Source organism: Leptospiraceae bacterium, from assembly GCA_024233835.1.
Lineage (GTDB): Bacteria > Spirochaetota > Leptospiria > Leptospirales > Leptospiraceae > JACKPC01.
This window is the reverse complement of the sequence record JACKPC010000007.1, coordinates 1-57,671: the sequence shown is the minus strand read 5'-3', so window position 1 is coordinate 57,671 and position 57,671 is coordinate 1. Positions and strand designations below refer to the sequence as shown.

Sequence of the window (57,671 nt, the reverse complement as noted above, 5' to 3'; positions counted from 1 at the left end):
GATAAGCAGGAAGTTCTGGATGAATACCTATCAGGAACGATTCGAGAAAAAGATTTTTTAAAAACTTCGGAACCCTGGAATAATTACACAGAAGCCTACCGACCCTTGATAGAACATGCAAAAGAAAAAGGAATCGAGGTGATAGCCGCTAACGCTCCTTCTCGTTACGTTTCTCTTGTCGGTCGGGAAGGATGGAGAGCTCTTGCGAAATTGTCATCGGCCAAAAAACTCTTACCACCGGTTTATACGATTCTTGCATTCCCGGATAGGAACTATAGAAAACGCTTTTATTCCTTGATGGGAAATATACATCCGAATAAAATGGAAACCCAATTTTTTCAGGCTCAAAGACTCTGGGATGCCAGTATGTCACACCATATTTACAATCATTCTATGGAAACCGGAAAGAAAATCGTACATATCAATGGTAGATTTCATAGCGATGAATTTGGGGGAGTTTATTTCCGACTAAAGAGGATGGGGCTAAAAGTTTTGAGTCTTTCCATGTTTCCGCTTAAAACAAAAACATTCCAGCAGAAGGACTATGTAAATATTGCAGATATTCTGTATATAAGCGGACAAAAGTAAAAAATAAAGAGAATTTGGTTTACTTAAAATAAATCCAAAAGCTTTCCTTCCAGGAATGCCCGGGTTTTACCTGCATCAAGTCTTTAATTTTTCCTTCATGATACAGGTTTATGCCGTTTGTCGGAGCCGTCATAGGCTCAAAGCATACAAAGTTTTTTTCTTTTACTAAGGGGGCGTATACCACTGCCACCCTGTATTTTGGACCGAAGGCTACTTTTACTTCTTTATCTCCGGCCTGCATCATAAATTCAGGTTTTTCCGTTATTAAATCGGTAAATACATCATCCAGCATTTGCCCTTTCAGGGTAAAGAAAATGTTGGATTTCCATTTTTTTTCAATAGGAAAAAGAGAACCTTCCGGAAGTAATTTGGAACTAAGTGAATGATATTGCCTTGCAGGAATATTGATTTTTACCTCATCTCTCGGTATATCCTGGTAAGAAAAATATGGATGAAATCCAAATGAGAGCGGCATTGTTTCAGCTCCGTAGTTATGGATTTTTACTTCGATTTCAAGTCTATCAGTATATAAGATATGACTCATAATGATTTTATGAGGGAAGGGAAAATTCCTTAAAAGTTCAGGATGTTTTCCATAGTCCAGTTCAGCCCTGTGAAAAGACCTATCTTTTTCCTGTGTTACTTCAATTGTCTTCCAGTGAGGACTTTTCAATAACAGTCCGTGTAATAGAAGTCCATTTGCATCCCTCATAAGGTCCAGGTTTTGTAAATCCAGAGTATATTTTGTTTTATTAAAATAGAAAGCATCTTCCTGTAAGCGGTTTGCAAAGGGATATAGGAAGGGATTTCCGTATAAAGCTTTGGTAAGTGCATAATCTTCCACCTGTATAGGGAAATGAAGAATGTTTTCTTTCTTTCCCAGAAAAAAGAGGGTATTCCCAATATGAACCGCTATCCTTGCTTTGTTTTCTCCTGCCTGTAATTCTACAATTTCCATAGTCTGCCCCTTACTGCTCTCTTTTTTTAAAATGGGATTACAACTTAAGATTATAAGAATATAAAAAATCCCTTTTATTCTATAAAATATTGATTTCACTTTTTTGGCCAATGCCTGTATAAAAACTGTAGCTCAGCCCCGCTCGGTGCCTGGTAGGCTCTTAAATCAAACTCAGGTAAAGTCGAATACATATAATCAAAAATATCAGACTGAATTTTCTCATAATTTGCCCAGACTTTATCTTTACAAAAGGCATATAGTTCCAGAGGTAAACCAAATTCTCCTGCCTGCTTGTGTCGGACAATTAAAGTCATCCCCTTATTGATATCCGGATGATTTTGTAAATAAGATAGAGCATAAGCACGAAAAAGTTCTGCATTGCTTATCCCTGCTCTATATAAAGCTGGATTTTCCATATTCTCTATAAACTTCTCTCTCTCTTCAAAAAAAGTTTTTAAGAGTTCCATTTCTTTAAACCTGGAAAGTTCATCTTCTGAAATGAGCTTTATACTATTCAGATCAAGATTGATATGGCGTTTTATTCTTCTTCCTCCGGAATCTTTCATTCCCTTCCAATTTTTAAAAGACTCAGAAATCAGGGAATACACAGGAATGCTTGTAATTGTCTTATCCCAATTTTGTACTTTTACCGTGTTTAAAGTTATTTCTATTACATCTCCATCCGCGTTATGTGAAGGCATTTCAATCCAATCACCGAGCTTAACCAATTGATTTGTAACGATTTGTATACCCGCTACAAAACCAAGAATGGAGTCTTTAAATACCAGTAAGATAATCGCAGTTAAGGCACCAAGACCACTTAAAAGTTTCCAGGGAGATTGATTAATTACCTGTCCGATTACAATAATAGAGCCAATTACAACTAAGAAGATTTTAAATATTTGAATATAGCTACGTATAGGTTTTTCTTGTGAAACAGGAAATTCAGCATAAACCAACTCAATGGCATCAACCGAAGCGCTGAGAACCACGAAGAAAACTATAATGAAATAGGTTTCTGCAATTCTCTGAATAAATTTCTCGTGTCCTATAAATAGAGTAGATGAAAAGAAAAGAATAAATGCAGGAACAATATGGGACATATATTGAAAAACTTTCTTTTCTAAAAATATATCATCCCAACTATTCTTTGTATTTTTAACAATCCTTGCAACTAATCTCAGGACAGTTTTTTTTACCAGCCAGTTAAATAACCAGCAAACAGCAATGACAATAAAAAATAAAAAAATGTGACTTAAATAGAGGGAAAGCTTTTCAGGCAAGCCATACTTTACAAAAAACTTACCCTTGATGATTGTTTCGATATATGCCAAGTTTTACTTCCAGGTATAAATAATCGTCTCGCTTTCATATAGCCTTAAGTGCAATTCAACTTTATTATGAAATCTATTAATTGAATAAATACAGGCTCTCTGTTCTTCTGTTGAACATAAAAGAGAATCAATATGTGTACTATTGAGTTTACCCTTAAAATCAAAAGCTGTGGCCAGATCCTGCTCTATGAAATCTGTCTCTCCACCTATGCGAACCTTCATTCCATTAATTGTGACCGGAAAGCTTTCTTTTTTTTTATTGTTCTCTTTAGACGCCAGCCATTGTGTTTGTTGCTTGACGACCTGTATTTTCTGTTCTGCTTCCTCAATACTGAATTCCTGCACATGCTTTGGAATAAATACAGTAGCGAAAAAATATAAATAAAAAATAGTTAGTGGCATAGACATTTCTCACTCGATCTCTAATTTAAGTTTTTTTGATATGTTTTGCAGGGTTTCTGCTGAACTCTTTAATTGTCTAATTTTCTCTGAAATTTCTTTAGAACTAAAAAATACTTTTTGAATATCATCTTTTAAGTTTACTGCGTTTTTACTTTCGTCTTCTGTCATGGTGTGCATTTCTTCTGCCATGTTCTGGATTCTATCGGTTCGTTCTTTGGTATCTGCAATAATCCGGGTTTGTTCAGTTACAATTGATGCAATTTCTTTTACCTCATTGCTTATTCCTCGGATTAGATTAATTACATTTTTTATGGATTTACTGGAACCCTGTATTTGCTCTACACCCGCATCAATAGCTGACTTCATGGATTGTATTAATTGTCCTATTAGTTTGGCGTTCTTGCTAGATGACTCGGCTAATTTATTGATTTCACCGGCTACCACTTCGAAACCCTTGCCCTCTTCTCCGGCTCTTGCTGCTTCAATCGCTGCATTCAAAGAAAGTAAATTTGTTTGAGAAGCCAGAGTGTTAATTACAGAGACTATTCGGGACGCGTTTATAAAAGATTCAGAGATATGATTCATATGCTCCATACTTTTATTTAAAACTTCCTCTCCCTTACCCGCCAATTTCAGGGTTTCATCTCCTTCTTTAGCTATCCTGTTTGAAGCTTTATCGACCCGGCTTATCACCTCATTTAAGGTTTTTATTGATTCACTATTCAACTGGCAGTTATCTTCCTGAATATTCGCCATATCTGATATACTGCTAATAGAAGAGGAAAAATGTTGAACCACTCCTATAGACTTCTCTGAAAGGAGTAATTGATCCCTGGACAAAGATTCTCCGTGTTTGATAATATCATCCACGTCGTTAATAATGAGATCCAGGTTTTCTACAGTTTGTTTTGCCTGTTGCATAAGTTTTTTCAAATGTTCTGATTGAAAGAGAGCATTATCTTCAGAAGCTTTAATAGTCAAAACCATTCGTCTAACAAACGTCGTAGCAAAATAGGCAGCTACCGTTACTGCAAAAATGAACAGGGCTCCGAGGATGATAGTAAGGGTGGTAACCGGAAAATGTGCCTTATCTGCTCCTTTAGCTTTCAGTAAAATGCCCAGAAAAGTAAAAATAAATGTGCAACTTAGACCCGTTATTAATGTAAAACGCGGAGAAAAACGCAGGATAGATTCTGTTATCATTAAAAAATAAATGGCATAAAGAACAATATCATTAATGGCTATAGTCATAACATTCGGATCACTTAAGCGTAGAAAACCAAATAGAACAAATGCGTAGCCGAAAAGTTCCAATCCCATAGTATAGTATTTTACCATAGGTGTATAAGCTTTTCTTTTTAAAATAAATATTGAAAGAAGAGTCGATATAAGATATATAACAATCCCGGCAACATAATTTCCCAGTATATCGGAAACCTGGTTTTTTACAAGATAACCCAGAACTGTACCGGCAGTAAAAATGAGAATTAAAAAAGCTCTTAAATAATTTGAGGCTCTTTCCCCATTGATTTCTAACTGAAGTTTGTGATCCATAGAAGAATAAGTTTCTAATTAAGTATGCAGGACTCCTATAAAAACACAAGTTTTTTTTAAGACTTCAGTATTTTGTTCTTTACCCCTGAGTAAAATTTAAAAGAATGAAGCGGCATAAGCTCAAAACTTTATGATATTGCCTCGATTATATCAGTTCATTTTGGCCTCTTTACTCCTTTTTTTCAGCCTAATACAATGTACCGGAGATTTTAAACCCGAATCAACAAACCTTTTTTTTTCTTTGGAGTCTCAAAATGGAAAAAATTGGTATCTCTTAGACCAAAAAACCGGGGATGGGGCCGGTCCGTTTAGCCTCCCTTCTCCTCATTATCCTGTTCAAGTTCCGGGAAACCTTTTCCAGGAAGACTCTTTTCAAAAGCATATCTTATTTCAAGATAAACCCAAACTTTTTTCTTACCTAAAAGCGATCATCACATTTTCTGAACCTGAAGAACGGGAGAAATTTACTAAAATTTTTTATCTGTCTACTGAAGTAAACATAAGCTCTCAGGAGAAATTAGCCATACGCCCCGGTCGAATCTCTGATAGATATGAACTTTATTTTAATGGTTTTTATATTGGAGGCTGCGGTAAATTCCATTCCCCCCGGCCCGAATGCTATGATAAAAAGCTAATTATAGATGTCCCGATTCCTTTATTACGAGAAGGTAAAAATCAAATACTTCTTAGAATTCAAAATTACTTTTATAAAGAAAGCGGAGTTTTATCCGGACCTCTGATTTTCGGACATACACATTACATCTGGAAAGAATATTTAAACAAGGAATATATCGATTTATTTCTAATCTTAACCTATTTTTTAATAGGGCTTCATATCATTGTCATCTTTTCGGATAAGAGAAAATTTAATTATTACTTATATTTTTCTTTATTTACATTTAGCCTGGTTGCTTTCTTATTCTTAAGAACTCAATGGAAGTATAATATTGTTTCCTCTTTATATCACATAAAAAAAGTAGAATACTTATTACTTACACTTTTATTTCCCTTGTTTTCCCTTTTCTTTCGAAATTTTTTAAAATACAAGTATACAGGGGTGCATAAATTCACGGATCTGCTCTTTTTCCTCATTTTTCTTCTCATGCTATTGCACCCATCAACGAGAATATGGAACTTTTTGAACTACAATGCAATGCAGTATTTGAACTATATCTACGTTATAATAAATTTCAATATTTTGATAAAGGAAATTTTACTTAAAAATAAGAAGGCAATTTTTATATCTATTGGTTCTTTAAGCCTTCTATTTACAGCTACCTTAGACATTTTACAAAACAATTTGCATTTATCCTTACCTACCAACTTGAGCCAATATGGCTTTTTTTTAATGATATTGAGTATAACTCTCATTTTAAATTATGAGCAATTTAAAATATTTAAAGAAAATGAAACCCTGCTAAAGGGAATCGAACAGAAGTATAGAGAATTAAATGGTCTGTATAAAATTACAAAACTTTTCTCTATTCCCGATCTTTCGGTTCAAAGTATTTTACAAACTATTGTAAAAATAGTTCCCAATCTCTTTCATCCGGAAAGAAAAGTGACAGCAAAAATTTCACTGGAAGGAAATATTTATACAAATTCAGAATATACTACTAAATCTTGCATTTCAAGAACGTTCGATTCTCCCAAAAACGAGGAAGGGACCCTTCAATTTTGCTTTCCGGAAGGCCAAATAGCGAATGACAATGACAAAGATATTTTAAATACCCTATGTCTTTTAATAGAACAAATTATAGATAAGGCTTATCTTTCTGAAAAAATTCGGCTTTCTGATCTTGTGATAGATAGTGCTATTGAGGGTATCGTAGTAACGGATTCTGATAGCTATATAGAATTTGTAAACCCGGCTTTCACTAAAATTACCGGTTATACATCGAAAGAAATTTTAGGAAAGAAGATCTCCATTTTAAAGTCAGATAGACATGATAAAAATTTTTATAGAAGTCTATGGGAAAACCTTATAAAAAAGGGATTCTGGCAGGGGGAAATCTGGAACAAAAAGAAAAATAAAGAAGACTATCTTGAATTGATTTCTATTACTTCAATAAAAGATATTGAGAATAAAACCACTAAATACGCCGCTGTATTTTTTGATATTACCGAACGTAAAAAAAGGGAAGAAGACATTCAGTTTTATGCTTATCATGATCCGCTTACCGGTCTTCCTAATCGACTCTTTTTCTTTGAAAAAATAAATGAACTTTGTAACAAAGAAAAAAAGCCTTTTATCTTAGTTTTATTAGATATTGATAATTTTAAACAGATTAATGATGCCTTCGGTCATAACGCAGGTGACTTATTTTTAAGAGAATCTGTTGAAAGAATTCAAGAAGGATTAAATCAAGATGATTTTATTGCCAGACTTTCCGGGGATGAATTTACAATCATCATACAGAGAAAATATGCAAGCTCTGATCTTATTAGTTTTATAGAAAATCTTCATAAACGTTACCAGTCTCCATTTACTATTGATGAGAAAATTATAAAGTCTTCTTTTAGTATAGGAATTACTCATTATCCGGATGAAGGTAATAGTCTTTTATCATTAATGCGCAATGCCGATTTAGCATTAAGAACTTCAAAAACTTCGGGTAAGAATAGATATACTTTCTTTAGCTTCGAACTATTAGAAAAATCTCAAAGACGTTTACAAATTGCAGAAAAACTTAAATTCGCCATAGAAAGGGAAGAACTGTATCTTAACTACCAACCGGTACTTCATATGAATACCGGAAATGTAAACTATTTCGAAGTCTTAATCCGGTGGAACTCAGCGGAACTCGGGATCGTTTCTCCGGACCAATTCATTCCAATCGCAGAGGAATCCGAACTAATTATTGAGCTCGGAAGCTGGGTGTTCCAAAAGGCCAGCACGGATTTAAGGAATCTTTTAGAACAGGGTTTTAACCATATTTCTTTTGCAATTAATGTTTCAGCAAAACACTTTGCCAGAGAGGACTTAAAAGCCGAATTATCTTACTTATTAGCTGAAAAGTCTCTGCATGTGGGTAATATCATTCTTGAATTAACTGAAAGTGCTGTTATGAATGATGTTGAAGCGGGAATCGAACAAATGGTATGGCTCGATGACCATGGAATCAAAATATCCATTGATGATTTCGGTACCGGTCATTCTTCTTTGAGCTATCTTAAAAAATTTCCTCTCTCTTTTTTAAAAATTGATAAATCCTTCCTGAATGGTTTTCCTACAGAAATAGAAGACTATATGATAGTAAATGCAACTATCAGTATGGCTCATAGCCTCGGTCTTGAAGTTATAGCAGAAGGAGTTGAAACTTTAGAACAATTATTAGCTTTAAAAAAATTATCCTGTGATAAAGTGCAGGGATATTTTATAAGTAAACCACTTCCGATTTCAGAATTAAAAAACTGGATGGAAGTGTATCCGAAGAGGTTTATGAACCTGTTAAACGAAGATAAAGAGTATCGAAGAACCTTATAAACTTGACTTTATCTTTTTAATCTATTTGGATTGTAAAGACCAAATTCCATCCCATGAAGCAGGTAATTTCTTTAAAAGATAATTACAACGGGAATAAAAAACTTTGGAAGGATTAAGCTTTTGTTTTATCTCCGGTTCGTACTGTATGCTTGCTTGAAAGAGTTGTTTGGCTTCAATGAAGTTACCCTCTATATACTCTTTTTTTGCCTTAGTAAAAATTTCGAGTAAGCTTTTCTGTTTTTCCGTTATAGAATCTTTTTCTCCCATCACCTCGTAAGCTATTACCGGTATTTCTTTACCCTTAACTTTCATTATATCAATTTCTCTAACTACTAAATCCGGATCTAACAAATCTACCACATCTTTACTAATTAATATGTCCACACCATATTGCTTACATGCAGATTCTAAACGAGAAGCAATATTTACTCCATCACCTATAAGTGTTAAATCGATACGGGAATTCGGACTGCCAATATCACATAAAATAACTTCAGCATGATGCAGGCCGAAACGAAGTGAAATGGAGTCTTTGGAAAAAACTTCATCATTTTTATTTAGCTTACTTATTTTATTATTTATTTCTAATGTAGTTTTTACTGCATTATTAATCGACTTCTGCTTATTTTCTAAAATCCAATATGCCATACAGGCATCACCAATGAATTTATCTATATCTCCCTCATGTTTCACGATAATCCCGGTCATAATATCAAATAATCGATTGATTTGCTCTACAATTTCTCTGGGTTCATAACGCTCTGATCTGGAAGTAAAACCGGCAATGTCACTGAAAAAAATAGTAGCATCTTTCTTTTCAGCTCTTACAGTACCTTCACTGCCATTAAGCAAAGCTTTTTGATGAGCCATTTGTACAGATGATTTAGATAAATATTTTAGCATCTGATTTTTTTCTGCCATAGCCCGGTTATCTGCCAGTACTCTTTCTACCGAAGCTAAAAGGGTATCCATAACAAAGGGTTTACGAATAATTCCGGCTGTTCCCATATTTGCTATCATCTTCATGTCCCAACTGGAATCTCTTGAAGTAAGCAGTATAACAGAAGGAACTTTTTTTTCCTTCAATGTTTTTAATGCCATCCATAAGTCCATAGCTGTTTGCTTATTCCCGATGTCCATTTCTGAAATAAGTATTTCATAAGAATATTTTTCCAATAAGAATATAGCGGACTCTATACTGCTAACAATACGAACAGAAAAACCCTGTTTCTTTAAACTTTTAGAAATATGATTACCAAGTTGTTTGTCAGTTTCTAATAAAAGTATACTTTCTCTTCCACTCAGTGTCTGAATAAAATTTCTTTTTATCCTATCTAATAGTTCCGGCACAACCACCGGTTTGGTGATATACTCATCCACTCCGGAGACAAAGCCTTTCTGAATATCAGCAGCAGAACCAAGGGTGCTGGACATGATGATATATATATTTTCAAGACCCGGTGTTTTACGAATTTCCTTGCATACTTCAAAACCATTCATATAAGGCATTTCTATATCGCAAATAATCAATTCGGGTCTTAGAGTTTTCGCTTTCTCCAGGCCTTCTTTTCCATCAAAAGCCTGTAAAACAGTATAGCCTTCTTCTTTTAGTGGAGGCAATAGATGATTGTGAATCAATTTAGAATCATCTATTAAAAGAATCTTTTGACTTTTCTGGGTAAGAGTATTAATTGTATTTAAAATTTCTGAAATATGGATAGGCCATTGAAGGATTCTATCAGCCGAATTACCTGCGTCTTCGAGAATACGATAATCTGATGAGAAGAATAGAATTTTTATCTCCGAGCCAAATGCACGCTTTAATTTTCGAGACAACTCAATTATTTCTGGCTCATTGGAATCTGATTGTAAGAAAATAATAGAATTTAAGAATTCAGTAATGTTTTTTAGAATTTGTTCTGAGCTGGTTACATGGACATTAAATTTAGAACTTCTTAACTCTAACTGAACATATTCTCGAAATAATATATTATCTATAGCAAGATAAATTGGCATTCCAACTTCAGGATTCATCACCCTCTCCATTACGTAAGTATTTATGAATACACTCTAATAATACATCAGGCTCTATAGGCTTTTCGAAGTATTCATTGGCTCCTAACTTAAAAGCAATATTCTTATCTTCCTGGGAAGTTCTGGAAGTAATGAGGATGATAGGAACATTCTTATAAAGAGGTAAGTTTCTTAAACGCTTCGTTAATTCAAATCCATCCATCAGGGGCATCACTATATCAACACATAGAAGAGAATAATTTTTTAGGGTTACCTGCTGTAAAGCTTCATAACCATTTTCTGCTTCCTCAACTATATACCCGGAACGAGATAAAATGGAGTTCATATTTTGTCTGTATATAGCAGAGTCGTCTACCACAAGAATTTTATGTTCCTTCTTCTCATTGTTTTTGGATAATTTAATATCTGTTATATTCAGTTTTTCTTTTGCTACTTCCAGAATTTCTCTTGTATTAAGAATCAGAACAAGTTTGTTATCACTGAGTATAGTGCAACCCATGATGAAAGGAGCCTTATGCAAAAGACTACCCAGGTTTTTTATAACAATCTCATGCCTTCCCAAAAGCTTATCGACAATTATGCCCAGACGATGGTTGCCTTCTCCTAATATAACCAGCGGAATAGAATCCGGCAAATAAAAGGAATGATTTATATCTAAAATGGAAGCAAGATGGACGACCGGAAGAACATGGTCTCGTAAATGGTAAATAACCTGCTTACCTACTTCCTTTAATTCTCCACGAGAAATAGTTATAACTTCATCTATATTAGACATAGGTAATGCTATTTGTTGGCTTCCGATGTCCAGAAGCAAGACTCGAACAGCGGCAAGTGTAAGGGGGATCTTCAAAGATATTGTGGTTCCTTCTCCCTTTTTACTGCTGAGTTCTATATTTCCCTGTATTTCATTAATCGTAGATTTCACAACATCCATACCAACTCCGCGACCTGAAATTTCAGTAATCTTACTGGCTGTAGAAAATCCCGGGAGAAATAATAAATCAAATAATTCGGTTTCATTCATGCTTTCCAGCTTTTCTTTACTAACCAAATCTTTCTCAATTACTTTTTGTTTTATCTTTTCTTTATCAATTCCTTTTCCATCATCTTTTATCTGAATAATCACATTCGAACCCTGGTAAAAAGCATTGAGTTCAATATTGCCTGTCAGTGGTTTGTTACATTTCTCTCGCTCTTCCGGTGTCTCGATGCCGTGATCGATAGAATTTCTGAGTATGTGTAAAATTGGATCGACAAGCCTTGTTATCATCACCTTGTCAAGTTCCGTTTCCCCTCCTTTAATTTTCATAATGACCATCTTGCCGTTTTGCCTGGCAATTTCTCTTGTCTGGGTTGGAAACTTTTCCAATAAGCTGGAAATAGGAACCATACGAAAGTTCATTACACTATTCTGAAGCTTGGTAGTAATGGTTTCTAAATTTTCCACATTTTTCTCTATATTTTGCTTCAGCTCGTTAAAAGCAATTTGTAGAAGCATCATTTCTTCTGTTACAGTAAGTTCTGTCCTGTAAACTTCACTGGCTAATTCATGATAAAACTTCTTAATGCAGGTTTCAACTTTATCTCTTTCGGAAGCTTTCATTTGAAAAAGTTGATTCAATTCTTCCAAAAGAAGATCATTGGAATTTTTCAAGCGATATATAAATTTTTCAGGTTCATTCTCAATGGCTCTCTCTGCAATCTTTTTTAAATCTCTATATAGTTTACCCAGAGTAGAAATTTGATCTCTAAATCGAATACGGGCGATAGGCAATTCCGAAGAAATATTCATTACCGTATCTAATTTTTCTGTACTAACTCGAATTACATTCATCTGTCTGGAAAAACTTTTTTTTACAGAGCTTGGGGAATTTGCTTCCTGTTTGTTTGCAGTGCTGCTAAGAACTTCTTTTTTTTCCGGTATATTACGAACAGGTTCTCCTTGCTCGACCTGCTTCTTTGATTCTTTTTGATTTAGTTCTTCCTGTTCGACACTTTCCTTCTTTCCCTGCACTAAAGTTATTTTATTAATAATAGGTTGGATACGTGAATAGATAGGTCCTTTGGAAGCAACTTCTTCGATCATCTCTAAAAGTATTTTATGTCCATCTAATATAATATCTATAATATTTCCTGAAATTTTCAACTCATTGGAACGACAGAGATCTAAGAGGTTTTCTATCGCATGACAGAGTTTCTCCATTTTCTGTATATTAAGTAGTCTCGCGCCTCCTTTGAGTGTATGAAAATTACGAAATAGTTGATGTAATATATCCTGTGAATCAGGTGCATTTTCTAATTCTAAAACTTGAGATGCGATTTGGTTTAAATTTTCACTGGCTTCTTCATAAAAGTCACTAATTAGACCTACTTTAGAGGGAGGTATTTCTAAGTCTTCCGGCTCATCATCGACTATTTCATTTGTAAGCAAAACCCTGATCTCTGTTTTCTTATCTTCCGGTTCTTCTTGAGTAATTTCTATTTTTTTTGTGAATTCCTCTTCTTTATTTGTTTCATATACCACATCATCTTGAACTATTACATCATTATTTTCCGGTAAAGACGCTATCCATTCACTTATAGGTTTATGTAAATAAGTTCTACATTCTTCAATTAAGGAAGACACATCCTGTTCGGATTTCTTGTCCTGGATTAAAGACTGAGTAATAATTCCTATCTCTTTAATAATTATCTTTATTAGATAATCGATAGAGTGCTTACTGGTAGTTTTTATCTCGCGAATAAAGTCCAAAATCACTTCTAAAATAGTAGCCAGATGAAGTATTTTTTTAAGTTTAAGTATTTCTGCAAAACCTTTAATAATATGAATCGTTTTGTAAAATTCATCAAATATTATAAGTTTATTCTTATTATATTCAATACCCTCTAGTTGCTTATACATTTTTTCTGTGGCTTCGAGAATAAAATCTGTAAACTTTTTATAAAGAGGATTTTCCAGAAGTTCTCGAGATAGGATTTCCGGATTTTTGTCTTCTTCAATTATACTAAAAATATCAATGGAATACTTCATAGGTATACTCCCGGTCGTTTAATGATCCATGAAGATCTGCAATTCTTTTAACTTAATAATATTTTCTGTAGAAATAAGTATACAGGTGTCTTCTTCCAATTGAAAAACACCTGCTGATATTTTTGCCATACTCTCCGAAAGTACACCATCACCGGGAATAAATTTTAAACTATCAAACTCATTCATACTACCCACAGAATCTACACAAATCGCAAATTCAATTGTTTCGTGTTGAACAAGAACAAAAACGGTGTTTTCATTTAGATTCCGATTATTGAGATTTAAAAAAGAGGATATATCCAGACAGGCTATTGCTTTTCCTCTCAGATTAATCAGTCCGCGAAGTAAAGTAGGAACCTTAAAGAGAGGGGCTACTGAAATATTTTCCAGCACCTCTTCTACATCATGTACCGGCAGGCAAAGGTTAATATTGCCAATTGAAAAAAATAGAATTTTATTTACTGTTTCTTTTTCAATACGTTCTCGCTCTTTTTTCTGTTGAAGACTAAATTGACCTTTTATCAATGACTGTAAAAATATGGAGATTCTTTTTGTATCAAGACATAGAACCATATTTTTCTCAATCATAGTACTGGCTAATATAAAATTTGCCTTCTCATCTAAGCCAGTTTCTCTTCTCTGCACCGAATAAGAAAAAATATTATGAAATCTGGACAAAATGATTGCGATAAAAAAACCTTCTTCCTCTAAAATTACAAGACTCGCATTGACTTTTAATAATTCAAAATCTAAATCATTTTCCCTATTGATACCGGAGAGTTCATCGGGGTTTATTACAGGTAATGGTAAGCCATTATAGTTAATCATACCCAGAATCGCTTTGTGTTTCCAGGGAGAAGGGTAGATCTCCAGCAATTCTCCAACTTCAATTACTTTCTGAAGAGGTATTGCATAAACATTTGTATCAAATAAAAAGCTAAAATACTTATTACTGTGTAAGGTGCTGTCCATTCTATTTAAAACCCTTATGCTGCAAAATTAAGACGATCCAACCCTTGCCCTTATAAAGATTATAGCCCTCTGTTTTTGCATAACCTATCAAGTAAATATGGTTTGTCTCCGGATCGCTTTCCACGATAAAACCATTGTTTCCTTCTGATGCCAGCTTAAAAGCTTCAAAGCGAGAAAAGTCCTTAATTAAAAAATCTTTTTCATTGTTAGAAGCAATCACCTGACCGTTCATATTTAAAAGGTAAACCTGACAATCGCTGTAAACCATCGCCGCATTTATAATATCAACAATAAAACTCCAATTAAATCTTGTTGTAAGCACGCCCACAATATTCCCATTGTAGTTCTTGACCGGAGCACAGTAAGAAACCGTATATTCATTCACCGTTTCGGAACGATACATATCGGTTACAGTAAGTTTTCCCTGTATAGCCTGCTGAAACCAATTTCTATCAGATTGTTCCTGGCCAATCAAATCTCGCCTGATAGCCGAAGCACAAATCACTCCATTCTGATTGAGCAGATAAATATCGTAGTAAACTTCATAGATAGTGTGAATTTCCTTAAGTAACTCGCAGGTAGCTTCTACCCCTTCATTGGTTTCTGCACAGTGAATAACTTCGTTAAAAATGGTCCAGGCCTGTACATCACAATTCCTTTCAAACAAATTTCTATCCACCTTATCTATAGTGTCAAAAGCAGCATCCGCAAGCCTGGCTGAAGCTGTTTCTCGAACAACGTGGTTTAATGAATCAAGAGTACTATTTATTTCTTCAGTCAATAGATCTGATTTTTGGGAGAATGCCCTTACTTCTTCTGCTAAAACCGAAAAAGCCCGACCCTCATCTCCTGCTCTATCAGCACGTATAGCCGCATTTAAAGCCAGAGTTGTAGTCACATTATTGATCCGGTTTATAGTTTCTATGGATTCACCCAATTGTTGCGTAATCTGCAATAGCTCGGAATTTGCATTCTCGGAGTTCGCCTGTGCTTTTTGTTTTACCTCGTTTTGATTTCGAGATTGACGCTCCTCAAAAGCTTCTATCATCACTACCGGATTTTCTATAGTAATAGGTTCGTCTACAATGATTGACCAACCTTTACCGGTATACGCATTATAACCATGAGTCCTTGAGTAACCATAGGCTTTCCACTGACCGTTTCTCGCCGTCTCAATACTAAACCCACGATTTCCCATAATACTTTGCTCCCCGGCACCGAGCCAGAGAACATTATCGCGTAATATTTCCGCCTTTTGTTTTGAAGCAATAACAGTTCCTATTGAATTAATCAAAACTATCTTACTGGATTTTTCTAATTTTACTTTTTCAATAATATCGTATATATAATCCCAATTAAAGCGTGTACTCAAAACTCCTATCACATTTTTGTTCTCATCACGGACAGGTGCAGAATAAGATATGGTATAGTTTTTTACCGATTCTGAATAGTACATATCCGTAACATATACATTATTAGTTTTAACTGTCTGTTTAAACCATTCTCTCTCAGATTGATTTTGTCCAACCAAATGACTGTTGCGAGCTGATGCAATTACACTTCCTTCCCGATTTAGAAGTAAAATATCATGATACACTTCATATGTATTTACAAGGTTCCGAATCAGATCGGTTGCTTTCTCCACACCTTCTCCGGTTTTACAGGCATACACATTGTCTTTGAATGAAGCCCAGGCCTGGCAATCACAATTTCTTTCAAACAAATTTCTATCGATTTTATCAATAATATCAATAGCAACATCAGCAAGCCTCACTGCAATAGCCTTGGAACAGCTTTTCCTTAAATTTTCTATCTGTCCGTTTATCTCACTAAAAGCTTCTTCAGACCGGGTAGAGAGAGTTCTTACCTGTTCAGAAAGTGAGGAAAAGTTATCAGCCAGTTGGGCGGTACGGGAAGATTCAATAGCTGCATTGATGGCAATTAGCTTTGTGGTGCTATTGATTTCCTTAATTTGGTGAAGAATATTACCTATTTTACTGGTTGCTGCAATGAGTTGAAAACTAATAGATTTATGTTCCATAGCATACCTGTTCCGGAAAGGATAGATTTGAAAAATTAATCAAACTGTACCAGATCTCAGCATTTTTTGATAATTTGATTAATACATCCAAGGAAGCAAAAAACATACCAACAATAAAAGATTGTTGCTTATTTCACTTCTGGAAATAAATTTTTTCCTTTTTGTTCTAGTCTCAAACTAAAACTATTCGTGATTAAATTTTTGTAGAAAAAAATAAAAACACCAGAACACTGCTATGGAATATCAAAGATGACTCAGGAAAATTAAGTATGGATTGGATACGTGAAAATATAGCCATCATTAATAGCTTACAGGGAAAACACAAGCGGGATGAAGAAGAGATACAGGATATGATAGACCTGGTAATTGAAACCTATAATGTGGAAATCCGCGAGTTACAGGAAGCTTATATTAAAAATTTGATATACATTGAGCCATTTCTGTATACGGGAGGAGATGAAGAAGAATGGCCTTATCATGCAAAGCTTATCCGTGAAGGTAAATTTCCCCTGAATAGAATACCCTTACACCTTCGAGCCCTCACAGAAAGGTTGTACTACAAATAAATGGATCCCATTATTCTTCCGGATTTTTCAACTGCCCTCGAATAATAATATCAACGGACTTAATTGTAAGGTTTGCCTCTTTTTTTTGGAGGTCTTTTTCTATTGCTTCAAGAAGATAGGCTTCCTCCTCTGTATTCAGTTCCACATCTATAATTTTACCGCTTGCATTATCAATAAAATGATGGTGTAGTTCGAAATTGGTATCGTAAATCGCCATGCCCGGTTTAAATTCCAGCTTTCGAAGAAGGCCCTTTTCCACAAACAGATTCAGGTTATTGAAAACAGTAGCTCGGGAGACAGAAGGAAAAGACTCATTCATAAGCTGGTTTATATCTTCCGCCGTCAGGTGCATTTTTCCCGAAAGCAATAAGTCTGCCATTTCGAGCCTTTGCCGGGTTAGATTGATGCCTTTTTTTTTCAGCAAATACTTGAGCTTATGATTCTCCATAATCCTAGATTAGAACAGATCTAAAAAAAAGCAAGCTTTTTTAGATCTATTCTAATTCTAATAATTTTTGATTCGGATTTTTAGATGAGATATATCCAATCTTCTAAATTAGACCCTGAGTTCTGGGATAAACCACGCTTTGGTTTGGAGGATATTTTCCGAAAGAAGGTCTTCATAAGATATTCATCGGGACTTTTTCAAGTGGTTCGTGATAACTTTTGAGCTTAGGGGACAAAAGAAAAGTTCTGTCTACTAAATAGATTTTCAAGATTCATTTGTTTTTAAATAGCTTTCTTGCAAAGCATAGGTTCAATCCTTTTTTCATATTGAATTTCTATTGAGGATATAAAAATTTAAAATAGCCAGAGAAAAGATTCTCCTCCTTACCACCTGCAAACCGATTTTAAATTATCCTTTACAAATTGAATCGAATATTCCAGGCTAAACACCTGCTTATTATGGAGACACAATACTATCACGAACTACTCAAAGCCGTAGAGGTGCAGGATCTGGGAGCCATGCATTTTAAAATCATTGACGAGCAGATTCTCTTTCAGGACGAAAACGGCCAGTTTGTAATCACCACAATTTCTGCGGAGAAAGACTATAATGAACACCATTTCGAACTGTTACCGGAAATGGCACCTTACCAGCTTATCGAAGGAAAAATAATATTTATGTATTCACCCACAGACAACCATCAGAGAATTTCAGGTAACCTTTTTTACTTTATAAAAGACTATTTAATGAAAAATCCTATTGGTGAGGTTCGCTATTCTCCTCTTGATGTTCGTCTGGATGAGAAAAATGTAGTGCAGCCGGATATTCTTTTTGTCTTCATTCGTCGCACAAGTATTATTGAGAAGAAAATCATGGGAGCACCGGATTTTATCATTGAAATCCTCTCAACCCATCGTAGAGATACATTGCAATGCATCTCTACGATGGGCCTGTATGGCCGTTTCTTAGTTCAAGAATACTGGATTGTTCATCCGGAAGAGCATTGGATAGAAGTATATCACAACAAAGCAGGAATACTATGGAAAAAGCAAACGGCCCGTGTTGGGGATACAATCAATAGCAAAGCCATAGAGGGCTTTTGTCTGGATGTGGCCCGGGGATAGGTAAAAAACTTATGGGTAAAGAGATGGCGGTAAGCCTGGCACAACTACAATAAATTTAGTATCAAAGGCCGTAAAAAAGGTACTATTTTTGCAGTAAAATGTCTCGGTAAGCGAGTGAGCCGTTGATTAAGGGGTAGATAAACCACCGAAAAGAATAATGCTTGTATTTCAAGCAATATGCAAATGTATAGTTAGTATTTAATAAAAGCTCACCGCTTTTAGGTAAAATTGAATTCCTATTGCAACCAACATTCGCAGGTTTAGCATTTTTCTTATTTGCTTGAAGAAGGCTCTTCGTGCTTATAAAACTATAACTTGAAAAAGCTACAACCTGAATAATTATGGCGAGTAGGAAAATTCCAAGTAATTTTAAGGGAAAGATATATGCAGGAAAGAAAGAACGACCCGGTTCAGAACTCTTATATTCCACAGGCTCAGGGTCTTTACGATCCCTCATTCGAAAAAGATTCCTGTGGGGTTGGTTTTATTGCCAATATAAAAGGGGAACGCTCAAATAAAATAGTCGAAAAAGGCATTCGGCTCATGTGCAACCTCGAACATCGCGGTGCTGAAGGTGCAGATCCCAAAACCGGCGATGGAGCCGGTATCATGATTCAGATCCCGGATGCATTTTTTCGCAAACAGCTTCCTTTTGAACTACCGGCCGAAGGTGATTATGCAGTAGGAGTTTTATTTTTACCTCAAGACCCTCTGATACGGGAAGGTATAGAAACGATTATCGAAAAGGTAATCGTAGACGAAGGAGAATACTGTCTCGGGTTCAGAGAGATTCCGGTAAACCTTGAAGTAGCCGGAACTGTAGCCAGAAAAACCGTTCCTGTTTTTAAACACGTTTTCATAGGTAAAGGTGATGCAACAGAGCGCGGAGATGGCTTTGAAAGAAAGTTATTTTTAATCCGCAGAATTATAGACCAGCGTATACGCTCCCAATACAAACTGGATCGCAGCCAGTATTATGTGCCCAGCTTCTCTTCGCGTACGATTATTTACAAGGGTATGCTACTCGGGCAACAGGTTCGTCCTTTTTATAAGGACCTGCAATCACCTGATATTACCAGTTCTTTTTGTCTTACGCATACCAGGTTCTCCACAAATACTTTTCCGACCTGGGATCTTGCCCATCCTTACCGCTTAATTGCCCATAACGGGGAAATCAATACACTGCGCGGAAACATTAACTGGATGGCTACCCGACAAAAAGTAATGGAATCTCCGCATTACGGTCAGGAACTGAAACGTATGCTACCTGTTATTATGGAAGGACAGAGTGATACCGCCACCTTCGATACAGTACTTGAACTACTTTGCATGGCAGGAAGGACTCTTCCTCACGCTGTGATGATGATGATTCCGGAAGCCTGGAGCAAACAAAAAGACATGGATGTTGATAAACGAGCTTTCTATGAATACCATGCTACCCTCATCGAACCCTGGGATGGACCTGCAGCTATTGCCTTCTGTGACGGCCGGGTAATCGGTGCTACCCTTGACCGGAATGGTCTGCGTCCCGCTCGCTATATCGTCACTACAGACAACGAAGTAATTCTGAGTTCAGAAGCCGGTGTACTTAACACCGATCCTTCTAAAATTGTAAAAACAGAGCGCTTAAGTCCGGGAAGAATGCTACTCATTGACCTCGAAAAAGGTCAATTCCTTGATGATGAAAAAATCAAGATGCAAATCAGTCGTCAACAGCCTTACAGGGAATGGGTAAATGAACACCTGATTCGCCTGAATCAGCTTCCGGATATGGATGGAATCAAACAATCCGACCATAATATTATCATGAGCCGGATGAGAGCTTTTGGCTATACAGCGGAAGACATCATGACTGTCATCAAACCTATGGCTATAAAAGGAGAAGAACCGGTAGGTTCTATGGGAGAGGATGTCAGTCTGGCCGTTCTTTCCAATAAGCCCCAGCCCCTTTTCCGTTACTTCAAGCAAAACTTTGCCCAGGTAACCAATCCTCCTATTGACCCGATACGGGAAGAATTGGTCATGGAACTCACCACCTATATCGGACCGGAAGGGAACCTGATGGCCGAATCCCCCGAACACTGTCTGCGATTAGAATTGGAACATCCGGTTCTTACCAATGATGAACTGGAAAAAATCAGGCAAATTAAGCAGTTCAGGGATGGGGAGCTGAAAGCCGTTACCTATTCTATCCTGTTTAATCCTCATGTAAAACACAGCATGAGAAACTCCCTGGATAAACTCTGCGAACAGGTAGCCGATTCTGTAAGAAATGGTTATAATCTCGTGATTATCTCCGACAGGGGAGTGGGACGAGATAGAGCACCGATTCCCAGTCTTTTAGCTGTAGCCGGGCTACATCATTACTTGATCCGAGAAGGCTTACGCACCAAAATAGGTATCATCCTTGAATCGGGAGAACCCCGTGAAGTGGCACACTTTGCTCTGCTTTGTGGCTATGGTGCCAATGCCATCAATCCTTACATGGCTTTCGATGCGATTTCCGATCTTATCGATCAGGGTTTAATGCCGGAAGTAAGTGATTTCAAAACAGCAAAAAAGAACTACATAAAATCTATTGGAAAAGGTTTATTCAAAATCTTCAGTAAGATGGGAATTTCTACCCTGCAATCCTACTGCGGTGGGCAAATTTTTGAAGCGGTAGGTCTGGATTCCGAACTGGTAAGTAAATATTTCACCGGAACTCCCACCCGTATTGAAGGTATGAGTCTGGAAATGCTGGAAATGGAAGCAGTTAAAAAGCATAAAAATGCCTTTAGCCCGACCTATTATCCGGGTGCACTGGAACCGGGAGGTCTTCATTACTACCGTAAACACAGCGATCCCCATATTTACAATTCCAATACCATCTTAAAATTACAGGAATCGACCAAGAACAACGATTATAAGATGTTCAGGGAATTTTCTGATATCATAGACAAACAACACGAAGGATTAATCACCCTGCGCAGTCTCTTCCAGATAGATGAAAGCAAATGCAAACCCATCCCCATTGAAGAAGTAGAGCCGGCTTCTGAAATTGTAACCCGTTTTCAAACAGGAGCTATGAGTTTTGGTTCCATATCAGCCGAAGCCCACACATCCATGGCTATTGCCATGAACCGGATAGGAGCTAAATCCAATACCGGTGAAGGGGGGGAAGATGCAGAACGCTATAAAACCCTTCCAAATGGAGATAGTATGCGCTCTGCCATAAAACAGGTGGCTTCCGGTCGTTTCGGAGTTACAACAAATTATCTTGTAAATGCAGATGATATTCAGATAAAAATGGCACAGGGAGCAAAACCCGGAGAAGGAGGGCAATTACCAGGCCATAAAGTAGACCAGGTAATCGCAAACCTTCGTTACAGTACACCCGGTGTTACCCTGATTTCTCCTCCTCCTCACCATGATATTTATTCTATCGAAGATTTAAAGCAGTTGATTTTCGACCTGAAAAATGTAAATCCACGGGCGAGAATCAGCGTAAAACTGGTATCTGAAGTTGGAGTGGGAACTATTGCAGCCGGAGTAGCCAAGGCCCATGCCGATCATATCCTGATTAGTGGCCATGATGGAGGAACCGGAGCCAGCCCTCTATCTTCCATCCATAACGCAGGAACTCCCTGGGAAATCGGTCTGGCGGAAACCCACCAAACCCTGGTAATCAACGGACTTCGGGATAGAGTTTATCTTGCTGTAGACGGAAAATTATCTACAGGAAAAGATGTTATCCTCGCTGCCCTGCTGGGTGCCGAAGAATTTGGATTTTCCACTTCTTCTCTCATTACCCTCGGTTGTATCATGATGCGTAAATGTCACCTGAATACCTGTCCGGTGGGAGTTGCCACCCAGGATGAAAGACTGAGAAAGCATTTCAATGGAAAACCCGAATACCTGGTAAACTACATGATGTTTATCGCCGAGCAGGTTCGGGAATACATGGCCAAAATGGGATTCCGAAAATTCACTGACATGATAGGACAGGTGGAATTGATAAAATACCAGCGTCCCCGTAATCACTGGAAAGCAAGAGGACTTGATTTCTCCAAAATTCTCGCAAAACCCAGGCCGGCACATTTCCCTACGGACATGCACAGGACCAAAGAGCAAAACCATGGTCTGGAAAAACAGTTAGACAATGAAATCATCCGCCGTTGTAGGGCAGCCATCGACTATAAAAACCCGGTTAAGTTTGATATGAAAGTAGTAAACCTGAACCGGACAGTTGGAACGATGTTAGCCGGTGAAATAGCCAGAAGATACGGAGAAGAAGGACTGCCGGAAGATACTATAGACATTTCTTTTACCGGAACCGCAGGACAAAGCTTCGGTGCCTTTATTAATAAAGGTATTACACTTCGCTTAATCGGAGCTGCTAATGACTATGTAGGAAAAGGTTTATGTGGTGGAAAACTCATCGTCAAAACCCCGGAAGAAGCCAGCTATGATCCCGCTGAAAACATTATTATAGGAAACACCTGTTTTTATGGGGCAACTCAGGGTTATGCCTACATTAACGGAGTGGCAGGAGAACGTTTCTGCGTTCGGAATTCGGGTGCCAGAGTCGTAGTGGAAGGAATTGGCGACCATGGCTGTGAATATATGACAGGTGGAGTTGCCATTGTTCTCGGAAAAACCGGAAGAAACTTTGCTGCCGGGATGTCCGGTGGGATTGCTTATGTTTGGGACTACCAGAATAATTTCCGAAATCAGGTAAACATGTCTATGGTTGTTTTAGAATCTCTTTCAGAGCAGGAAGAAATAGACATGGTAAAAGCCATGATTCAGTCCCATGTCGACTACACAGGCTCGAAAAGAGCGGAAAACATTCTGAATAACTGGAATTCGGAACTAAGCAGGTTTATAAAGGTTATACCTGTGGATTATCAGAAAGCATTGCAGAAAATGCAGCAAAACTTAAAAATTGCAAAGGAGACGGTTCATGGGTAAACCAACTGGCTTTATAGAATACGAACGTGAATACATCGAATCTTTACCTCCCGAGGAAAGAGTTACCAACTATAAAGAATTCGAGCGTTCCTACAGTGAAGAAAAGGCAAAAATTCAAGCAGCTCGCTGTATGGACTGCGGAATCCCTTTTTGCCACAGTGAAACCGGCTGTCCGGTCGATAACCTGATCCCGGAGTTTAATGATCTGGTTTATAACCAGAGATGGAAAGACGCCCTGGACAAGCTCCACAGCACTAATAATTTCCCGGAATTTACCGGGAGATTGTGTCCGGCTCCCTGCGAAGGAGCCTGCACGGTAGGCCTTATCAGTAAACCCGTTTCCATTAAAGGAATCGAACGCACCATTATAGACAGAGGCTTTTCTGAGGGCTGGGTAGTTCCTGTAGTCCCGGAAACCAGAACCAATAAGAAGGTAGCTATTGTAGGCTCCGGCCCCGCCGGTCTGGCCTGCGCTCAACAATTAGCAAGAGTCGGTCACAGTGTAGTTGTATATGAAAAAGCCGATCGTCCGGGTGGCTTATTACGTTATGGTATACCGGACTTCAAGATGGAGAAATGGCTGATTGACCGCAGGGTAACGCAAATGGAAGCAGAAGGGGTAATCTTTAAAAATAATGTCCACGTAGGAGTGGATATCAGTGCAGACGACCTCTTAAAAGATTATGATGCAGTAGTTCTGGCTATGGGTTCTGAAAAACCCCGTGATCTGACCATTCCGGGTCGTGATCTGAAAGGTATCCATTTTGCTATGGAATTTTTAAGCCTGAATAATAAAAAAGTGGCCGGAGATTCTGTAGATATCATCGATGCGAAAGGGAAAAACGTGATTGTTATCGGGGGAGGAGATACCGGTTCCGACTGTGTGGGAACTTCCAACCGACACGGAGCCAAATCCGTTACACAGATAGAACTCTTCCCGGAACCACCGGCAGAAAGAGATCCCTCCACCCCCTGGCCCTTATATCCGAAAATGCTTCGTACCTCATCCAGCCACCAGGAAGGCGTAAACCGTCAGTGGTCGGTGAATACTCTCGGCTTCAAAGGTAATGACAGGAGAGAAGTGATTTCGATTCATGGCAACCGGGTAGAATTCGTAAATGGCAAGTTTCAACCGATACCCGGAACAGAATTCGAATGGCCCGCCGATCTCGTATTTCTGGCTATGGGCTTTGTGCATCCGGTTCGGGAAGGTCTTTTAAACCAGTTAAGCGAAAAAGGCCTGCAACTGAGCCAGGCCGGGAATGTCCAGGCAAGTTTTGGAACAGGCTCCGGCTCTTTCCAGACCGGTGCCCAAAAAGTATTTGCCTGCGGTGATGTGAGAAGAGGCCAATCCTTAATCGTCTGGGCTATTTCAGAAGGTCGTAAATGTGCCAACCAGGTGCATGAAATGCTAATGAAATAATTACCCGATGCCTGAAAGCAAGTGAACCACCGATGGTTCGCTTGCTATTTCTCCTGCATAATTCTCTTCCGACTTCCCCTTCAAATGCTACATAATCCGGTAAAAATGTTTGACGAAAGCAGGGTTTTTCGTATAAGAATATAATCGCAGGAGTTTTTTTTGAAAACGAACGATTCCAATAATGCCCTGAAAGGAGCCCGCAAAGCCGCTGCCCTGCTTTTGACCATGGGAAAAGAAGAGGCTGCACGGGTGCTTTCTCACCTTGATGATAAGATGATAGAACAGATAGTTCTGGAAATGACCCGAATTAAAGCTGTTCCGAAAGATGAAAAAGATAAAATTCTCAAAGAATTTAGCAGTACCATAGAAGAAGTTTCGAGGGAAATGCGAGGAGGCATAGACACAGCCAAAGAAATCCTTTCCCGTTCCCTCGGAGAGGACAGGGCAGAAGAAGTCATACAGAAAGTCAATAAGCGCGATATGAAAAAAGACTTCGAGTTTTTAAATGATATCGATCCCTATACGATTGCTGCCCTGATTGGAAAAGAAGCTCCTCAGACCATAGCCGTAACCATTTCCCACCTTGGTGCAAAAAAGGCCGCTGAAGTTCTGAAACTCCTGCCCCGCGAGCTTCAGTCCCAGATTGCTCTTCGACTTGCAACTACTTCCAAGTCCCACCCGGATGCTGTTGCCAATATTGCCCGTGTGTTACGTAAAAAATATGAATCCAGAGATGAACTGGAACTCACGACCGCCGGTGGAGTTCAATCCCTGGCTGAGATTCTGAACCACATGGATAAAAACATAGAAAGCAACATCCTTCAGGATCTTTCCGAAACTTCACCGGAACTTGCCAACACGGTTCGAGACAAACTGTATGCCTTTGAAGACCTTCTGGATCTGAATCAGAAAGAAATGCGTACTCTAATCAACCGTCTCGGTGGAAATGAACTTCTGATTGCAGCTCTCAGGGGTGCCGGAGACGAACTTCGGCAGCACTTTTTCAATGCTATGTCTCAAAACCGTGCGGTGGATATCATCGAAGAAATGGATGCCAGGGGTAAATTAACCTTACGGGAAATTATGCAGGCCAGGTCAGAAATCCTGAATATAGCCAGAGATTTAGAATTAGAAGGATTTTTAGTGATTAAGAAGAAGGGAGAGGAGTATATTTAAGAACTTGGCGGAGCTGACGGGACTCGAACCCGCGACATCCTGCGTGACAGGCAGGCACTCTAACCAGCTGAGCTACAGCTCCCTGACCAAGTGAATACAAACTAATTACATCCACACTTTTAGTCAAGCTTCTTTTAGATTTATTTTCCACTCTTTAGAAATTTTTCCTTCTGATAATGGGATAAGAGTATGGCCGTTGCAAGTCCTGCATTCAAGGAACCGGCTTCTTCTGAAATTGGAATCTGTAAAAGAATATCTGCTGTATGTCTTACAAAAGAATCAATTCCCCTGCCTTCATTGCCTATAACAAGGGCGAAGGTTTCCGGAAAAGAAAATTCATACACATTTCGGTTCTTCTCTTCCCCCATCTTTCTTGCAGACGCGGCAATCATTTGAAAGCCTTTTTCTTTCAGGAGAGGAAATATCTCCTTTAAATGTTTTACACGGTATATATCCAGTAAGAATGTATTACCAAGGGCCACTCGAACGGCACGACGAATGTAAGGCTCACAGGTTTTTTCATCTATTAGAAGACTCTTACATCCAAAAGCCAGGGAAGTACGAACAATGGAACCCACATTTTCTGCATCGACAAGTCCATTTAAAACAATCACAGGAGATTGAATTTCTGTTATAGGTTTCTCCTTCGGTTTTTTCGCCAGTGCCATAAACCCCTGATGGATAGGAAAGCCCATGAAAGATTCCATATCTTCTTTGCTTGCCATAAAGACTTTCTCTTCAGGAAGCTTCTGTAAAATCAAGGCTTTATGGGTTTCATAGTAATTGGATAAACAGAAAATATTTTCTACTTCCAGTTCGGATTGCAATAATTTTATAACTGCCTTATCTCCATCAGCTATAAAATATTCTTTTCCGATGCCCGCACCATCCTTCTGGGAACGATAGGGCAAAAGAAGGGGATTATCCGGTTTGACAATTACAGGCATAATAGAATAATAATCCGCTTATCAGGCTTGCTCCATACCTTTGTCTAAAAAATTCTGGAATAGGGCTATATTTTTTTTCTGTATATATAAAGTTACAAAGGCATCTTCGAGAGGAATCGCACCTCCGATTAAAGACATCAGTTCTTCTCCTGTTACCAGATATTTTACTTCCCTGAGTTCTAAATAATTCTTGATTAAGTTGATTTGATATATAGCAGAGGTTTGAAAAACAGGAACGAACTCTTCCCCGTCTCCTTCTTCCTCCTCTGTTAAAATACTAAGCGGCATAATTTTGTAAATTCTCAATAGAGGTCTGGATCTCTTTCATGAAGACTAAAAGCCGTTTGAAACTTTCAATACTTTCTAATTGCTTTCCGGTGAGTTCACTTACCTGCTTGATTTCTTCTGTAATATTATTTAAAGAAGAAGACTGTTTCTGGGTACTTTCCTCGATAATAAAAGAACTTCGATTTAATTTTTCGAGAGAGCTAATCACAGCCTGTTGATTTTCTCCGAAGGCCTTCAGCATATCTTCACCTATTTGAATCGAGCGACTCACTTTTTTACTCATATCTACTACAGTATCAAAAACCCTATCAACATTTTCTACATATTCGTGTGCTGACTGGATCTGCTGTAAGGAGTCCCGTATATATTCGGTAATCTGGGTCGTTTGCAGGCTTGAGTTTCCGGCTAACTTATTTATTTCTCCGGCTACAATGGCGAAACCTCTTCCGCTCTCCCCGGCTCTCTCTGCTTCAATAGAAGCATTTAAAGAAAGTAAATTTGTTTGATAGGTTATTTCTTTCATAAGCTTAATGGCCCTCGACATATTTTCTGAGGAATGGCGAACCTTATCCATAGCCTTTGAAGTTAAGTCCATATATCGCTTACCTTCAAGAATATTATATTCCGATTCTCTTGCAGCATCGGACATGTCCTCTAAAGCTCTTACAAACTTATTATTTAAACGATTCATTTCTTCAGTTTGTTGTAAAACAAAATCACTGAGTTGTTTCTGCTCTGTAGAAGCCTTTACCACTTTATCTGAAGCTTGATTGATTTCTGTCATGGTTTTGGAAGTATTGGAAGAAAGCCTGGCTGTTGCCTGAATATTTTGCGTAATAAAAGAAATAGAATTTTCTGCTTCCTCTTCAAAACCTTTAAAACGAGAAGAAGAATGATGTAATTTCTTTAGAAGTTCCCTGTTCTTCTCCTGGTTTAGTTTCGCTATTTCATAGCTTTTATTCGCTTTTAATATAGTTTTAACAGAAAGAAGGGTTAAGAAGTACATAATCGCAGCAATCATACTTACAAAAAGGATAATATTCATAAGCATATCTCCGTTGTAAACATTCAGAGGAAAGCCGGTAGAACGATCCAAGAATTGCACCTTAGAAAAACTCTTCACGCTAAGAATTAGAAGAAGCTCAAATAAGATTCCTAAAGAAGAGTTGAATATAGTAAATCGTGAATTATATCGGAAAGGCCCAAGGCAGATAGTAAGGAGATTCACTACAAACAGGGGTTTCTCTTTGATTGCATAGTCTCCTCCATTTAGCATAAACAAAACACTTGCAAGACGAACCATAAAGAGAACGAAAAAATCCATGAAGGCATTAAAATAAATTAAGACTATATTATATACCTGTTTTCTTAAATAGTATCTTGAAATCAAAGAGTTCAAAAGATACAGCAGGGTTCCAAGGCTAAAAGCTATCGTGATCTCAAAACTCACACTTTTATAGCTCACGATCGTTGCGATGACAAAAAGCGCAACCATCACCTGCCGTACACGGTTTACATTATTTTCTCCATCAAAAATAGGTAGAACTGTATTCATAATTTCCCTATTTTAACTATCGGTAAAGGAAGGATTTAGAAAGAGAAGTTTCAAAAGTACCTGGAGCGGGACTTGAACCCGCACGGGATTGCTCCCACAGGATTTTAAGTCCTGTGTGTCTACCTATTCCACCATCCAGGCAAAAGAAAACAAGTGCTGAGGCGTCGGCCGGATTCGAACCGGCGATCAAGCTTTTGCAGAGCCATGCCTTAGCCACTTGGCCACGACGCCGAGAGCGTTTTTACATTATTTGAATAACGGAATCACTGTCAATAGAATTTTTATTCCCATTCGATGGTTCCCGGTGGTTTATGGGTCAAATCATAAAAAACATAAGAAATATTTGGGTGTGACAGGAGTGAATGGGTAATATCTTTTAGAAATTCCCGATTCATACAATAGAAATTTGCTGTCATGGCTTCCTGGGATTCAACCGGTCTCAATACGATACTAAAAGTGAAATCTTCTTTCCCTATGGGCAGAAGGACCACCGGGAATTGCCAGATTTCTCCTAAAAGTTTATATTGAATGAGCTTATCCTGAACTATGGCATCAGCCTCCCTGAGAATATCAGAATGTTTTTTATCCATAAAAATCGGATTAAAATAAAAAGAAGGAGGAAGTTCTCTCTGGAAAGGTGCAAAAACCACCCGGTTTATCTCCGTTATTTCATTGGTTATCCGGGTTGATATTTCATTATAAGTGTCCCAATTATCTGAAAAGTCATTGAGAGCTGCACAGTGACGATAACTTCGTTTATCCCCCTGTACTCCTACCGATTGAACGGGCAAAACAGAGACCATGGCTGAAGGATAGGAGCCTATTATCTCCGCTAACTTATCTTCTTCCGGAATATGTGTATCAATAGGAGTCGCAATCATCCGGACTCCGAGCCCGGGTCCCGGGAAGGGGTGACGCATAGTCCATTCCTTATCCACACCCAACAGTATACCAAGCCCTCGAACCTCATCCTTATACAATTCCTTAATCGGCTCTACCAGCTCTCCCTTTTCCATGAGTTCCAAAATTTCCTGTACCCGATTATGGTGGGTTTTAATATTATGAGAATGTCTGGTTCCTCCACTCTCTATAGTATCCGGATAAATCGTTCCCTGTCCGAGCATCCACTCCTGTGGATTCAGATTCATTTTGGCAGCGTATTCCGCCCTTGCTTCTAAAAATAGCTTACCCATAATTTTCCGTTTTTCTTCCGGATCGGTTTTACCTTCGAGAGCTTTATAGAATCTCTGTGATTCATCTGAGACATAGATATGAACCCCGATTGTAGAAAGGTTTTGTTGAAGATTTTTCACTTCATCTTTTCTCATAAAACCGGTATCAATTAAGAGACCTTTCACCCGGGCTTCCCCCAGTGCCCGCACCAGAAGGATATAAGAAACCGTAGAGTCCACTCCACCGGAGACCAGCATAAAGACTTTCTTATGAGCCGGAATTTCTTCCTGTAATTCTTTAATTTTTTGTGCTAAAAACTGGTTTAAATCCCAGGAACCGGAAAGGCCACAGAGAGAGATAAAATTGGAGAGCAGTTTTAAACCCTGCCTGGTATGAGTCACTTCCGGATGAAATTGTATTCCAATAATACGCCTCTCGGGATCGATAATACCTGCATTCTTGCAATTTTCACTTTCTGCAAAACAGACAAAACCCTCAGGAAGTTCAATGGCTTCATCACCGTGACTCATCCATACAACTTCCTTATTCGAAAGGCCGGAAGTAATCGGATAACGAAAAGGATTAAAAATCGAAAGACCGGCTCTTCCGTATTCGCGTTTATACGAATTACTTACCTTTCCTCCTAATTTTTTCACCAGTAGCTGATGACCGTAGCAAATACCTAATATGGGAATATTCAGGGAGAATAAGGAATCAGATATATCCGGCGCATTTTCTTCGTAAACACTCGAAGGGCCACCGGAAAAGATCAAACCGGAGAACTCCCTGTATTTTTCCGGACTCTCCTCATTACTCAAGATTTCTGTATAAGCACCTAAATGTCGAATTCTGGAAGAAATTAAATGTGCATATTGACCTCCAAAGTCAATCACTCCGATTTTACCATTTATTGTATCCATATTCATGCGGCTTCTCCCAAAATTATAAAAAAATGTACAGATTTTAAGCAAAGATACAACTGTCAAGTTGAAAAAAGCTTATCCTCAATACAAGAAACAGCGAACAAATCAGAAAACACTTGCAAGAGAAACGAAAGCTTTCTTTAGTAAAATATCTCCCTATGTCAGACATTTTACGTAAGGTTCTTGTTACTGCATTCATCGGATTCCTCTACGGATTCGGCAGCCTTCTGGCTGTTCCTATGCAAATCCGAATTGGTGTCTTATCCCTACAGGGAGAACAACACACAAAAACTCAATGGGCAGAAACCGCAAATTACCTTTCGAGCACACTTGAAAATAAAGAGTTTATCATAGTTCCTTTATCCTTCCAAAAAATAAAAGAAGCAGTAGAACACGAAGAAGTTGATTATATTATTTTAAATCCGGCTCTATACACAGAACTATCTGCATCTTATAACATAAGCCCCATTGCAAGTATGAAACGAGAACTTGGAGGCTTTATTTATTCTTACTTTTCAAGTTCCATATTTACTTTACGAAAAAATACGCACATTCGAGAATTTAAGGATATTTATAATAAACAAATTGCTGCTGTATCTCCCAATTCTCTCGGAGGCTGGTTAATGGCAAAACGAGAATTTCTACATTATGGAATCTCTCCTGATACAGATTTCAAGAGTGTAGAGTTTTTCGAAGACCACCGCAAAGTTGTTGAGGCTGTAAAAAGTGGACAAAAAGATGTAGGCATTGTTCGTTTTGATATTCTTGCCTTAATGCAATCAGAAGGTTTAATAAAAGTGGAGGACTTTTATATATTACATGGTTCTAAAAAAGGACATTTTACCGCAGGCTTTCCACTAAGTAAAGATTTTTCCCACAGTACAGATTTCTATCCGGAATGGCCCTTCTGTGCCTTACCACATACATCTCAACAACTAAATCGAACCATTGCAATATCCTTATTCAGTATATCTTCTAATTCTAAAGTAGCGAAGATCTCCGGAATCTATTCCTGGACACCTCCTTTAAACTATCAATCCGTAAATGAATTATACCGGGAGTTAAGAATAGGCCCTTTTAAAAAAATAAACTTACGCTTCAGTGATGTCTTTGAAAACTACTCTTCCGTAATTATTATATTCAGTAGTTTATTTTTTGTTTTACTTTCTCTTCTTATCATACTTGTATTTCTACTTCTGAAGCTACACCGATTAAATCAAAAAATTCAAAGAGCCTCCGAAGAAGATATTTTAACAGGTCTTCCCAACAGAAGACTTTTTGATTTTTTCCTCGGAAAATGTTTAAGCCGTGCAGATCGGAACAATCAAAGAGTAGGAATTCTTTTTATTGATCTGGATGATTTTAAATATGTAAATGATAATTACGGACACAGAACCGGTGACCTGATACTAAAACAGGTAGCCGAGCGCTTTAAAAAAATCCTTCGTTCGGAGGAACTAATTGCAAGACAGGGTGGAGATGAATTTATAGCTGTCTTTGTTGATGTAGCTGAAACGAAACTGGAAGAAATTTCAAAGCGCTTCATAAAAAAGATAACCTCTCCTTTTTATCTCTTAGATAAGAAATCTATAATAATCGGCTGTAGTATTGGAATTAGCATTTACCCTGAGGATGGAAAAGATGTTACCGAATTAATACACAATGCTGATCTGGCGATGTATGAAGCAAAAAGAACGGGGAAAAATCAGTATAGATTTTTCTCCCGTTTGAATAAGACCTGAGGGGTTTTCTATTATTCTACATGACAGGCCATACTCAATTTATAAGTAGAGTATTCCCTGGCCGATTTATAGCTATGCCATTCTCCTGTTTCAGAATCGATTAACTTACAATAACTTGTAGAAGTAAGATAATCCAGGAATAAAGTGTTTCTTTCTACAATCACATCCTTATAACCTTTTTTCATTTCCTCTAAGGCTCTTTTTAGGTTATAGCAAGGAATTTTCATGTGAACATGGTGAGGTAAGTGAATATAAATATTCAATAATACTATATTAAAAAACCAGGGAATATGATAATTTATAGTACCGTGAACCTGACCGTAAAAAGGTGTCCAGTCTGCATGTTTCTTCCAGCTAATAGCAGGATTAATGTGATGAACATAAACAGTAAGACCGATATAGTAGTTCCAGGAAATAAAGGGAAGTAACCAGAGCTTAGTAAACGACCAGAACCCGGCCTGCAAATCAAGCCCGGAACCGGCACCGATATAAAAAGCAAAAAGCGCAGTCGATAAACCAAAAACACTGATAAGAATCCTATCCTTAACACTATTTTTGACAGGAGCATTATAGATCATCATTCCCTTTAACCAGACCTCAATCATATAATAAGGGCCGGCTCCCAGAAAAGACCAATAAAGTTTATGTTGCAATTTTTGGATCAGGTTCATTTTCTTATATTCCTCAATTGTAACAGGTGACCATACAAAATCGGCTTCTCTTTTAATAGTATGTCCGTGATGAATTCGGTTATGTCCGTATGCCCATTGACTATAGGCGTGTAAACTCGGAAGAAAGGCAAGCTGCCCGATAAAGCGATTTAGTTTCTCACTCTTAAACAAAGCTCCGTGTGCGGCGTCATGACCGATAATAAATAAACCACTGATAGTAAGCCCGGCCAGCACTTCTAATAAAACAATAAGATACCAGCTTTTTGCGTAATATAGAGAAACCATTACGATAGAAAAAAAAGTAAGGTTCATAAGGAATAAACCGATACCTTTCCAGTTCGGATTCTCAAAAGTTTCCGGGCTCAGATAGCTTCGAATATCACTTAGAGTTGCCCTTTTCTTAGAACTATCTTTTGCAATATTTGTTACTTCGCTGACGGTTTCAGCGTAACGATTCTTGATTTCTTTTTTATCCAGTTTCATTTTAAACTCCTGCTTCTTTAAAAGTTATATATTTTTCGTTTTTGTCATCCCAGAGCTGACATTTTTGAATTGCGTTAAAATACTCCTTCCAGGTAAACTTTTCTTCGCTTAAATCTTCCTTGAAAGAAGATACACGAAGTTGCTCTTGAGCTTCTACCAGCTTATAGGAAGGAATCCTGATATTCAAATGATGGGGAATATGGTAATCAATATGAAAATGTAGAGAAGATAACCAGGCCGGCATGAGAGAATTCCTGGTAGATAATATTTGGCCTTTATATTGTGACCAATTTTCTTCTTTGTAAAACTTCATTTTTTCTGAAGTATGGTGTAAAAAGGTATAAAGAGACATCCAGAATTGAAAAAAAATTGCCGGAATCAGAAGATAATGAAATAAACTATATACAGAACCTGTAAAATAGATTAGGGCAGTTCCCAAAAATCCGAGATACGTAAAAAGAACTGCATACGAAAAATATACATTTTTCCTGTGTGACTCTTTATAGAGAGAGGGATTATAGTGATAATTATAATTATGCAACAAAGAGCCAAGCGGTAGCAAGGTTCTTGTCAGCCTGTAAAGAAAAGCCCGTTTCGGATAACGTTTTTTCAGGATCCTGTATTGTTTAATCGTCAAAGGAATCCAGGTGTTATCATAGTATATAGAGTTGGCCGGGGCCCTGAGAGAATTTGTATGCTGATGATGAGCATTATGAGAATATTTCCAGGCATAATATGGGTAAAAAGAAGGAATAAAAAGAATGTGTCCCCAAAAACTATTCCATCTCTTATTTCCAAAAAAAGATTCATGTGCACAGTCATGACCCAGAATAAATAAGGAAGTTACAGTCGTTCCGGCAAGAAAATAGGCAGGAAGATAGAAGTAATACAGGGCATTTACCTGAACGTAATACAAAAAATAAACCGATATTACAGTCTGTAATAAGCCGGAAAGCAAATATAAAGAAGCCCTTAAACGAGAAGGCCGAAAAACATCCTCCGAAAGCTCTTGTTTAACATCGTTCAGTTTGGGCTCTTTTTTTTCTTCAATTTTCACATCTTCTAGAGTTGTAATCATAGAGACTCCTTGTTTTGACCATTAAATAAACATCGTTAAATAGAGTCAATCATTTAACGATGTTAGATATTGCTTTTTAGATTCCCTTCAGCAAATCGGCACTTAGAAAGAAGATACCTTCTTTGAAATTGTACTTGGCATAATAGGGAAAGATTTTAATTTATTACCATTATGGCTGCTACAACCATTTGCCTGATGAATTTCAAGGGAGGTGTTGGAAAAACAACCTTAACTGTCAACCTTGCCGCAGGCCTTGCCAACGAAACCCGCGAAGATGGTGAGCCCTACAAGGTTTTACTTATCGACGCAGACCCCCAATCCAATGCTTCCGTTTACACCCTCGGTGAATACTGGAGAAAAACCATTTATCCCTCTCCCGATAATAGTCTCTATGGTGTATTCCTGAGGCTTTTTAAAGGTAGTAAAAATGGTCTCGGACCGGACGATATCATAGGTTCTTTTGACGAAGACGCTCCCAAAACCCCGATATTTGCTACCCAGAAAAAAATTTTTAGCGATGGAAAGGCAAAATACGAAGAAGCTCTGGCCTACTGGCCAAACTTACACGTCATTCCCTCCCATTACGGGCTTGTAAATATAGAAAAACAAATGAAATTCTCCAAAGATGGAACGGTTAAAATTCCGGCTCTGGGTGGTTCCTACTATTATTTTGAAATTTTAGATAAAATCTCCCGCTATATCCGTCAAAAATACGACTTCATCCTGATAGATTGCCCTCCGAACCTTTATACCATGTCAGAAAATGCTCTGTATTTTGCCGATCACATCGTCATCCCGGTCATACCCGACTGGCTCTCAACCAATGGCATTAATTGGCTCGTCATGCAACTCTTTTCCATCTCTAAAAAATACAGACGAAAGGCAAAAAGTATCCGTGCCATTGTTCCCACTCTTTGGACGGAAAAAGAGGCTGTCTTTGCGAGACACATTCGAATCTTAAAAAGAAGTCTGGCTTCCTGGAAGAAAATTGAAAAATATCAGAATATCCTGGAAAAAGCCGAAGTCTGGGAAGGTTTACAACGTTCCTCCAGTGTAACAAAGGCTATTGACTCGCTTCGTCCTATCGTCGATTATCCATCCACAGAAGCATCAAGGGCCCAGTTGAATCTGATGCTCAAACAAATAATTCAATGGAGGGAAGGGAAATGAATGCGAACCGGGTAAAAAAACTTTTACAGGAACTGGCAGGCCTTCCAATTGAAAAATTAGGAAGTCAGGACATACATAAACTGGGACTAAGTTTAGAAACTGCAATGGAAAATCTGAAAAAGTTAGATATGATTAGCAGGGTTGAAGAATTACAAAATTCAGTATCCATTGAAAATATTAGCTTTTATAAGCATTTTCTTTCCACTCTAAAACTAAAAAAACCTCTGTCTTCTGATTCGGAATCAGACTGGAGAAGATATTTTGAAGCCTTAGAAAAGGAATATTCAAAAATTGATAAATTAAAAAAAGAATATATAACGCTTTTAAACCGAATCGACCGATTAACAGAAGCAAAAGCCTTGAAGTTGATTTCTGAATTAAGCGAAAAAGACCGAAAGTTACTCGGCCTTCTTGCCAATCTCAGTCCAAAAACAGGTCCTTCTGCGGCTAAACTCGGGCTTACAAATTCTAAAACAGGTCAAAAAATCTGGTATGAAGAATTGAAAAACGTACGTTCACTGGGAATACTGTCTAATGAATAAGGGATTATATCATGAGTGAAAAAAATACAATTAAACTTAAAAGCTGGACACGGGAAATTCGTAATTCCGTTGAAAAAGACCTAAAAGAAGAGCTTAAGATTGTTATCATGGAGCATCCGGAATGGGGTTGGGAGCAACTAAGCCTTCAGGATGTATATGCCTGTGCTATAAACCAATTACCTCCTATCTATGTTATAGGAGATGAAGAACCACCCGTAAAACTCAGCCGGGGAGAAATCAAAGATGCAATTCTTTTTGCCATGAAACGAATCGAAGAGCATCCTATGCATATTTGATGCAAAGAGGAAATGTATGAAACAACTGCTATATTTAGTTTTACTTATTCTTTTTTCTTTTATCTCCTGTTCCTCCAGTGACAGTAACAAAATTGAACTTCAGGTACCGGAACTTCTGAATATCCTGAGTCCGGATGATGCAGTTATCTACTTAAGTACCCGAGAAATCGATTCCGATCTGACTCCGAATTGTGGAACAGCAACTCCTACAACAGCCCTGTCCACCGGTACAACAACGACCACTACCACAACAAGTAGCAGTAGTGGTGACGTTAGCCGCTATACAATTTATAGCCAATTAATTATGAAGCAAACGAAAGAAGTTCTAACTTTAAAGTTTATTTATGATCTCAACCAGTTTCAGGGTTCTATTGATTCCCAGCAGGGTTTTATTTTTTCCAGTGACTTATTTCAAAGAACCATTATTGGAAAACAGGGAACTGTAAAATGGAATAGCCAGGGAGTTGGTTATATTGATTCTTCCAATACCGGTCTCCAGACTCTTTCTTATTTTGACCTTGAGTTAAATCTTACCGGATCTTATTCCAGTACAGCGAGTTCTACTACTACTCCTGTGGAATGTTATACGGTAGATGGAATTTATTGCACGAGTACAGTTTCTACAAATAAATGTTATACCAGTGATGCAGTTAAATGTATCTCCAGCGGAACTACTTCAGGAGATGTATCGGTTTCTATTATTGGAAAATTAAAATGTAACGCTCAAAATGTGGTACCAAATTAAGTATGGCTGATTTTTCCCTGATTATACCTACCTTTAACGAAAAAGATAATATCTGTATCCTGATACCAAAATTAAAGGAACTTTTCATTCAAAACTCCATTTCCTATGAAATTATCGTCGTAGATGACGATTCTCCGGATCTTACCTGGAAAATTGCACGGGACAAATTTGAAGATGACATTTCGGTTCGAGTGATTCGTCGGGTCGGAAAGAAGGGCTTAAGCTCTGCTGTAATCGATGGAATGTCTGTAGCTCGCGGAAAATATCTGGGTGTAATAGACGCAGACATGCAACATGATGAATCTATTCTTCCGAGGATGTTAAAGGAAATGGAAGAATATGAAGTTGTGATCGGAAGTCGGAAAGTTGAAGATGGAGGATACGGAGAGTGGGGCTTTATTCGAAAAATGATGAGTAAGGGTGCCACTTTAGTTGCCAAAATTTTTCTTCCTATCCCGGTTAAAGATCCCATGTCCGGTTTTTTTATCGTAAGAAAAGAACTTTTTGATGAACTGGTCTCTTCTATAAACCCCCGAGGTTTTAAAATTCTTCTGGAATTTATCGGTCGAAAGAAACAGGTAAAAGCGAAAGAAGTAGGTTATGTATTTAGAACCAGGCAATACGGAACAACGAAGATGTCGTCTTCTGTTATTCAGAATTATCTGGCTGCTCTATACGATATACGCTTTGGAAAGTATATTTCTTTAACCTTTCTTGTTTATGCTTTTGTAGGTCTTATCGGTCTTGCCATTAATTTTTCTATTCGCAAAACCTCTGCATTCGTTTTCGCTGACGAACAGAATCAGAGTCCCTTAAGCATTCCGGTTTTAAGCGGTTTTATTGCCAGTTTGTTTAGCAATTATATCCTGAACAATATCTGGACATTCAAGCAATTCAGGATCTCAGGTGTCCTGCAACAAATTAAAGGATTTATTACATTTTCCTTAATTTCCGTTTTGGGTCTACTTATTCAGCTTTCGGTATGGAACTTTCTATTACAAATACATAATATTACCTTTATGAATCCTGCAGAAAACTGGCTCAGCTACTTTTACAATTTTGTTGGAATTGTAGTCGCTACTGCCAGTAATTACTACCTGAATAAAAATATAACCTGGGAGCATAATTAGAAGCTCCCTTTAAGCTCAATGAGAAAGCGCCTGCCTTCTCTCAGGTAATCGAAGGGATAATTATTATTCTTTATTAGCTTCTGGCTGGTATTAAATAGATTAGAAAAATATATTCCTGCCTGCAAGTTTTTCGTAATATCATAGGAAAACCGCAGGCTGGCATCTATCCAGGAGGGGACGGTTCTGGGCCTGTATACCGGATACATATTGGGATCATTGAGAAGAATTCCTGTTAAGGGTTCTATTTGTCCGAGATCACTATTCCTTCTATAGACTTTTCCCTGGTAATGAAGACTAAAGCCGGTATGGAAATTTAAAATTTTCCAGAGCACCCCTGCATTACCCGTGTATACCGGAGACCATGTAACCGAATTATCACTCTTGGAAACAGTATTATCCTGGATCAATTCTCCGATTCTCTTATTGTAGGAATAGTTAATATATCCGGACAACTCTTTGAAATGTAATAGCACTTCAGATTCTACTCCCTGTGTATGAAGTGTATAAATATTTGAACTCAGGTTATTATTTGCTATACTATAAGCTATCTGGTTTTCAAAACGGGTATCAAAGAAGTTCAGTCGAAAGTTGGTGTTCTTTTGCACAAACCAGTCAAGTCCCAGTTCTCTTGTGTGGATTACCTCCGCTTTTAGCTGTCTTGGGTTAGATGCCAGAGTAAAGGTATTCGCACCAAAAAGTTCCGTAATCGATGGTTCACGAAAGGCAGAACCTCCCATAGCTTTGATAGTCAAATTTTTCATGGGGAAAAAGACAAGGCCCAGACGGGGACTTGTTTTACTAAAAACTCTTTTCTCTTCCGGTTTATACGGAAAACTTAAAAATTCAGCATAAGGTTCATCTATTCCTTTGAACTTCGCTACTTTATGGTCATAACGAATTCCCAGGGTTATTTCTACGAATTCATGGAACAATTTTCCGGACACTAACTGGGCAAATATGGCTCCTTTCGGTATTCCCTGATCCTTTATCCATTCTAACCAGGGGCCCTGTTTCCTTATTTCTCCATTATCATAAGGTGGCCAACCATTCGCCGCATCAGCAAGAGCAATGTTGCTGTAGTGATTTTTATCTCCGGAGTAACGAAAAAAACTTCCCTCCAATCCTAAAAGGAAACTTCCTCCGTTTTCTAAAAGATAAGTCCATTGGGCACGGGTAAGAACCTCATAAGCACCTGTTTCCAGATTTTCCCAGATTCCGGAAGGATAGTATTCCTCGTAAGCATTATTTTCCCCGTAACGCATAAACCAATCGATAGTCCTATTTTGTAGACGAACAATGTATTCCTGGTTTAGCTTCTTTTTCTGCTTGTCCTTATAACTGAGAGAAAATGTCTCCATGCTTTCATGCATATTTTCTTTGAGGTCGGGAATTCTCCAGAGCCAGCCATGACCGGTCTCAAAACTCCAGTCCTGCCGGTGATACTGAAAGCCAAAATTTTCAAAAGAATTGTTTCCATCTAATCGGAGAAAAGCATAAGAATTAGAGCGCTTATCTTTTACATCGAATTTCTTATAGTATCCAAAATCATCCAACCTGTAAGATCCATCTTCACTTTTATAATTATTTCCCTCTGTTTTATACTGAGAAAAGCTGGCTACGTACGAAACATATTGAGTGCTGTTCCCGGTAAGAAGTTCATTTATTCGGGTGCCATAATCTCCTCCGCGAAGTCGAAATTTAACTTCTCCTTTTAAGTCTTCCCCTGTATACGTATTGATAGAAACGACACCATTAGTCGCATTCGAACCATACAGGGCAGAACCGGGACCTCGGATAACTTCCAGAGATTTAATGAAATTCATGGGAGTTATTTCCCAGGTATAAGCAGAGCCATATAAGGAATCATTAAATTGCACTCCATCCATCAAGAGCAGTAGATGGTTATTATTCCAACCTTCAAACATCCCTCTCGAACTTACCGTTCTCCTATCATAGTCCATGGAAGGAGCAAAACCCGGTAACTGGTACAGAATTTCATTCAGGCTCAACTTTCCATATTCTTCGATTTCTTCCGGACGAAAAACAGAAACCAAATTCGGTGCTTCATTAGTTCGTTTTGAAATTTTTGTAGCTGATACGGTTACCTGGGATTGGATTAAATCAAAAACAGCATCTCTTTCTTTTTCAATAGACTGTTGTTGATTATTTAGAGGGAGCTTATATTCTTCTATAAGCCTGGTACTGAGAAGATTCTCTTCAAGATTTCCACGGTTTTCTTTTCGGGAAGGATTTGCTTTGAGTTGTTGTATGAGTTTTTTTGTATATTTCTGAATCCTAAGTTTATCCTCTTCCTTGATTTCTTCTTTATCCAGTTTTACTCCTTCGGTAAGAATCATATAGTCCAGAATATTACAGGCGTCGATAATGAATCCATCTTTAACCAGGTAAATCTGGGAAAAGATAGATACATTAGAAGAATCAGGACTTCTCTGGTAATAACCTTCAATGAGTAATTCGAACTGCTCTTCTTTAGCTTTTCTTAGATTCTGAGAGAAGCCTGGGGAATCGGTGCTTGTAACTGTATAGCCTTCTTTTTCCAGTTCCTGTTTTAAAAATTTTTGTATTTTGATTTCAAGTTCAGCTTCTCTGCTCGACTTATAAGCTGCAAATGGAGGAAGAAGAATCGTTTTCAAGCGAACTTGCCCCTCGGCATATATTGAATTTATCAATAACATAATAAACAAGAGAGTAAATGAAGCAAAAGTTCTCATGTAGAGCTCCTTAAGTCTGCTAATAATGACACCTTTGTTAGCAATTTCCAGTAATTTTTTATTGGAAATATTATTTTTCAATAACCGAGTATTGGTAAGAGACACGGAAAACCGCTTTACGAAATAGCTCAGATTGTAATCTTATCCCTGTGAAGAATAGAATCGAGGAAATTCAGGACGAAATTATTGAAGAGTTTTCAGAGTTTGAAGACTGGCAGGAACGGTTTCAATATCTCGTTGAACTCGGAGACGCTCTGCCTCCGTATCCTGAGGAATTTCGGAAGGAAGAATACCTCGTACCGGGCTGCCAATCGAGGGTATGGGTTCACCCACGAATAGAAAACAACAGTTTATTTTTTGATGCAGACAGTGACACCGCTCTAACCAAAGGCTTAATTGCCATTCTCATTCGGGTCTTTTCCGGTCAGGCACCCAAAGAAATTGCCTCTTCTTCCCTGGAGTTCCTGGAAAAAGTAGGTTTGCAAAAATTTCTTTCTATCAGTCGCAGAAATGGTTTAAATTCTATGGTAAACCTTTTAATGAATGCTGCAAAAACCCATAACCATTCCTAATATTATGTCATTTTAATCCTGCTTCAAAGTCACTTTTTATCTCAGAGAGCAGGCGAACCATTGGTGTTCTCCTACGAGAATGAAAAACTCTCAACTTTTTTGAGAGGATACATTCTTTGCGAAAATCGAATCCTATTTCAAGTCTAATCTCCGGTACCTTTTTCAGCTCAAGGAAAAAGGTATTGAAAGCTATTTTGGGAATAAAATAACAGTATGAAAACTATAATAAAAGGTTATAAAATATGATTGAATTGAGTGGAAGCTACTATGATAGTGCGGACGATGATGAAATCGGTGACATGCACTATTCTTCGAATATAGAGACCCCCCTCCGAAAAGATGCGTTCAAAATGAGCGATGAACAAAAAATGCAGGTAATCGAAAAACATTTCAGTAAGATTATGGAAACTCTCGGTCTGGATTTAAAGGATGATAGCCTGAAGGGAACACCGAGGCGAGTTGCTAAAATGTATGTTAAGGAAATTTTTTCAGGCTTAAAACCTGATAATAAACCTTCTATTTCTGTTTTTGAAAATAAGTATCGTTATGCTCAAATGCTTGTTGAGAAAAATATTCTGTTTAACTCCACCTGTGAGCACCATTTTCTTCCCATTACCGGGAAAGCCCAGGTAGCTTATATATCCAGTGGAAAGGTTATAGGTCTTTCTAAAATTAATCGAATTGTAAATTATTATGCTTATCGTCCGCAGGTGCAGGAAAGGATGACTTTACAAATTGCCAATGCACTCAAAGAAGCTTTAGATACAGAAGATGTGGCTGTACTCATAGAAGCAAAACACCTCTGCGTGTCCTCAAGGGGAATTAAAGATTCTGATAGCACAACCTTAACGGTAGAATATTCCGGAAAGTTTCTATATGAAGAAGTTAAAAAAGAATTTCTAAGCTATTTACGCATACCTCAAGTATAAGAGTTAATCATTCTGTCTTCGCCCTGAATCTCTCAGGTTCTCAGAAGATTTGGCAGATAAAATTTAAAAAAGTATCTTGACCGATTTTAAAAGACTTTATATACTAACGAATAGCAGGAATTATTGAATTTTTGGCCTGTTGTTACTGCAGGCTTTTAGACATGGTGGACAAATAGGCGCCGGGAATATGCAAACTGAGCCTATTTGCCGCGGCAAATAGGCTCAGTTTGCATATTCCCGGCTGTTAGAAATTTAGAATAGTTTCCTGCCTTTTTTTTATGGCCAAACATTATCTTAGAGAACTACAGCATATTTATAATTTAAAAATCCTTTCTCAATATTTAGGAAAGGATGAGTATGAATTGCAGAATCTTCTTTATAGAAAAACCTACTCGAGTTTTCTAATTCCTCGAAAAAATGGAAAACACCGGAGCATTAATGCTCCTTCAGATGAGTTAAAATATGTACTGCAAAATCTAAATCGCTTTCTTTCTGCTATCTACAACGAAATGCAGGGACAGGAACATCCGGCCCACGGCTTTACCCTCGGAAAAGGAATTTTAAGCAATGCTAAAATTCATAGCGGAAAAGCTTTTGTTTTAAACCTCGACTTAAAAGATTTTTTCCCTTCTATCAGTCGAAACAGGATAAAAGAAGTATTTTCTTCAGAGCCCTTTATGCTTAAAACAGAAATTGCAGATTACCTTTCCGAACTTGTCACCTACTATGATACACTTCCCCAGGGTTCTCCGGCATCTCCAATTATTAGTAATCTTGTATGTTGGAATTTAGATAAAACTCTTTCTGATTTTGCAAAAAAAAATCTTCTTGTTTATACGCGTTATGCAGATGATCTAAGCTTTTCCTCCAATCAAAAAATTGATACCGAAATCATTAAGCAAATCGAAGACTACATACAGAAAGAGGGTTTTCAGCTAAACACCGATAAAACTAGAATCCAGAATAGAACCGAAAGACAGGTAGTTACGGGTGTAACTGTGAATGTAAAACCCAATGTTTCCCGTAAATTCATAAGAAGGATTCGAGCTATCCTGCATTCCTGGGAGACCCTCGGTTATGAAGAAGCCGATACAATTTTTCAATCCAGCTATAAAAGAAGAAAAGGTGTCTTTAAGGCTCCTTCCTTGAAATATTATCTCATTGGTAATATTGCTTACATCGGTCACATTCGTGGACAGGATGATTCTATATATAATAATTTTTGTATCAAACTTTTCCGACTTTCCGATAGAAAGGTTTTTAAAGGACAGATAGAACGATTTATTCAGAGCTTACAATCAGATATAGACAACCAACAGTTCTCTGAAACCAACTTAGAAAATAGAATTTTTAATTTAGCAAAAAAAGCTTTTGAACCCCACCAGATCCGCTATAATAATATATTAAGAAAATATTATACACTCAGGAAAAAAACAAAGATAAACATTACAAAAGGGAAAAACTATTCCTCCCTTTTTCTTGCTTCTTTAGAAACAAGTCCGGAATTCAAAGAACTTCTTTACGAAAGTGGAAGATTCGGAGATAAGGAATACTATTCCCAGTATATAAAGGAAGCAAAAAGACTAATACGTAATACAAACCTGATTAACTCTCAATTAAAACAAAAACTTTATTCTTTACTTTTTTATAAAATTTGGAATCCTTTTTTAAAGGATTTTGAAACCTTTTCCGGCTCTCATCCTGTATACTCAGAAAAATTTAAGAAGAGTTTTGAATTACTACGAAATGAAATCAAAATAGAGGGAAACTTTGATGAGTATTTTGAAAGTCACTTCAATGAAAAATTGTTTTTCTCTTATGCCAAAAAACCATTAAAGACTTTTCTAAATATTTCCTATTCTCCTTCCTTAGCAGAAGCTACTTTTTTTGTAAACCGTTCAGCCCTCGAAGGCTTTTTGGCTTCTCTATTAAAAAATCTTATTTCCTATGAAAAAGCTTTCCAGAAGCAAATAGGAGAACTAAAGATCTCCTATGCTACCTCTCAGAATCGACATATAATCTATTTACATTTTCCTTCGTTTCCGTCTTCCCGCTCCTCTAAAGAATACCTGAAGGTTTTAACTAAAAATGGCTTATTCTCGAACTGTTTAAAATATTCAGAACAAGAATTTGATTGGCTTATCTCCGGTAAGTTTAGCGATGGATACAAGTATATCAAGAGTAATAAAAATTTTACTCACGGCGATCTCGAAATGTGTTATGCAAGAGAAGGTGGTTTTTGTCACAGTTTAATTTTCCATGAATAGGAAGCCTTTTTTTTAAGGAATAAAACTAATAACTCTTCCCTGCAAACTATCAGGTAGCTTCTTATTTAATAATTCACGAATACCTTTATAAGAATAACGCTTAGAAAAATGTATTAAAACGATAGTTTCATTTTTAAACTCATTTGCATAGGCAATAATTTCGTCAAGGTGGATATGTCCCCATTCTCTTGCATTGGCAATATTTCTTTTGTCATCAAGGTAGGTACACTCCATAAATAAAACCCTGGAAAGAAGAGCTTCTTTGGATTCTAATATTCCCTCAATTCGAGTATCACCGGAAAAGCTCACCAAAGGCGTATACCTTTCTTCGGTTATAGGAATATTCTTTTTCTTTAGTTCTAAAAGTTCTTCTCTCGGAGTTTCAGAATATTCCGGTTTTAATTTATTCACCCTATCAAAAATAGTATAAGCCTGGGAAGGAATTCTGTGAATTGTCGGCCAGGCCATGAAGCTGGTATTTTTTCCGAGGGTATAGTATTTTTTCTGTTCAACCGACTTCAATTCATAGGCATAAGTAAAATCTTCCATCCGGGAATAGAGTTCGATTACTTTTTGCATATTTTCATACATGGCTTCATGAACATAAATTCGGGGAGCTTTTAATTTTCGAAGGGAACGCTGGGAAATGTAATAAGGAATACCGGCACTGTGGTCGAGGTGAGCGTGACTTACAAAAAGATTATTGATATGAGCATAATCAAAGGGTAAAGTTCCAATATCAAATATTATATCTAATTCATTACAAAAAATTGAGGTGCAAATTCCTCCCTCGGAAACTCCCTGAAAATGATTTCCTTTGTAATTAAAAACGGGTCTCTGTTTCTCTTTCATGCCATCTCCGATATGTTATCGTTTTTCTTTTATCGAACAAACTCTTTTAGTTTCAAAGAAAAGCAATTTTATTTGTATTGTTTTTAGGCTTCACTTTGAAATAATTGACCAAAGTAAATACGCTTTAAAAGGCAAAGGTAAGTTTGGCAAAGATAAGTAAAAAGAGAATTCCGGTTCAGGAAGAAGAATACAGAGACTCATTCCCAGACGATCTTTATATCTTACCCGTTAAAGTTCGACCGATTTTTCCGGGAATCATTACCCCTCTCATCGTTCCGGTTGGGTTATTTACGGATATGGTAGAAGAAGCGAATAAAAAAGATGGTTTTATTGGCTTAACACTTCTAAAGGAAGACGAGAGCGATCTTGATGTAAAAGATAATATTTACGAAGTAGGAGTGATTGCCCGGATTCTAAAGAAGATTAATCTTCCGGATGGGGGAATTAACATACTGGTGAACACCCAGCAACGCTTCCGTATTCAAAAAGTTATAACGGAAACTCCCTATCTGCATGTAAAAGTCCGCTATCTTTCTGAAATACTCAAAGGAAGTAAGAACAATTTAAAAGCCCTGATGAGAACTCTTATGATTCTCACCCGGGAACTGGCCCAGAATAACCCTCTTTTTACCGAGGAAATGAAATTAACCCTGGTTAATATGGAAGAACCGAGTCGCATGGCGGATTTTGTAGCTTCTATTTTAAACTTAGAAAAGGAAGAATACCAATCCATTCTGGAAATGGATGATATTATCCAAAAGATTGAAGAAGTCATACTCTATTTAAAAAAAGAAATCGAGCTTATAAGCCTTCAACGAAAAATTAACGACCAGATAAATGATAAGCTCGATAAGCAACAGAGGAATTTCTTCCTTCGGGAGCAGCTAAAGGTCATACAGGGGGAATTAGGTGTCCATGAAGACCGCCCGGAAAAGAAATACAACGATCTATTGGAGCGTTTAATCCATCTCAAGCTCGATGAACAGGTCATTTCCGAGGTAGCCAGAGAGATTGAAAAACTCAACTATGCCGATCCAAACTCCGGTGATTACAATGTAATTCGAAATTATCTGGATATTATCAATTCCCTTCCCTGGGAAAATTCACCTGACAGGAAAATCGATTTAAAATTTGCCGAGAAAATTTTAAACCGTGACCATTATAAACTGGATGATGTAAAGCAAAGGATCCTGGAATATCTTGCTGTAAAAAAGCTGAATCCGGAAAACCACGGGCCGATTCTCTGTCTGGTTGGTCCCCCCGGAGTTGGGAAAACCTCGATAGCCCGCTCCATTGCCGAGAGTCTCGGAAAGAAATTTTTCCGCTTTTCTCTTGGAGGAGTTCGGGATGAAGCAGAAATTAAAGGACACAGAAGAACGTATATTGGCGCCATGCCCGGAAAAATCATTACAGCTCTCAGGCATCTGAAAGAAAAAGATCCGGTTATTCTTTTAGACGAAATAGACAAGCTGAGTATCGGCATCCAGGGAGACCCGGCTTCGGCTCTCTTAGAAGTTCTGGATCCGGAACAAAATAAGCATTTCCGGGATCATTACCTGGACCTGCCCTTTGATCTTTCGAGAGTATTATTTGTAGCAACTGCCAATACTATGGATAGTATTCCCGGTGTTCTGGCAGACAGGATGGATGTAATCCGACTGACCGGTTATATTACCGAAGAAAAAGTAGAAATTTTTAAACGTTTCCTCTGGAAAAAAGTCATGGAAAAAACCGGAATTAAAGACAAAAGAATTCAACTGGACAAACCGGCTATTCTGGAACTGGTGGAGTCTTATTCCAGGGAATCAGGTGTTCGAAGCCTTGAACGCATGACAGATAAAATTGTGCGCAAAGTAGCCTATAAACAGGTTCGAGGGCTTAAATTCGAGAAGACTATCAAAAAAGAGCACTTAGAAGAATACCTCGGAGTCCCGGTTTTTCCCAATGATCGAATGACCAAACCTACTCAACCCGGTATGGCAGTCGGACTCGCCTGGACTAATTATGGAGGAGCTACCCTTCTCATAGAAACCCTTTTTATACGTTCCAAAAATGGAGGAATTTTTCTGACCGGAAAACTGGGAGAGGTTATGGGAGAATCAGCCAATATTGCCCTGAACCATATCAAATACCTGATCGGAGACGGAAACTATTTCGATGAGAGAAAAGTTCATATCCACGTTCCCGATGGTGCCACACCTAAAGACGGGCCGAGCGCCGGTATTACCATGGCAACTGCTATCCTCTCTTTGATTATAGGAAGAATAGTCCCTGCCGGTTTCGGCATGACAGGTGAGCTTACCCTGACCGGTGAGGTTTTACCCATAGGAGGACTGAGAGAAAAACTGGTAGCAGCCCGAAGAGCCGGTCTAAACCGGATTATTTTTCCGAGGGACAATGAGCCAAACCTGAAAGAAGTTCCTTCTTATATAAAAAAAGGCTTACGCTTTTACCCGGTTAGCCGCTTTTCAGAAGTTATCGAGATACTTTTTAAAAAGATAGATTTATCTAAAGAAATACAAAAAACTAAACAGTAAGGACAAGACGATGGGAGTACCCTTCATTGACATTAAACGTTATGAAAACGGTTTTCTGGACAAATGGAACCACAAGGTTGCTGAGATGTCCCAAAATGCAGCTTTTATCGGTGGTATAGAAGTCCAGGAACTGGAAAAAGAATTATCTGCTTATGCGGAAACCCGGTACTGCGTAAGTTGTGCAAACGGAACCGACGCTCTTCAACTCGCTCTGCGCGCTGTAGGTGTTGGTGCCGGAGATAAGGTTTTACTTCCGGATTCTACCTTCTGGGCTACATTTGAATCTGTAGTGAATGTTTCCGCAGAACCCTATACGGTAGATATCAATAAAGAAGATCTGCAAATGGACTTTGAAACCTTTGCAAAAGCAGTAGAAGAGATAAAACCCAAAGCAGCTATACTGGTTCACCTGTATGGTTGGGCTTCTAAAGACCTACAAAAATTCCGAGAGTTATGTACTTCTAAAAATATTCCCCTGATTGAAGATGGGGCTCAGAGTTTCGGAGTAAAAGTCGGTTCTGAATCCATCTATAAAAATGCACATATTGCCACTACATCTTTTTATCCGGCTAAAGTTTTGGGAGCCGCCGGAGATGCAGGAGCTGTATTTACCAATGATGAGTCGCTGGCCAATACAGTCAGAACTCTCGCCAATCACGGTAGAACCACCCATTATGGCCACGGCCTTGTGGGTTGGAATTCACGCCTGGACTCTCTTCAAGCAGCTTTTCTTCGAATCTCCCTAAAAGAGTTCCCGGAAAGGTTGAAATCCAGACAGTACTGGGCGAAAAAATACCAGGAAGAATTACCCAAACTGGGCATTCGGGTCCTGAGCCCACCGGAAGGCATAGAAGAAAATGGATACTGCAACGCCTGTTTATTTTCTCCGGAAGAAAGGACTCGCCTGCAGGATTTACTAAAAGAAAAGGGAATCGGTTCCGGTGTAATTTATCCGGGAGCTATGTCTGCCCAACCGGGTGCCAAAGACTTCTGTAAAAAATCCTTTGATAAGGGAGTCACAAAAGAAATTTGTAGTAGCATACTGAACCTTCCTCTATTTCCGTATATGAGAGAAGATGAATTTCAGGAAGTGATTACAACTCTTAAAGAATTTAAAGCTTAAACTAAAAGATATGCCATTGATTGCCGATCCCTGAGCGGAGCGAAGGGCGGCAACCAATGCCCCTTACTTTTCTGCTTTTTTTAGTTTTAAGGTAAATTTAGTTCCTCTTGGGAAATCCGGTTCATCCTTTTCCTTACTTTCTACGAAAATACTTCCCCCAAATCGTTCTACCAATTTTTTCACCAGCGGAAGCCCGAAACCCGTTCCTCTTTCACCGGAGGTACCGGGTCTTGTCGTTATCTTAGAAATATCAAAAATACTATTTTTTAAAGACTCAGACATTCCGATCCCATAATCTCGAATACTTAATAATAAGTCTCCATCTTCTTCCTTGACTTCACATTCGATCTTTGAATTTATGAAGGAAAATTTAATGGCATTGGATAAAAGGTTATTTAATAAAGAGTGTACAAAACTTACCCTTTCCGCATATATATAGTAGGGGGAATCAATCAGGTTTATAATAGAAACCTGTTTCTTTTCAGAGAGTCTAATCAGTGTAAATATGGATTCATTTATTGCATCTTTTAAAGAGACCTTTTCAAATGATGGTGCATCATCCTTGTCTTCAAGTGCCCGAATCTGTCTGATATAATCAATGAGTTCCGCTCCATTTAAAGCACCTCGCTTAATCCGTTCCAAATTTTCGTCCAGATCCGCCGGATAATTTTGTAAGATTTCTACCGACATGATAATGGAGGTAAAAAAGTTATTCAGATCATGAGAGAGAATATGTAAAAGTTCTTTTTGCTCGGCATTCGAGCGAACCAGGGCATCTTCTTTATGCTTTAAACTTAAATGGGTATGCACACGAGAAAGAAGTTCAGCAGAATTAAAAGGTTTTAACACATAATCGGCAGCACCCAGTTCAAAGCCGCGAACAATGTCTTCGGTTTCTGTTTTTGCCGTGAGGAATATAATGGGAATATTAGCCGTTTCTTCTGCTTTTTTGATTTGTTTACAGACTTCAAAACCATCCATCCCGGGCATCATTACGTCCAGAAGGATCAGATCGGGAACTACGCTTTTCAGACGTTTTAAAGCATCTTCACCGCTCAGGGCTGCATTGATTTGATATTCCTTTCCTTTCAGGACAGACGCCAGAACCTGGATATTCTTAGGATTATCATCAACGAGGAGTATTAATTTTTTTTTATTATCAAGAATCATTTCCCATGCCTCTTAAGCTATACTAATAGAGGCACAGGATAAAAGCAAGAGGATAAAAGAAGTTTAGTGAATTGCTTCCTCGCAGCGTTTACAAAGTTCTTTTTCTTTCGTCATGTCTTCGGTATATCTCCAGCACCTCGGACAGCGCTCTTCTTTTGGAGACACAACATAAACCATTCCCTCTTCTAACTCAAGTTTGGAATGAAATTCCTCCGGGTTTTCTCCGAACGATACCTGGGATACAACATAATAGAAAGATAAGTCTTCAGTAGAAAATCCGGAAAGAAAATTCTCCTTCTTTCTCTCAAATACAAGTTTAGCTTCAAGAGATTTCCCTATTTTCCCTGCCTGTCGGGCCAGCTCCAGGGCTTTTTGAACCGTTTCTTTTGCCTTAAAAACAGGAGATAGTTTCTTTTCAATCTCCGGATTTTTGTAAGGAGCTACATCCTGAAAGGTACTTAGAAAAACAGAATCTTTCTTTCCGTAAGATTTCCAAACTTCTTCCGCCGTGAAACTTAAGATTGGGGAAATATAAACTGTCAGGGTTTCCAGAATAATGGAAAGAACCGTACAGGAAGAACGTCTCGTTTTAGAATCTCTTCTATCACAGTACATCCTATCCCGGATAATCTCAAAATATTCCTGGGACAAATCTACCGTGCAGAAATTCACCAGTTTCTGATAAATTGTATGAAACTGGTAATTCTCATAGGCCGAAGCTAATTCGGTGATAAATGTCGCAAATCGGGAAAGGTAATAGCTATCGATATCCTCTAATTCTGCGATGGGAAGATTATCCTCTTTTTTATGACCATCCAGATTACCCAGTAAATAACGGAAAGTATTTCGAACTTTCCTGTATTGCTCGGACAAAACCTTTAAGGCTTCCGAACCAATGCGGTTATCATCCCGAAAATCCTGAGAAGAAACCCAGAGGCGTAAAACATCCGCTCCGTAAATATCAATTACATCCTTAATCGGATCTACTCCATTTCCGAGAGACTTGGACATAGCCCGGCCTTTCTCGTCCAGAACATAGCCGTGGGTTAGAACATTGGCATAGGGAGGCTTTCCCCTTAGAGCTACGGAAGGCCAGAGACTGGACTGAAACCAACCCCTGTGCTGGTCTGAGCCTTCGAGGTATAAATCAGCCACCGGTTGATTTCCCCTTTCTTCCAGAACTGCGAAGTTGGAAACCCCGGAATCAAACCATACATCCAGAATATCATTTTCTTTTTTTAGAGAAGAAGAGCCACATCTTTCACATTGGGTTCCTTCGGGCAAAAGTTTTGCTTCTTCCCAGTCATACCAGACTTCAATACCTTCTTTTTTTACGAGTCCGGTAAAAAAGTCTATCATTTTGGGAGTTAGCTGGGTATGTCCGCAATCCGCACAGTGAAAGGAAGGAATAGGCACTCCCCAGTTTCTCTGTCTCGAAAGACACCAGTCCGGGCGGTTTTCTACCATAGCTCGGATCCGATTAATACCCCAGTCCGGGATCCATTTTACCGAATCAATGGCTTCTATACATTTTTGTCTCAGGTTATTGTGATCCACCGAAAAAAACCACTGAGGAGTTGCCCTGAAAATAAGAGGCTTTTTACTCCTCCAGCTATGGGGATAGGAGTGTTCAATTTCACTATGATGCAGAAGCTTACCCTTTTCCCGAAGCAATTCCACAATCTTCGGATTGGATGCGAAGATATTCTCTCCTTTCATCAGAGGGAACTCATCGGTAAACTTTCCCCTATCATCTACGGGGCTTAAAAGCTCCAGACCGGCTTTAATCCCGACTTTATAGTCATCCATACCGTGGCCGGGAGCTGTGTGCACACAACCTGTTCCGGCTTCAAGGGTGACATGCTCTCCGAACAGGGGAACGACTTCACGCTCAATAAAAGGGTGAGAAAATTTCATTTTCTCCAGCTCAGAAACCGGAACTGCCCGAACTTTTTGGAATTTTAAGCCTGTTTTTTCCTCGATGGATTCTTTCAGTCCGTCTGCAAAAATCAGGTCTTCATTACCATCTGAGCTATAAACCGAATAGGCAAAATTCCCATTGAAACAGATAGCCAGATTCGCCGGGAGCGTCCAGGGAGTGGTTGTCCAGATAAGACAGGAAAGTGCATTTTCTCCCTTGACCGGAAACTTCACATAAATAGAGGGAGAAACATGGTTTTTATACTCAATTTCCGCTTCCGCATGAGCCGTTCCTAAAGCCACGCACCAGTAAACGGGCTTTTTACCCTTGTAGATATAACCCTCTTTATAGAGCTTTCCGAATATTTCGACAATTTTGGCTTCAAAATCCCGACTCATAGTCAGGTATTTTCGGTTCTTGTCCCAGAGGCAAAGGAAACGACTCAGATCCTTTCCCTGGATTTCTACGTATTGTTCTGCATATTCCCGACATTTTTTCCTGAGTTCGGAAGGTGAGACAGAGGAGGCATCTTTTCCCAGCTTTTTCAAAACCTGAACTTCAATCGGTAAGCCGTGACAATCCCAGCCGGGAATCATATCCGTATAATAACCCTGTAAATGACGAAACTTAACGATGATGTCTTTTAGAACCTTGTTCAGGGAGTGGCCGACATGAAAGTTCCCGTTTGCATAAGGAGGGCCATCATGAAAGACAAAGCTTTTTTTGGGATCCCTGGACGAAAGCATTCTCTGAAAAAGATTCGAATCCTCCCAGTCTTTCACCTGGGGAACTTCCCGTTTTGCGAGGTCTGCTTTCATCGGAAAAGATGTTTTTGGCAGTAAAATAGTATTACTGTAAGAATTTTTGTTCTCTGTTTCACCCTTCATAAGTAGTACCATTCTTTTTTTGGCTCAATTCTCTACAATATAGATTTTATCTTTTAGGTTTTAAAAACCTTTACAAAGAGGGATAAGGTACAAATTCTGGGAAGAACAAGATGGATATCAGGAACCTGAGACAAAAAGGAAACTCTATTTTTTTCGGAGTTTTGAACTTATGTTTTATTGAGAATATGAGTGGAGTCATTCCCTAAGTTCGTATGCTTGTTTTCCTTCAGGTTTCTTTCATCGTATTTCTATTCTTTCATTTCTATCTGGATCTGGAAAGGATAGGTGTTACAAAAGAACTTTTCTGGCCGACTACAGCCATGGCTTCTTTTTTCTTTTATAAAAAGAAAGAAGCTCTCAAAAGCTATAAAGAGCTGATCTTTTATATTGCTTCTATCTATTTAATCTTATATTCTTCCATTAACGGAATGATATATTTACCGGAATCTTTTGTAATCAAACAAAAAATGTACCTTAAGTTTCTCTACTATACTTCTTTCTTTAGTTTTTTATTTTTGGTTCATAAACAAAAAACGAAAAGAATACTTTTTGTTTTTACTCTCCTATCCTCTACCCACATTTTTTTATCCTGGTATTACCTGATTAATTCTACCCGTTCTATTCCTCTTCTGTTATATTCTTTTTTATTTGTAAGTTGTTTTGAACTTCCTAAAAAGTTTAAACTTCGTCCTCTGCATATATTAGCCTTTCTTATTTTTGTATCTTCCATTTTATCTACAGTTTTTTCTGCTAATTTTGCGAGAAGTCTTCCTTCTTTTCTTTATCTTGTTTCGGGACTTGTGATCTTTTATATCCTTTCTTTATTTCAAAATATAAAAGAAAAACGCCTTATTATGGGTTTTATTTTTTTGTATTATTCCCTTTCTATTCTAATATTTCTGGCCTATCTCTTCCAATCCAATACACTATTCCTCTTTCAACGCACCTTTGAAACAAGCATTGGAAGCTTCCAGGTGAACTCTATAGGCTCCATGATTGCTATTAATTTTCCCCTGGTACTTTTTTTTACACTCTTTCAAAAACCTTATAAATTCGTTTACGGTTTCATTTTAATGATCTCCTTAGTTGTGCTTTATTTTACGCACTCAAGGGCTTCTATTCTGGCAATAGGTATAAGTTCGGTTTTTATCCTTTTGCACTTTTTAAAAAATACAAGAATTATTCATCAAAATAAAAAGGCCTTCTTTCTTATCTTGCTTACATTTTTTGCTTTCGGTATTTTTGTTTTTCTCAATGCCAAAAAATCTTCCATGTTTACCGATGTCTCTACTTTAGAAGTTCGGTTTGGAATCTGGGAATATTTTTATAGGATAACCAGCAGGGAAGCTCCTTTTCTTGGTTTCGGACCGGAGAATGAAAGTATTCTTTCTACCTATCCTACAAAGGATTTGTCTCCAAAGGTTTTAAAAATTATCCAGGACTATGTTCAATATTCGGGAGCCAATCCTCATGCGCATAACCTTATATTTCAACTTTTTAATAACTACGGTTTTTTAGGAGTCCTTTCCTATTCCCTCCTGTCTTTATACCTCTCTATCCTTCTTATTAAATCATTCTTAAAAAAGAAAGTATCCGTATTTATACTGATTCCTCTTTCCGCGCTTCTATCTGTATTTATGCAGGAATTATTTGATTATACTATTCCGGATTCTATTATTTTCTATCTTGTTATAGTTCTCCTCGGAATTTTAGCTGCAAGTTACAGAAGTAAGATTATTTATACTGTAACTCTGAGTTTAAATCCTTATGTAAGAAAAATAACCCTAACGGGTTTATTTATATTCATGTTTACATCATTTCTGCTCTCTTATAATTATCAGCTTGCCGACCAGATAGAAAATCTATTTTATAAAGAAATTCAGCATGACAATTTCCATAATTTCCGGTTTCGTGTTCCGCTTGCAGCAAGCCCGAATGTCAAAAAATTCATCCAATTAGATAAAAAGTATCTTCCCCTTCGAGTTGATGAAAAACGAGAATTATTCACCGGTGAAATTTACCTTGAACTTAGCCGCGAGGGCCTACCTTTTCTAAAAAAAGCAGAAGACCGTTTTTTACGTTGTGTAAAATTAAATCCGCGTTCAGCCTTTTGTTATCGAGAACTATCTGAAATTGCCAGAATGAATAAAGAAGAAGAAAAAGCCGGGCAGTTACTGGATAAATACAAAGCCTTAGACCCCTTACACCTCATTAAATAGTTTTTCAACAAAAAATTGAGAAAAAACCGGTACTTAGGGAGAAAGCAAAGCTTGCTCCCGGACTGCAATCATCCTCCTCTCAGTCATCTATCAGCCCTGGAATCAGGTCCGGAATCACCTCCTCTATCACCTCCTCTATCACCTTTGCATTCACCTTTGCATTCACCTTTGTTTCACCTTTTCTGAAAGAAGGGGTGGTAGAAAACTATATTCTACACCTTATTCTGTACCTGATAGATGAATAATAGAAGACTGAAAGAAGAATAGGAGCAAGCCTTAGAGGAACTTTTCCCGAAAATTTTTTTTTAACCTATCCCCTCAAATTTCCCGGAAAACAGGAGAGCCACCGACGACTCGCCTACGATTCAGAAAGATTTCCCTGATTTAAGGTGACAAAATTTCGTAAAATAAGGAATCCCTGAGAAGAGGGAAAAATAGGATTTCTCTCCAAGAAGAAGCAAATTTCCTGATTGGAAACAAAATGCAATTCCTTCGAAAATGCCTTTAAGAAACTCGATACTACCTTTTCCTTAAAATCACTACTTTCATTCATATTTAACATACTATTTTTCTGTATAGTTTTTTATAAAGCAAATTTCTATTTTCGCCTTTCCTTTTTTTGTTGTCCTTTTATAGGGAATGTTATTAAGATGTTAAAATGCAGGATATATTTTGTTTTATCGAGCATATCCGAACCTTTGGAAATAAGGATTAGTTCATAGCAACCGGATATATACTGCACACATGATTAGTTAGAGGGCATGACCCAATATGTTTTTTCTTAAAACGCTTTTTTGATTTTTTTGTTTTACTTCTGTTTTTTTTGAATAAAAAAATTATATCTTGCTGTTTTTGAGTTTTGCTTTTTTGTGTAGAAAGAATTTTTGTAGCAATTGGCCTCTCTGTTCTTGAGTTTTGCTTTCTTGTGTAGAAAGACTTTTGTAGCAATTGGCCATCCGTTTTTGAGTCTTGCTCTTTTGTATAGAAAGATTTTTTGTAGCTATTGGTCTTTCCGTTCTTGAGTCTTGCTCTTTTGTGTAGAAAGATTTTTTGTAGCTATTGGTCTTTCCGTTCTTGAGTCTTGCTCTTTTGTGTAGAAAGACTTTTTGTAGCAATTGGCTTTCCGTCCTTGAGTTTTACTTTCTTGTGTAGAAAGACTTTTTGTAGCAATTGGCCATCCGTTTTTGAGTTTTACTTTCTTGTGTAGAAAGACTTTTTGTAGCAATTGGCCATCCGTTTTTGAGATTTGCTTTTTTGTGTAGAAAGACTTTTGTAGCTATTGGTCTTTCCGTTTTTGAGATTTGCTCTTCTGTGTAGAATGATTCTTTATAGATTGAATTTTTAGTTTATGTTTTTTTCTTTATTAAATAAATATTTTTGTTGATTTGTATGAGTGTTTTTTTTATTTTTAATTTTGTGGGTATTTGAGATGTTTTTTAATCTTGCTGTAGAAGGGTCACACCCTCTAACAGGAGCATGATGAGCTGCGAGCCAACGAAATGATGTTGGCTTCTTGGGCTTCGCCACATTTTGGTTCAGTCATGAATCCTTGCATACTGACGCAAGATTCACGCCTTCCCAAAACGTCGTCCACGCTGCAACGTTAGCGGTCATTGTAGAAAAACGCA

The 57,671-nt window shown here is 37.9% G+C and carries 39 protein-coding genes and 3 tRNA genes (1 of these 42 running past the window's edge); 19 read left to right on the top strand and 23 right to left on the bottom strand.

Features of this window, described 5'->3' with window-relative positions:
* Nucleotides 1-588 carry the 3' portion of a ChaN family lipoprotein gene (locus H7A25_24375; GenBank protein ID MCP5503057.1) on the top strand. It extends 264 nt beyond the left edge of the window, so the window shows 588 of its 852 coding nt (coding positions 265-852); the start codon falls outside the window, past its left edge; it ends in the stop codon at nt 586-588.
* Nucleotides 589-607: 19 nt separating this feature from the next.
* On the opposite strand, the gene H7A25_24370 is transcribed toward H7A25_24375, so the two are convergent.
* The 4 genes from H7A25_24370 to H7A25_24355 form a co-directional block, all read right to left on the bottom strand.
* The gene (locus tag H7A25_24370; GenBank protein MCP5503056.1) at nt 608-1,546 is read right to left on the bottom strand and encodes an aldose 1-epimerase; all 939 of its coding nucleotides are present in this window, start codon (nt 1,544-1,546) and stop codon (nt 608-610) included.
* A 95-nt stretch (nt 1,547-1,641) separates the two neighbouring features.
* Nucleotides 1,642-2,880: a mechanosensitive ion channel family protein gene (locus H7A25_24365; protein ID MCP5503055.1), complete on the bottom strand. Its 1,239-nt coding sequence runs from the start codon at nt 2,878-2,880 to the stop codon at nt 1,642-1,644.
* Nucleotides 2,881-2,883: 3 nt separating this feature from the next.
* Nucleotides 2,884-3,282 (bottom strand): hypothetical protein, encoded by a 399-nt coding sequence (locus H7A25_24360; GenBank protein ID MCP5503054.1) that lies wholly within the window; start codon nt 3,280-3,282, stop codon nt 2,884-2,886.
* A gap of 9 nt (nt 3,283-3,291) precedes the next feature.
* Nucleotides 3,292-4,836, bottom strand: coding sequence for a hypothetical protein (locus H7A25_24355; GenBank protein MCP5503053.1), 1,545 nt, complete (start codon nt 4,834-4,836; stop codon nt 3,292-3,294).
* A gap of 130 nt (nt 4,837-4,966) precedes the next feature.
* Between H7A25_24355 and H7A25_24350 the strand changes: the two genes are divergently transcribed.
* The gene (locus H7A25_24350) at nt 4,967-8,323 is read left to right on the top strand and encodes an EAL domain-containing protein (GenBank protein MCP5503052.1); all 3,357 of its coding nucleotides are present in this window, start codon (nt 4,967-4,969) and stop codon (nt 8,321-8,323) included.
* 21 nt (nt 8,324-8,344) lie between these two features.
* Here the strand turns inward: H7A25_24350 and H7A25_24345 are convergent, their stop codons facing one another.
* From H7A25_24345 to H7A25_24330, 4 genes are read right to left on the bottom strand one after another with little or no spacing between them, the layout of a single operon-like run.
* Nucleotides 8,345-10,357, bottom strand: coding sequence for a response regulator (locus tag H7A25_24345; GenBank protein MCP5503051.1), 2,013 nt, complete (start codon nt 10,355-10,357; stop codon nt 8,345-8,347).
* The gene (locus H7A25_24340) at nt 10,347-13,388 is read right to left on the bottom strand and encodes a hybrid sensor histidine kinase/response regulator (protein ID MCP5503050.1); all 3,042 of its coding nucleotides are present in this window, start codon (nt 13,386-13,388) and stop codon (nt 10,347-10,349) included. Before H7A25_24340 ends, H7A25_24345 begins: the two co-directional genes overlap by 11 nt.
* Nucleotides 13,389-13,406: 18 nt before the next feature.
* Entirely contained in the window at nt 13,407-14,360 is a 954-nt protein-coding gene (locus H7A25_24335; protein ID MCP5503049.1) for a chemotaxis protein CheW, read from the bottom strand.
* Nucleotide 14,361: 1 nt separating this feature from the next.
* Nucleotides 14,362-16,401 carry a hypothetical protein gene (locus H7A25_24330; GenBank protein MCP5503048.1) on the bottom strand — a complete coding sequence of 680 codons (2,040 nt, stop codon included), beginning with the start codon at nt 16,399-16,401 and terminating at the stop codon, nt 14,362-14,364.
* A gap of 269 nt (nt 16,402-16,670) precedes the next feature.
* Here H7A25_24330 and H7A25_24325 point away from each other — a divergent pair, with 269 nt between their 5' ends.
* A complete protein-coding gene (locus H7A25_24325) occupies nt 16,671-16,967 on the top strand; it encodes a hypothetical protein (protein ID MCP5503047.1) in 297 nt (98 codons plus the stop codon).
* Nucleotides 16,968-16,977: 10 nt separating this feature from the next.
* Here the strand turns inward: H7A25_24325 and H7A25_24320 are convergent, their stop codons facing one another.
* The gene (locus tag H7A25_24320) at nt 16,978-17,415 is read right to left on the bottom strand and encodes a transcriptional repressor (protein MCP5503046.1); all 438 of its coding nucleotides are present in this window, start codon (nt 17,413-17,415) and stop codon (nt 16,978-16,980) included.
* 458 nt (nt 17,416-17,873) lie between these two features.
* Here H7A25_24320 and H7A25_24315 point away from each other — a divergent pair, with 458 nt between their 5' ends.
* The 4 genes from H7A25_24315 (at nt 17,874) to fliG (ending at nt 26,091) form a co-directional block, all read left to right on the top strand.
* Nucleotides 17,874-18,539, top strand: a complete 666-nt coding sequence (locus H7A25_24315) for a Uma2 family endonuclease (GenBank protein ID MCP5503045.1) — start codon at nt 17,874-17,876, stop codon at nt 18,537-18,539.
* Between the two features lie 384 nt (nt 18,540-18,923).
* On the top strand, nt 18,924-23,492 hold the full coding sequence (gene gltB / locus H7A25_24310) for a glutamate synthase large subunit (GenBank protein ID MCP5503044.1): 4,569 nt from the start codon (nt 18,924-18,926) through the stop codon (nt 23,490-23,492).
* Nucleotides 23,485-24,915: a glutamate synthase subunit beta gene (locus H7A25_24305; protein ID MCP5503043.1), complete on the top strand. Its 1,431-nt coding sequence runs from the start codon at nt 23,485-23,487 to the stop codon at nt 24,913-24,915. The genes gltB and H7A25_24305 overlap by 8 nt, the downstream gene beginning before the upstream one ends.
* 159 nt (nt 24,916-25,074) lie before the next feature.
* A complete protein-coding gene (gene fliG / locus H7A25_24300) occupies nt 25,075-26,091 on the top strand; it encodes a flagellar motor switch protein FliG (protein MCP5503042.1) in 1,017 nt (338 codons plus the stop codon).
* 5 nt (nt 26,092-26,096) lie between these two features.
* Here fliG and H7A25_24295 read toward each other — a convergent pair.
* The 7 genes from H7A25_24295 to guaA all read right to left on the bottom strand — a co-directional run bounded on the left by H7A25_24295 (nt 26,097) and on the right by guaA (nt 30,974).
* A tRNA-Asp gene (locus tag H7A25_24295) sits at nt 26,097-26,173 on the bottom strand.
* Nucleotides 26,174-26,231: 58 nt separating this feature from the next.
* Nucleotides 26,232-27,038, bottom strand: coding sequence for an RNA methyltransferase (locus H7A25_24290; protein MCP5503041.1), 807 nt, complete (start codon nt 27,036-27,038; stop codon nt 26,232-26,234).
* A 21-nt stretch (nt 27,039-27,059) separates the two neighbouring features.
* Nucleotides 27,060-27,326 (bottom strand): hypothetical protein, encoded by a 267-nt coding sequence (locus H7A25_24285; protein MCP5503040.1) that lies wholly within the window; start codon nt 27,324-27,326, stop codon nt 27,060-27,062.
* Nucleotides 27,316-28,881 carry a hypothetical protein gene (locus H7A25_24280; GenBank protein ID MCP5503039.1) on the bottom strand — a complete coding sequence of 522 codons (1,566 nt, stop codon included), beginning with the start codon at nt 28,879-28,881 and terminating at the stop codon, nt 27,316-27,318. The genes H7A25_24285 and H7A25_24280 overlap by 11 nt, the downstream gene beginning before the upstream one ends.
* 57 nt (nt 28,882-28,938) lie before the next feature.
* Nucleotides 28,939-29,022 (bottom strand) — tRNA-Leu (locus tag H7A25_24275).
* Between the two features lie 18 nt (nt 29,023-29,040).
* Nucleotides 29,041-29,112: transfer RNA gene (locus H7A25_24270), tRNA-Cys, on the bottom strand.
* A gap of 50 nt (nt 29,113-29,162) precedes the next feature.
* Entirely contained in the window at nt 29,163-30,974 is a 1,812-nt protein-coding gene (gene guaA, locus H7A25_24265) for a glutamine-hydrolyzing GMP synthase (protein ID MCP5503038.1), read from the bottom strand.
* Between the two features lie 161 nt (nt 30,975-31,135).
* Here guaA and H7A25_24260 point away from each other — a divergent pair, with 161 nt between their 5' ends.
* Entirely contained in the window at nt 31,136-32,719 is a 1,584-nt protein-coding gene (locus H7A25_24260) for a diguanylate cyclase (protein MCP5503037.1), read from the top strand.
* A gap of 11 nt (nt 32,720-32,730) precedes the next feature.
* Here the strand turns inward: H7A25_24260 and H7A25_24255 are convergent, their stop codons facing one another.
* Complete coding sequence (locus H7A25_24255) at nt 32,731-33,873, bottom strand: fatty acid desaturase (protein MCP5503036.1); 1,143 nt, start codon at nt 33,871-33,873, stop codon at nt 32,731-32,733.
* Nucleotide 33,874: 1 nt separating this feature from the next.
* Complete coding sequence (locus H7A25_24250) at nt 33,875-34,951, bottom strand: fatty acid desaturase (GenBank protein MCP5503035.1); 1,077 nt, start codon at nt 34,949-34,951, stop codon at nt 33,875-33,877.
* Nucleotides 34,952-35,122: 171 nt separating this feature from the next.
* Between H7A25_24250 and H7A25_24245 the strand changes: the two genes are divergently transcribed.
* The 5 genes from H7A25_24245 to H7A25_24225 are packed head-to-tail and all read left to right on the top strand — an operon-like array spanning nt 35,123 to nt 38,834.
* Nucleotides 35,123-36,121, top strand: coding sequence for an AAA family ATPase (locus H7A25_24245; GenBank protein ID MCP5503034.1), 999 nt, complete (start codon nt 35,123-35,125; stop codon nt 36,119-36,121).
* Nucleotides 36,118-36,663, top strand: a complete 546-nt coding sequence (locus H7A25_24240) for a hypothetical protein (protein ID MCP5503033.1) — start codon at nt 36,118-36,120, stop codon at nt 36,661-36,663. Before H7A25_24245 ends, H7A25_24240 begins: the two co-directional genes overlap by 4 nt.
* Before the next feature lie 11 nt (nt 36,664-36,674).
* Nucleotides 36,675-36,959, top strand: a complete 285-nt coding sequence (locus tag H7A25_24235; protein ID MCP5503032.1) for a late competence development ComFB family protein — start codon at nt 36,675-36,677, stop codon at nt 36,957-36,959.
* Nucleotides 36,960-36,975: 16 nt separating this feature from the next.
* Entirely contained in the window at nt 36,976-37,704 is a 729-nt protein-coding gene (locus H7A25_24230; protein ID MCP5503031.1) for a hypothetical protein, read from the top strand.
* Nucleotides 37,705-37,706: 2 nt separating this feature from the next.
* On the top strand, nt 37,707-38,834 hold the full coding sequence (locus H7A25_24225; protein MCP5503030.1) for a glycosyltransferase family 2 protein: 1,128 nt from the start codon (nt 37,707-37,709) through the stop codon (nt 38,832-38,834).
* Here the strand turns inward: H7A25_24225 and H7A25_24220 are convergent.
* On the bottom strand, nt 38,831-41,566 hold the full coding sequence (locus H7A25_24220) for a TonB-dependent receptor (protein ID MCP5503029.1): 2,736 nt from the start codon (nt 41,564-41,566) through the stop codon (nt 38,831-38,833). The genes H7A25_24225 and H7A25_24220 overlap by 4 nt on opposite strands.
* Before the next feature lie 149 nt (nt 41,567-41,715).
* Here H7A25_24220 and H7A25_24215 point away from each other — a divergent pair, with 149 nt between their 5' ends.
* The 3 genes from H7A25_24215 (at nt 41,716) to H7A25_24205 (ending at nt 45,334) form a co-directional block, all read left to right on the top strand.
* A complete protein-coding gene (locus H7A25_24215; GenBank protein ID MCP5503028.1) occupies nt 41,716-42,138 on the top strand; it encodes a SufE family protein in 423 nt (140 codons plus the stop codon).
* A gap of 242 nt (nt 42,139-42,380) precedes the next feature.
* Nucleotides 42,381-43,067 (top strand): GTP cyclohydrolase I FolE, encoded by a 687-nt coding sequence (gene folE, locus H7A25_24210; GenBank protein MCP5503027.1) that lies wholly within the window; start codon nt 42,381-42,383, stop codon nt 43,065-43,067.
* Nucleotides 43,068-43,345: 278 nt separating this feature from the next.
* Nucleotides 43,346-45,334: an RNA-directed DNA polymerase gene (locus H7A25_24205; GenBank protein MCP5503026.1), complete on the top strand. Its 1,989-nt coding sequence runs from the start codon at nt 43,346-43,348 to the stop codon at nt 45,332-45,334.
* A gap of 12 nt (nt 45,335-45,346) precedes the next feature.
* On the opposite strand, the gene H7A25_24200 is transcribed toward H7A25_24205, so the two are convergent.
* Nucleotides 45,347-46,186 (bottom strand): MBL fold metallo-hydrolase, encoded by an 840-nt coding sequence (locus tag H7A25_24200; GenBank protein ID MCP5503025.1) that lies wholly within the window; start codon nt 46,184-46,186, stop codon nt 45,347-45,349.
* A gap of 143 nt (nt 46,187-46,329) precedes the next feature.
* Here H7A25_24200 and lon point away from each other — a divergent pair, with 143 nt between their 5' ends.
* Nucleotides 46,330-48,723 (top strand): endopeptidase La, encoded by a 2,394-nt coding sequence (gene lon / locus H7A25_24195; GenBank protein MCP5503024.1) that lies wholly within the window; start codon nt 46,330-46,332, stop codon nt 48,721-48,723.
* Nucleotides 48,724-48,733: 10 nt separating this feature from the next.
* Entirely contained in the window at nt 48,734-49,846 is a 1,113-nt protein-coding gene (locus tag H7A25_24190; GenBank protein ID MCP5503023.1) for a DegT/DnrJ/EryC1/StrS family aminotransferase, read from the top strand.
* A gap of 63 nt (nt 49,847-49,909) precedes the next feature.
* Here H7A25_24190 and H7A25_24185 read toward each other — a convergent pair whose 3' ends face one another.
* Together H7A25_24185 and ileS are read right to left on the bottom strand one after the other, a co-directional pair.
* The gene (locus tag H7A25_24185) at nt 49,910-51,016 is read right to left on the bottom strand and encodes a hybrid sensor histidine kinase/response regulator (GenBank protein MCP5503022.1); all 1,107 of its coding nucleotides are present in this window, start codon (nt 51,014-51,016) and stop codon (nt 49,910-49,912) included.
* A 63-nt stretch (nt 51,017-51,079) separates the two neighbouring features.
* Nucleotides 51,080-53,824 (bottom strand): isoleucine--tRNA ligase, encoded by a 2,745-nt coding sequence (gene ileS / locus H7A25_24180; GenBank protein MCP5503021.1) that lies wholly within the window; start codon nt 53,822-53,824, stop codon nt 51,080-51,082.
* Between the two features lie 212 nt (nt 53,825-54,036).
* Between ileS and H7A25_24175 the strand changes: the two genes are divergently transcribed.
* Nucleotides 54,037-56,043 carry an O-antigen ligase family protein gene (locus H7A25_24175; GenBank protein ID MCP5503020.1) on the top strand — a complete coding sequence of 669 codons (2,007 nt, stop codon included), beginning with the start codon at nt 54,037-54,039 and terminating at the stop codon, nt 56,041-56,043.
* 358 nt (nt 56,044-56,401) lie between these two features.
* Here the strand turns inward: H7A25_24175 and H7A25_24170 are convergent, their stop codons facing one another.
* Nucleotides 56,402-56,605 (bottom strand): hypothetical protein, encoded by a 204-nt coding sequence (locus H7A25_24170; protein MCP5503019.1) that lies wholly within the window; start codon nt 56,603-56,605, stop codon nt 56,402-56,404.
* Nucleotides 56,606-57,671: the final 1,066 nt, after the last annotated feature.

Bases quoted from the DNA above. Each gene is read 5' to 3' on its own strand.
- H7A25_24370 (MCP5503056.1), bottom strand. From the start codon at position 1,546: ATGGAAATTGTAGAATTACAGGCAGGAGAAAACAAAGCAAGGATAGCG.
- H7A25_24360 (MCP5503054.1), bottom strand. From the start codon at position 3,282: ATGCCACTAACTATTTTTTATTTATATTTTTTCGCTACTGTATTTATT.
- H7A25_24355 (MCP5503053.1), bottom strand. From the start codon at position 4,836: ATGGATCACAAACTTCAGTTAGAAATCAATGGGGAAAGAGCCTCAAAT.
- H7A25_24350 (MCP5503052.1), top strand. From the start codon at position 4,967: ATGATATTGCCTCGATTATATCAGTTCATTTTGGCCTCTTTACTCCTT.
- H7A25_24345 (MCP5503051.1), bottom strand. From the start codon at position 10,357: ATGAATCCTGAAGTTGGAATGCCAATTTATCTTGCTATAGATAATATA.
- H7A25_24340 (MCP5503050.1), bottom strand. From the start codon at position 13,388: ATGAAGTATTCCATTGATATTTTTAGTATAATTGAAGAAGACAAAAAT.
- H7A25_24335 (MCP5503049.1), bottom strand. From the start codon at position 14,360: ATGGACAGCACCTTACACAGTAATAAGTATTTTAGCTTTTTATTTGAT.
- H7A25_24330 (MCP5503048.1), bottom strand. From the start codon at position 16,401: ATGGAACATAAATCTATTAGTTTTCAACTCATTGCAGCAACCAGTAAA.
- H7A25_24325 (MCP5503047.1), top strand. From the start codon at position 16,671: ATGGATTGGATACGTGAAAATATAGCCATCATTAATAGCTTACAGGGA.
- H7A25_24320 (MCP5503046.1), bottom strand. From the start codon at position 17,415: ATGGAGAATCATAAGCTCAAGTATTTGCTGAAAAAAAAAGGCATCAAT.
- H7A25_24315 (MCP5503045.1), top strand. From the start codon at position 17,874: ATGGAGACACAATACTATCACGAACTACTCAAAGCCGTAGAGGTGCAG.
- gltB (MCP5503044.1), top strand. From the start codon at position 18,924: ATGCAGGAAAGAAAGAACGACCCGGTTCAGAACTCTTATATTCCACAG.
- H7A25_24305 (MCP5503043.1), top strand. From the start codon at position 23,485: ATGGGTAAACCAACTGGCTTTATAGAATACGAACGTGAATACATCGAA.
- H7A25_24290 (MCP5503041.1), bottom strand. From the start codon at position 27,038: ATGCCTGTAATTGTCAAACCGGATAATCCCCTTCTTTTGCCCTATCGT.
- H7A25_24285 (MCP5503040.1), bottom strand. From the start codon at position 27,326: ATGCCGCTTAGTATTTTAACAGAGGAGGAAGAAGGAGACGGGGAAGAG.
- H7A25_24280 (MCP5503039.1), bottom strand. From the start codon at position 28,881: ATGAATACAGTTCTACCTATTTTTGATGGAGAAAATAATGTAAACCGT.
- guaA (MCP5503038.1), bottom strand. From the start codon at position 30,974: ATGGATACAATAAATGGTAAAATCGGAGTGATTGACTTTGGAGGTCAA.
- H7A25_24260 (MCP5503037.1), top strand. From the start codon at position 31,136: ATGTCAGACATTTTACGTAAGGTTCTTGTTACTGCATTCATCGGATTC.
- H7A25_24255 (MCP5503036.1), bottom strand. From the start codon at position 33,873: ATGAAACTGGATAAAAAAGAAATCAAGAATCGTTACGCTGAAACCGTC.
- H7A25_24250 (MCP5503035.1), bottom strand. From the start codon at position 34,951: ATGATTACAACTCTAGAAGATGTGAAAATTGAAGAAAAAAAAGAGCCC.
- H7A25_24245 (MCP5503034.1), top strand. From the start codon at position 35,123: ATGGCTGCTACAACCATTTGCCTGATGAATTTCAAGGGAGGTGTTGGA.
- H7A25_24240 (MCP5503033.1), top strand. From the start codon at position 36,118: ATGAATGCGAACCGGGTAAAAAAACTTTTACAGGAACTGGCAGGCCTT.
- H7A25_24235 (MCP5503032.1), top strand. From the start codon at position 36,675: ATGAGTGAAAAAAATACAATTAAACTTAAAAGCTGGACACGGGAAATT.
- H7A25_24230 (MCP5503031.1), top strand. From the start codon at position 36,976: ATGAAACAACTGCTATATTTAGTTTTACTTATTCTTTTTTCTTTTATC.
- H7A25_24225 (MCP5503030.1), top strand. From the start codon at position 37,707: ATGGCTGATTTTTCCCTGATTATACCTACCTTTAACGAAAAAGATAAT.
- H7A25_24220 (MCP5503029.1), bottom strand. From the start codon at position 41,566: ATGAGAACTTTTGCTTCATTTACTCTCTTGTTTATTATGTTATTGATA.
- folE (MCP5503027.1), top strand. From the start codon at position 42,381: ATGATTGAATTGAGTGGAAGCTACTATGATAGTGCGGACGATGATGAA.
- H7A25_24205 (MCP5503026.1), top strand. From the start codon at position 43,346: ATGGCCAAACATTATCTTAGAGAACTACAGCATATTTATAATTTAAAA.
- H7A25_24200 (MCP5503025.1), bottom strand. From the start codon at position 46,186: ATGAAAGAGAAACAGAGACCCGTTTTTAATTACAAAGGAAATCATTTT.
- H7A25_24190 (MCP5503023.1), top strand. From the start codon at position 48,734: ATGGGAGTACCCTTCATTGACATTAAACGTTATGAAAACGGTTTTCTG.
- H7A25_24185 (MCP5503022.1), bottom strand. From the start codon at position 51,016: ATGATTCTTGATAATAAAAAAAAATTAATACTCCTCGTTGATGATAAT.
- ileS (MCP5503021.1), bottom strand. From the start codon at position 53,824: ATGAAGGGTGAAACAGAGAACAAAAATTCTTACAGTAATACTATTTTA.
- H7A25_24175 (MCP5503020.1), top strand. From the start codon at position 54,037: ATGCTTGTTTTCCTTCAGGTTTCTTTCATCGTATTTCTATTCTTTCAT.
- H7A25_24170 (MCP5503019.1), bottom strand. From the start codon at position 56,605: ATGTTAAATATGAATGAAAGTAGTGATTTTAAGGAAAAGGTAGTATCG.